38 protein-coding genes, 1 tRNA gene and 1 riboswitch are annotated in these 44094 nt (G+C 37.7%); of the genes, 12 read left to right on the top strand and 27 right to left on the bottom strand.

From position 1 onward, the window contains the following. Nucleotides 1–488: 488 nt before the first annotated feature. The 8 genes from ACYVFA_RS13490 to ACYVFA_RS13455 all read right to left on the bottom strand — a co-directional run bounded on the left by ACYVFA_RS13490 (nt 489) and on the right by ACYVFA_RS13455 (nt 17555). Nucleotides 489–1484, bottom strand: coding sequence for an acyltransferase family protein (locus ACYVFA_RS13490; protein ID WP_460472357.1), 996 nt, complete (start codon nt 1482–1484; stop codon nt 489–491). 200 nt (nt 1485–1684) lie between these two features. After that, nucleotides 1685–1761, bottom strand: a tRNA-Ile gene (locus ACYVFA_RS13485). A gap of 188 nt (nt 1762–1949) precedes the next feature. Then, on the bottom strand, nt 1950–4445 hold the full coding sequence (locus tag ACYVFA_RS13480; RefSeq protein WP_460472356.1) for a carboxypeptidase regulatory-like domain-containing protein: 2496 nt from the start codon (nt 4443–4445) through the stop codon (nt 1950–1952). 121 nt (nt 4446–4566) lie between these two features. Continuing rightward, complete coding sequence (locus ACYVFA_RS13475; RefSeq protein ID WP_460472355.1) at nt 4567–5586, bottom strand: PorP/SprF family type IX secretion system membrane protein; 1020 nt, start codon at nt 5584–5586, stop codon at nt 4567–4569. Between the two features lie 343 nt (nt 5587–5929). Further along, on the bottom strand, nt 5930–16048 hold the full coding sequence (locus tag ACYVFA_RS13470; RefSeq protein ID WP_460472354.1) for an SdrD B-like domain-containing protein: 10119 nt from the start codon (nt 16046–16048) through the stop codon (nt 5930–5932). Between the two features lie 399 nt (nt 16049–16447). Next, nucleotides 16448–16657: a hypothetical protein gene (locus ACYVFA_RS13465; protein ID WP_460472353.1), complete on the bottom strand. Its 210-nt coding sequence runs from the start codon at nt 16655–16657 to the stop codon at nt 16448–16450. Between the two features lie 27 nt (nt 16658–16684). After that, nucleotides 16685–17122: an SRPBCC family protein gene (locus ACYVFA_RS13460; protein WP_460472352.1), complete on the bottom strand. Its 438-nt coding sequence runs from the start codon at nt 17120–17122 to the stop codon at nt 16685–16687. A gap of 10 nt (nt 17123–17132) precedes the next feature. Beyond that, nucleotides 17133–17555 carry a VOC family protein gene (locus ACYVFA_RS13455; protein WP_460472351.1) on the bottom strand — a complete coding sequence of 141 codons (423 nt, stop codon included), beginning with the start codon at nt 17553–17555 and terminating at the stop codon, nt 17133–17135. Nucleotides 17556–17687: 132 nt separating this feature from the next. Here ACYVFA_RS13455 and ACYVFA_RS13450 point away from each other — a divergent pair, with 132 nt between their 5' ends. Continuing rightward, complete coding sequence (locus tag ACYVFA_RS13450) at nt 17688–18659, top strand: GlxA family transcriptional regulator (RefSeq protein ID WP_460472350.1); 972 nt, start codon at nt 17688–17690, stop codon at nt 18657–18659. Between the two features lie 105 nt (nt 18660–18764). On the opposite strand, the gene ACYVFA_RS13445 is transcribed toward ACYVFA_RS13450, so the two are convergent. Together ACYVFA_RS13445 and ACYVFA_RS13440 are read right to left on the bottom strand one after the other, a co-directional pair. After that, on the bottom strand, nt 18765–19346 hold the full coding sequence (locus tag ACYVFA_RS13445) for a dihydrofolate reductase family protein (protein ID WP_460472349.1): 582 nt from the start codon (nt 19344–19346) through the stop codon (nt 18765–18767). Nucleotides 19347–19373: 27 nt separating this feature from the next. Continuing rightward, nucleotides 19374–19787, bottom strand: a complete 414-nt coding sequence (locus ACYVFA_RS13440; protein ID WP_460472348.1) for a pentapeptide repeat-containing protein — start codon at nt 19785–19787, stop codon at nt 19374–19376. A 117-nt stretch (nt 19788–19904) separates the two neighbouring features. Between ACYVFA_RS13440 and ACYVFA_RS13435 the strand changes: the two genes are divergently transcribed. Beyond that, nucleotides 19905–20882, top strand: a complete 978-nt coding sequence (locus ACYVFA_RS13435) for a GlxA family transcriptional regulator (protein WP_460472347.1) — start codon at nt 19905–19907, stop codon at nt 20880–20882. A gap of 39 nt (nt 20883–20921) precedes the next feature. Here ACYVFA_RS13435 and ACYVFA_RS13430 read toward each other — a convergent pair whose 3' ends face one another. From ACYVFA_RS13430 to ACYVFA_RS13395, 8 genes are all read right to left on the bottom strand, one after another. Next, nucleotides 20922–22025 carry a TlpA family protein disulfide reductase gene (locus tag ACYVFA_RS13430; protein WP_460472346.1) on the bottom strand — a complete coding sequence of 368 codons (1104 nt, stop codon included), beginning with the start codon at nt 22023–22025 and terminating at the stop codon, nt 20922–20924. Between the two features lie 21 nt (nt 22026–22046). Next, complete coding sequence (locus tag ACYVFA_RS13425; RefSeq protein ID WP_460472345.1) at nt 22047–22385, bottom strand: DUF6984 family protein; 339 nt, start codon at nt 22383–22385, stop codon at nt 22047–22049. Between the two features lies 1 nt (nt 22386). Then, nucleotides 22387–22854 (bottom strand): CYTH domain-containing protein, encoded by a 468-nt coding sequence (locus ACYVFA_RS13420; protein WP_460472344.1) that lies wholly within the window; start codon nt 22852–22854, stop codon nt 22387–22389. Nucleotides 22855–22902: 48 nt separating this feature from the next. Beyond that, nucleotides 22903–24204, bottom strand: a complete 1302-nt coding sequence (locus tag ACYVFA_RS13415) for a voltage-gated chloride channel family protein (RefSeq protein ID WP_460472343.1) — start codon at nt 24202–24204, stop codon at nt 22903–22905. A 27-nt stretch (nt 24205–24231) separates the two neighbouring features. Next, a riboswitch (Fluoride riboswitch) is annotated at nt 24232–24298 on the bottom strand. Between the two features lie 85 nt (nt 24299–24383). Then, a complete protein-coding gene (locus ACYVFA_RS13410) occupies nt 24384–24818 on the bottom strand; it encodes a carboxymuconolactone decarboxylase family protein (protein WP_460472342.1) in 435 nt (144 codons plus the stop codon). A gap of 77 nt (nt 24819–24895) precedes the next feature. Further along, nucleotides 24896–25468, bottom strand: coding sequence for a Crp/Fnr family transcriptional regulator (locus ACYVFA_RS13405; protein ID WP_460472341.1), 573 nt, complete (start codon nt 25466–25468; stop codon nt 24896–24898). Between the two features lie 73 nt (nt 25469–25541). Beyond that, nucleotides 25542–27692: a xanthine dehydrogenase family protein molybdopterin-binding subunit gene (locus tag ACYVFA_RS13400; RefSeq protein ID WP_460472340.1), complete on the bottom strand. Its 2151-nt coding sequence runs from the start codon at nt 27690–27692 to the stop codon at nt 25542–25544. Between the two features lie 32 nt (nt 27693–27724). Further along, nucleotides 27725–28222, bottom strand: a complete 498-nt coding sequence (locus tag ACYVFA_RS13395; protein WP_460472339.1) for a (2Fe-2S)-binding protein — start codon at nt 28220–28222, stop codon at nt 27725–27727. 274 nt (nt 28223–28496) lie between these two features. Here ACYVFA_RS13395 and ACYVFA_RS13390 point away from each other — a divergent pair, with 274 nt between their 5' ends. Both ACYVFA_RS13390 and ACYVFA_RS13385 read left to right on the top strand, forming a co-directional pair. After that, the gene (locus ACYVFA_RS13390) at nt 28497–29519 is read left to right on the top strand and encodes a threonine aldolase family protein (protein WP_460472338.1); all 1023 of its coding nucleotides are present in this window, start codon (nt 28497–28499) and stop codon (nt 29517–29519) included. 32 nt (nt 29520–29551) lie between these two features. After that, complete coding sequence (locus ACYVFA_RS13385) at nt 29552–29905, top strand: DUF4907 domain-containing protein (RefSeq protein WP_460472337.1); 354 nt, start codon at nt 29552–29554, stop codon at nt 29903–29905. 59 nt (nt 29906–29964) lie between these two features. Here the strand turns inward: ACYVFA_RS13385 and ACYVFA_RS13380 are convergent, their stop codons facing one another. Both ACYVFA_RS13380 and ACYVFA_RS13375 read right to left on the bottom strand, forming a co-directional pair. After that, nucleotides 29965–30459 (bottom strand): YcxB family protein, encoded by a 495-nt coding sequence (locus tag ACYVFA_RS13380; protein ID WP_460472336.1) that lies wholly within the window; start codon nt 30457–30459, stop codon nt 29965–29967. 115 nt (nt 30460–30574) lie between these two features. Beyond that, entirely contained in the window at nt 30575–31015 is a 441-nt protein-coding gene (locus ACYVFA_RS13375) for a DUF4783 domain-containing protein (protein WP_460472335.1), read from the bottom strand. Nucleotides 31016–31155: 140 nt separating this feature from the next. On the opposite strand from ACYVFA_RS13375, the gene ACYVFA_RS13370 reads away from it, so the two are divergent. Beyond that, nucleotides 31156–31656: a type I phosphoribosyltransferase gene (locus tag ACYVFA_RS13370; RefSeq protein WP_460472334.1), complete on the top strand. Its 501-nt coding sequence runs from the start codon at nt 31156–31158 to the stop codon at nt 31654–31656. A gap of 12 nt (nt 31657–31668) precedes the next feature. Then, nucleotides 31669–32268: a gliding motility lipoprotein GldD gene (gene gldD / locus ACYVFA_RS13365; protein WP_460472333.1), complete on the top strand. Its 600-nt coding sequence runs from the start codon at nt 31669–31671 to the stop codon at nt 32266–32268. 49 nt (nt 32269–32317) lie between these two features. Here gldD and ACYVFA_RS13360 read toward each other — a convergent pair whose 3' ends face one another. From ACYVFA_RS13360 to ACYVFA_RS13340, 5 genes are all read right to left on the bottom strand, one after another. Beyond that, entirely contained in the window at nt 32318–32872 is a 555-nt protein-coding gene (locus ACYVFA_RS13360; protein WP_460472332.1) for a YceI family protein, read from the bottom strand. 73 nt (nt 32873–32945) lie between these two features. Continuing rightward, nucleotides 32946–33587, bottom strand: coding sequence for a hypothetical protein (locus tag ACYVFA_RS13355; protein ID WP_460472331.1), 642 nt, complete (start codon nt 33585–33587; stop codon nt 32946–32948). A gap of 153 nt (nt 33588–33740) precedes the next feature. After that, nucleotides 33741–34262, bottom strand: coding sequence for a QcrA and Rieske domain-containing protein (locus ACYVFA_RS13350; RefSeq protein WP_460472330.1), 522 nt, complete (start codon nt 34260–34262; stop codon nt 33741–33743). A gap of 313 nt (nt 34263–34575) precedes the next feature. Next, nucleotides 34576–35691 (bottom strand): tetratricopeptide repeat protein, encoded by a 1116-nt coding sequence (locus tag ACYVFA_RS13345; RefSeq protein WP_460472329.1) that lies wholly within the window; start codon nt 35689–35691, stop codon nt 34576–34578. A 111-nt stretch (nt 35692–35802) separates the two neighbouring features. Further along, complete coding sequence (locus ACYVFA_RS13340) at nt 35803–36435, bottom strand: collagen-like triple helix repeat-containing protein (protein WP_460472328.1); 633 nt, start codon at nt 36433–36435, stop codon at nt 35803–35805. 257 nt (nt 36436–36692) lie between these two features. Here ACYVFA_RS13340 and ACYVFA_RS13335 point away from each other — a divergent pair, with 257 nt between their 5' ends. From ACYVFA_RS13335 to ACYVFA_RS13325, 3 genes are all read left to right on the top strand, one after another. Further along, nucleotides 36693–37169 (top strand): pyrophosphohydrolase domain-containing protein, encoded by a 477-nt coding sequence (locus tag ACYVFA_RS13335; protein WP_460472327.1) that lies wholly within the window; start codon nt 36693–36695, stop codon nt 37167–37169. 73 nt (nt 37170–37242) lie between these two features. After that, nucleotides 37243–38496 (top strand): peptidase T, encoded by a 1254-nt coding sequence (pepT, locus tag ACYVFA_RS13330; protein WP_460472326.1) that lies wholly within the window; start codon nt 37243–37245, stop codon nt 38494–38496. Between the two features lie 3 nt (nt 38497–38499). Next, nucleotides 38500–39165: a YggS family pyridoxal phosphate enzyme gene (locus ACYVFA_RS13325; protein WP_460472325.1), complete on the top strand. Its 666-nt coding sequence runs from the start codon at nt 38500–38502 to the stop codon at nt 39163–39165. Nucleotides 39166–39167: 2 nt separating this feature from the next. Here the strand turns inward: ACYVFA_RS13325 and ygiD are convergent, their stop codons facing one another. Next, nucleotides 39168–40049 carry a dioxygenase family protein gene (ygiD, locus tag ACYVFA_RS13320; RefSeq protein ID WP_460472324.1) on the bottom strand — a complete coding sequence of 294 codons (882 nt, stop codon included), beginning with the start codon at nt 40047–40049 and terminating at the stop codon, nt 39168–39170. A 214-nt stretch (nt 40050–40263) separates the two neighbouring features. Here ygiD and ACYVFA_RS13315 point away from each other — a divergent pair, with 214 nt between their 5' ends. After that, on the top strand, nt 40264–40635 hold the full coding sequence (locus ACYVFA_RS13315; RefSeq protein WP_460472323.1) for a DUF423 domain-containing protein: 372 nt from the start codon (nt 40264–40266) through the stop codon (nt 40633–40635). 63 nt (nt 40636–40698) lie between these two features. Here ACYVFA_RS13315 and ACYVFA_RS13310 read toward each other — a convergent pair whose 3' ends face one another. After that, complete coding sequence (locus tag ACYVFA_RS13310) at nt 40699–41910, bottom strand: MFS transporter (RefSeq protein WP_460472322.1); 1212 nt, start codon at nt 41908–41910, stop codon at nt 40699–40701. A 153-nt stretch (nt 41911–42063) separates the two neighbouring features. Between ACYVFA_RS13310 and ACYVFA_RS13305 the strand changes: the two genes are divergently transcribed. After that, the gene (locus ACYVFA_RS13305; protein ID WP_460472321.1) at nt 42064–43017 is read left to right on the top strand and encodes a hypothetical protein; all 954 of its coding nucleotides are present in this window, start codon (nt 42064–42066) and stop codon (nt 43015–43017) included. Between the two features lie 478 nt (nt 43018–43495). Beyond that, entirely contained in the window at nt 43496–44044 is a 549-nt protein-coding gene (locus ACYVFA_RS13300) for a hypothetical protein (protein ID WP_460472320.1), read from the top strand. Nucleotides 44045–44094: the final 50 nt, after the last annotated feature.

The raw sequence follows: 44094 nt of genomic DNA, 5'->3' as shown, positions 1-44094 counted from the left end.
AGTTTCTCAAAGAAGGTATATAATCATTGGCAAGCTATAAAATTAACTATGAACTATAGACATTATAAAGCATCATACATTTAGAAACATAACCCGGTATTTTTTAAATAATAGTTTATAGTAAAAAGATTAATAATTGTACGACCAACGATTCTAGTATTATAAAACTTACCTAAGGCAGGTTATAATTGATAGATTTAATTGTTTGCTTTTTTATAAAGCATGAAGAATATCCATGTTATGATGGTTGTCTTTATTTATGGGTATTTTAATCGTATAGAGATATATATGTAAATTATTATTTGGTTAGAAAAAGTTAATAAAGATGGCTGTAAATGCCATATCTTACAAATAAGATTATTTTTATTAATATAGTTTAAAGAGAGTCTCATGGAAAAGTAAAAGCTATAATTAGTTAGTATAACTTTTATTTTTTAAATCATCTATCAGATTGTCATTAATTGCATATAGCTAAACAGAATTTCAGGTTATTTTTCATTATTAGATTTTGTCATGAATCCTGTTATTTTATTTAACAAAATATTATAATAATAGCTGTAAACTAAGGTCACGATTAATAAAAGCGATATTAGAATAAGAGTCATGGAATTTAAGCCATACTTCGCATTCAGATAATCCCACAAGAACATATGTGTCAAATATAAAGCAAAAGAGAACTTTGATACCCAAAGAAAAAACTTGTTTATCAGAGGCATTGTTCTGAAAAGAATGATTGTGATAGAAGTATAAGCGAGAAAAGAAAAAATATCGTTTAAATTTTTGCCTATAGTTCCACCTTTAATAGCTAAAACACCTGTAAGACCTAGACAAACTAAACCTATCAGGAAGTAATAACTTAAAGAAGCCATTGTAAGTTTATCTAGCAGGCCTGTTTTAGCCACAACCATACCCAGTACAAACTCCCATAGATATTGCAAAAAGAATCTCTTAAAAGCTTCTCCTCCTTCGGACAATACATAAGAAATAAATAAACTATAACTTAAAGAGATCAAGAGACTTACTATTATAAATAGCTTATATTTTTCTGATTTTAGGATCCATAATAGTAGTGGAAATATCAAATAAAACTGCACAATAGTAGATATAAACCAGAACTGAGCACCATAAGAGGTCATATAATCAGACACAAACATCTTAAATAGTAAAATATGGCTAAGAAACGCCAGAAAATCTACGTCATAAATTTTAATGACCAGATTTATAAGAAAAATTAAGGTTATTGTTATGTAGTAAGGTACTAATACTTTTATTAATCTGCGCTTAATAAATGTTTGATAATCAAAATATTTTGACAGGGTTAACCCAAAGCCTGAAACAAAGAAAAATAAGTGGATACCTGCTCCGCCAAAGTTTTTGGCATAGTTAAGATATGTAGGTAAGGGATAGGTAAACAGAAAGTGATAAATAACTATTGTAAAGATAGAAAATCCACGTGCGTAGTCTATGTATTCGTATTTTTTCATAATTCTTGAAGTAATTAACTGCTATGTTCTTTAGATTAGGTAATATAAATGGGACTATATCTTTCTTGACTTTCGTCGAACTGCAAAATTATTATACTCAAAACTTATGCCATTTTATGAAAAACACTGGTTTCAGGAATATACTCAGGCTGAAAACAAAAAAAGCTAAACTTTTAAAAGTATAGCTTTTTTGGGTGTTTTGGTGGGCCCACCTGGGATCGAACCAGGCACCTACTGATTATGAGTCAGTTGCTCTAACCGAATGAGCTATAGGCCCTAAAACCTTGGTGGTTTTGTGGTGCAAAAGTAAGAATTAAGAAATTAACTTCAAAGAAAAATTATGAATTCACTAATAAAGTTCCAATAATTAAGGTAAAGGGCAAGTAGGCAAAGCATAAAAAGACTATAAATCAAAAGCCATTCCTTTCGGGGAATGGCTTTTATATACTTAATTCGTTGGCTCTATTACTTCATTTCCAAGATTTTAATCTCAGTACGACGGTTGAGGGCATGTTGTTCTTCTGTACAAGTTACACCATCCGCACAATTATTTACTAGCATAGTTTCGCCATAACCTTTATATTCTACCCGGCTGCGGCTGATACCTCTTTTGAATAGATAATTAGCTGAAGATTTAGCACGGTTATCAGATAATGTTTGGTTGAAATCCGCATCAGAACGGCTATCTGTATGTGCACGAAGCTCAACTTTCATATTTGGGTACTGACGCATTAGTTTTACCAGTTTATCCAGTCCGGCTCTTGCATCAGCGCGAAGATTGTATCTTCCATATTCAAAATAAATATTATCTATCTGAACGATGTCACCTGTACTGAACATTACGATATCAGCTGTAACATCTCCTTTCTTGCAACTCAAGCGGCGGATACGTTTGCCTTTCGAACCAAGATTGTCTTTTGTGCCTTCAACAGTATAATCACAACCCTCAACTACCTGGAACTGGTAAGTACCAGTAGCATCGGTTGTTGCAGTTTGTGTACTGTTATCACACTCGTTACGTAAAGTTACCAATACACCGGCTATCGGCTGATTAGTACCTTGCATAGTTACTTTTCCTTTCAAGAAACATCTGTTACCCGGCAATGCACTGCTTGGCCCACCATTTCCTTTAGGATCTGAATAACCACTTTGTGCGTTCGGATTATTGTTGTTAGCTATCGTAGTAGAATCAACAGCAGGTTTTGGTCTGCTCATCGGAATCTCTAACCGTGATGGCTCATTATCACAATCTTTGGTTGAGAAACTAACGGTATTGGCATTATATCCTTCACGCGTTGCTCTGAAGGTAAATTCGGTATCTTGTTCCAGACCTTCCAGTTTGACACTGCCGTCGGCATCACTCATTTTTTCTTTGATACTACCATCTTTGTCTTCGTACACAATCTTGGCATTATCTAAAGGCATTTTAGTTTCTGCATCATACACGGCAATGATTAAATCACAACCCTCTTTGAGCTCACATTCACGGTCAAATTTGTAAATATCATCATCGTCACCCCCACGTTTACGGTTAGAGCTAAAATAACCTGATTTGCGGAATCCATCAGTCAGAATACCAAAATCATCTTTGCTTGAATTGATTGGTGAGCCTAAGTTAATCACCCGCCCTTTAGGCGTAGTACCATCCAGTTGTGAGAAGAAAATATCTAATTCTCCCAAACCTGCATGTCCGTCAGAAGAGAAGTATAAATTACCTTTATCATCCACAAACGGAAACATCTCATTTCCTTTGGTATTCACATTTTTACCCAAGTTAATAGGGGCTGTCCAGCTACTGCCGTCATAACGAGAGACATATAAGTCAGTTCCGCCAAAACCACCTGGCATATCTGACGCAAAGAACAATAGTTTCTCATCAGGCGATAGGGCAGGGTGACCAACCGAATAATCATCACTATTGAAAGGTAATTCTTTGATATTCTTCCAGCCGTCTTTGTTGGCTTCTCCGATATATAATTTCAACTTGGTAATACCATCTGAACTCTTACGGGTTTTACCATTCAGGAAGTTATTACGTGTGAAAATTACTTTCGAACCATCTTTAAAGAAAGCAGAAGGTCCTTCGTGATATTTTGAGTTGATTGAACCACTCATTCTATCAGATTCTGTCTGAGGTTTGTCTCCATAACCTAAACCTAATCCAACGTTAGTTCCACCATAAGTACCTATTGTACGTGTGTCATTAGCTGTTGGGGCAGTATATTCGTCCGAACCAAGCGAACCACCGCCACCACCTCTTTTGCGAGGTGTTCTACCTTCTTCTGTTCCCGCACCTAATCCGGCAGCTTGCCCGCCAATGGCAGAAATATTATCCAGGAAATATAAGTCAAGAAAAGGAGTATCATTCCAGCCAAATACACGGCGAACGCCGACAGAACTACGACGGTTTGAAACGAAAACCAAACCATTTTTGAAATAAGAAGGGCTGAAATCTGATGAATTGGTGTTGATAGACAGATAATCTACTTTGTAACAATTGGCATTTTTTGACAATACACTCACATCGTTGTATAACTTCGAAAAGCCTTTTCCACGGGGATCATCTTCTACTTTGCGGGTATATTTATCATACATTTCCTGTGCTTCTTTATATTTACCATTACTGGCAAGTATCTGAGCGTATTTCAGGGCTGCAGCAGTTTTATCATCAGATAAATCTCCGGTACTACCTTCAAATATCTCACGATACACCCGTTCAGCGTTCTGCGTGTCTTTTATTTTTGTATAGCTATCGGCTAGTTTGATTCTGGCATCTAGCTTTTGCTGCTCAGTAATTCCTTTCTTAGACAAAGCAGACTCATAAGCATCTATAGCTTTTATATAGCTAAGGCTCTCATAGTGATGTTGGGCAGCTTTAAGCAATGCTTCCTGCGCTTGCACTCTACCTATGAATAGAGTTGCCATGAAGATGGCCCCGATGATATGTATCCTGACAGTCATTGTTGCTGAATTTAAATTCGCTCAGTTTGTAAAAATGATTGCATATAAAACCACAGTGAAAGAAAAAAATGACTGATTCAGATTTTTCTGACACCTGTAAATGTTAAAACGTAATTGAGTACTAGAAATACCTTGGGGTTAAGATTTTATTCTTAGCATAGCCAAATTCATATCTGAGCATGGCTTCATGGGTAGGAATACCAATCACACGGTCGATACCTTTTTTATTGGGATCGTTCAATCGGTTAGACGTAAAATCATACGCATAACCCAATCTGAATTGAGGGGTAAGTTGCAATTCTAACATACCAACAGCGGCGTTAAATGCTTCTTTCTGACCGAAATTCTGGAACTGACCAATTCGGCCTGAGACACCAAACGAAATTTTATCTTTAATCCAGAAGTTGATGTTTCCATCAAAGCCCAAAGGTGCTCCTTCTGTATAGCGAATCATGGTAGAAGGCTTGATTTTGAAATTGCCTTTTCCAATCACAAAACCCATCATCAGGAAGAAATGTCGTTGTGTACGGCTTTTCTTGGCTGCTGCAGAATCAGTGCTTGCGTAGTTATAATTAGATAAAGAATTTTGTATAATCTGAGGACATGAAAAACCTAAATAGCTTCTATCATTGCTTAGATAGATACCACCACCAACATTAGGTAAAATTTTATTGATGTCATAGGTTCCACCGAAAATAGGATCAATGCCTACATCCTTTGCATCACTTAGAGCCCAGCGAACATTTACGGCTCCACCTTGCACACCAAAAGCCAGTGTTGAGCGAGGACCTACCTTGACGCGATAAGAATAAGTTAGATAGATACCTGTGTTCTTGGCAAGACCTATACCATCATATGAAGCCTGTAAACCCAGACCCATTTTCTCACTGCTGATAGGCATATCCATTGAGAATGTGTAGGTAGTAGGAGCTCCGGGAACACCTATCCACTGATAACGTCCCAGGGCAGTCAAACTTAATACATCACGACTACCAGCATATGCCGGATTAATAGCCATTGTATTAAACATGTACTGTGAAAACATCGCTTCCTGTTGCGCGTAGGTGTGAAAAGATACAGATAACAGCCCTACGAAAAATAGCGTAGCTAACCTGCTTTTCAGGTTTGTAAAGTTTTTCATATTTTACTCAATTAATAGTAAAGACTTAGCATGAAACTTTGTCTAAGCCCAATTATACTCAATAGCAAAACAAAGTTACATTAAGAATTTTAATTATCCAATTTTTTTCATTTATCCTTAAAATGATTGGAAATTGCCGGTTTTTAGTGAAAAAAGGTTTTTTCTGATCATTTTCTGATAAATGCTTGAAGGCATAATTCTTTTTGTAAATCCACCCAAAACCTTGCCATAATTTGTCTGAGTTATGATGAATTTACGACATTCTTTTGTGTTAAAGCTTCTTTGTTCTATGTGGCTATGAGTGAACAGAGTTTCCAGTGTTCGCTCATAGCTTTTTTATCAATTATCTTACAACCGTAATGAATCCAACTACTGGTTTTCCACCCCACTTACCTTCAGCCTGTATTACATAATAGTAGGTTCCATCTGGTACATCTTTGCCGTCGCTCATCAATATTATACCATTATTGGCTTTTCCGTTCCAGCCTTCAGACTTTCCATAATCTTCATTTTTGTAGACCAATATACCCCAACGGTTATATATATAGATGGTTGCTTTGATATTCGTTTTATTGATATTTTCAATAAAGAATGTATCCCCTTTGCCATCATTATTCGGAGAGAAACCACCTGGAATAGTTGCTGTGGTTGTGGTATCTTCCGGTAAGGTAGGTATATTATCACCGATAGTTATCAATGTTGGTGCATTGTTATTTCCAGGATTACCATCGCCATCAGGATCAGGGTCAGTACCTGTTTGCGAAATATCTGTTATAGTCGCAGTTGTATCTTTCGCACTACCATAGGCAGTATTGGCAAAAATAGCGGCCTGCTTTTTCTCTGTTACAATTCTAAGTTTCAGTTCTAAGGTATCTGATGCACCCGGTGCTAATGAGCTGCTATCCGCAATCAACATCGTTACTTTTCCATCTTCTCCGCTGGTACGGCCATTAAATTTAGTATTTAATTTCAAATGACTACCTGCGCTCAAGGTTAATCCATCCGGAATAATATAGTTGCTGCTATCTGCTGCTGAGAATACATTATCAAGACTATCACTTAGCTGTACATTCGTTAGTGTACGTGTACCATAGTTTTTAACAATAAATCTATAAGTCAGATTATAGGTCTTATCTGCATTAGGAATTGAGTCTAATTCTGCCGATTTGGCTATACCAAGTACCGTAACATTATCAGGATTAACACCACCTTCGATAGTAATAGGAGTGGCAATACTATTATTTTTCGGATTACCATCATTATCCGGATCAGGATCAGGGCCATTGGTCGATAAGTCGTCAACAGTTTTATTAGTTGGGTATTTACCGATAGCTAATGCCTGATTGGCAAATGAATTAGTACCCTCTGCAAGCGTTACACGTGTGAATACTGTGATATTGCGTGTAGTATTCTTAGGAAGTGTACTTAATGAATCAACTAATAAATTAATCAAATTACCACGTCCTGTATAATTAGGGTCTAGTTTAAATCCAGCTTCGGCAGTCACTTTCACAGAGTCAATTCTTACACTATCTCCAAAGGTTACAGCCAGATTATCCTGTACTTGTACACCCGTAAAGTCTGTACGTCCGTAGTTTTTGACCTTAAATTTGAACGTTACGTCATAAGTTCTGTCGCCAGTCTTAGTTGGCTCAGTGGCTTCTTTAGAGATACCTATCATTGCTTCAGGCAATTTGCCGAAGTTGATGACAGTAGGAGTACTACCTTCAGGATTTGGATTGATGCCATCATTAGAAATATCACTGATAGTTATACCTGCCGGAGTTTTACCAGTAACAATAATTGAGTTTCTGAATGGGCCTAGATTATCGTTCAGTTTTACATTTACTATCCATTTAAGTGTATCAATTCTGCCAGGAGCTAATACACTACTGCTAGCCAGTAAACAAGTATTAGTTGTTCCATTATAACTGGCGTTGGCTGCTAACTGGCTTCCCGGACTAATCATTGGTGCTTGTACAATTGTTGCTATCACCGGAGATGGGAACGTATTTGCTAATGTATCGCACATCTGCACATTTGATAATGTCAGATTACCACAGTTTTTGATAATTGAATGGAATACTACATTGTAGCTTCCGTCAGCTTGTCTGATTGTATCTTTTACGTATAAAGCAAGACCAATACAAGGAATTTCGATTGAGCCCATACCACCCAGATCTAGGTTCAGGTTGGTTGGATTACTACCCGGTGCATCCGGATTTGTACCTGCATTTGATAGGTCAACCACATTTTCAGTGCTACCACTAGCCAATGTACCTGAAGCACGTGCAATGGCCGTATTCGCAAATAGTTTTATTGTATCTGGCTGCAGATTGACACTAAAGTGTAAAGTATCTGTTTGCCCGATAGCCAAGGTACTACCTGGTAAGGTCAAGCGGCTATCAGTTGTACCATTAAATGCACTATTGATGACCAATTGGCTACCGGCATTTTTAACTGGTGTTCCTAATACTGTAAACGTAGCAGGTAAATTGAATGTTTTTGATAAAGTGTCGGTCAATACTACGCTAGTAAGAGGCAATGAGCCATTGTTCTTAACAAATAGTGTATAAGTAACATCGTAAGAACCATTTGCTTTCTTAGTGCTATCTGATACCATTTTAGCTAAACCAACACTTGGACTCTTATATAGTCTTACAACGGTTGGCTCTGCACTTGGTTTATCAATGTAAGAACCATTATTTGATACGTCAGATACGTCATCTTCAAAACCAAAGGCAGTCATTCCAGTAGCATTTACCAATGCATTTGTACTAAATGGTCCTTGACTTCCATTCGGTACAATATTGACAACAAATTTTATGGTATCGGTTACACCTACTTCAATTTCGCTACCCGTTGGAACTGTCAGATTGAAGTCTGTTGAACCATTGAAATTATCATTTGGAATCAATTTACTTCCTGCACCAACAGTTGGTTTCTGAACAACTGTAAACGTTACCGGAGAAGGGAACATAGTCGCAAGATTTTCAGTAACCTTCACATTTTCCAGTTTTACGTTTCCACATGCTTCAATAAAGGCGCGGAAGGTAACATTATAGCTACCGTTTGCCTGACGGGTTGTATCAGCTGCCAAAGACATAGCCGTACAAATCTCCTGACAAGTGAGACAACGAATGTCCCAGAAACTGCTGTTATTAGTTAAAATAGGATCAACCTGATCAATTTTAGTAATCTTCGCAATATTTCTGATTGTCCCCGCTTTAGTAGTTTTAGCTGTATAAGTATAAGTTTTAATTGCTCCACCAGGGAAAGTACCAATCACACTAACCAATGAGTCTGTACCGAAGGCTGTTAGGCCTGGAGTAGTAGAGGTAATGATAATACCTTTTGGCAACACATTAGTAATGTGTACATTAGTAGCTGTGTGCATGGTATTATTGGTAACTGTAATTGTATAAGTTAACTGGTCTCCAACCTGCAATTCTACACGTGAACCTACAATTGTAATACCTAACTCTACATTTGCAGTATCAACCGGTATATCTGGACAATTGTCAACAGTTACAACAATTGGTTTACCTGGGCTATAGCAGCCAATAGCACTCTTCTCAAATACATAATAAGTACCTGCTCCTACGGCTGTCGAATTGGTTAACAATGGTGAGCTAATTGTAGCACCAGTATGGAATTCGAAAACACCACCAGATGTTTTAGGAGTGCTTGTAACCGCATTTGAAAGGTTTACTGTAGTGGCCGGACACACATTTTTAGCATTAGCCACTACCGATGGAGGCACTATCGTATCGTTGGCCACTACTACAATTTTATTTGAACTTAACGACGCACAACCTTGTGCATTTAATAATTTAACTGAATAAGTACCAGACGATCTTACTACAATGCTTTGTGTAGTATCACCTGTGCTCCATACACGTCGGCCAGCTTCTGCTACACTGATGATTACTGAATCTCCTGAGCAAATATTCGGCGATTTATTGCTTGAAATAGTTGGAACCGTGGCAACTCCATTAATCGTAAGTTTGAAGGTATCTGCTGCTGCTTTACATGGCCCGTTATTATCTGGGTCATTTGTTGTCAGTATAAAGTTTACAAATCCTTTGGTTATATCCTGACTTGTAAAGTTATATTTTGTGTTCAGACTCAATGAATTATCAAATGTTCCGGTACCGTCACTTGTCCATTTAGAGCTTTGCGCAGCACCGCCCATTTTTCCGTGTAATTCAACGAAACCAGCATTAATACATAGCGTTGAATCTTTACCTGCAAATGCTGTAGCTGGATTATTGACACAAGTAATAGTAGTATCGTTACAAGTGATAATATGAACATTGATACGGCTTCCTTCACTGAAACAACCTGCACCAGATTTTTCAAATACATAATAAGAACCTGTACCAACAGTTGATGGGTTAGCCAATACCGCAGAATCAGGGCTATTATAGGCACGGAAAGTAAATGTTCCGCCTACTGATGAGATGGCACTTGTGACACCCGTTGTTAGATCTACATGTGTAAACGGACATACATTGACAAGGTCTTTTGTAGTTGGTTTTTTCAGACCTGAGCCATTCACCTGTACTGTAATCACATTAGATTTTTCGCTCTGACATTTTCCTGCATCACAGACAGCCCAGTAGCTGGTTACTGCGGTAGGAGATACGTTAATTACAGCTCCTATTTGTCCGTCAGACCATTTCACAGTACCTACGCAACCTGCGGCTTCTAAAGTAGTTGAGCTACCACCACAAACCTGTGGTTTTTTGCAGCTAACCAATGGAGGAGCCGGGCTACCTACATTAACTGTAGCGGCAGCTGATGGTGCACTTTCGCAAGAACCTACTTTACATTTAACCGTATATACTGTGGTTTCTTCAGGGCTTACCAGAATCGAAGAAGTCGTTTGACCATTAGACCATACAAATGTACCAAGACAACCGATTGCCTTCAAAGTAAGTGTATCGCCTTTACATATTCTTGGTCTTGCACAAGTACAAGCAATAATTGGAGGCTCTGGCTGAGAAGTAACCGTAATTGTTAATTTATCAGATTGATCGCTTGTGCAAGTTCCTTGAAGAGCTTTACAAACGGCTGTATAATCGGTGGTGTTAACAGGATTCACAGTAACTGAACTTCCTGTTAGACCGTTCGACCAGATGACCATACCCGTGCAACCAGTTGACGAAAGCATTACTGCATCTCCTGTACAAACAGTTGTTTGATTGGCACTTAACACTGGTTTATTGAGCTTACCTACATTAACTGTAATATTATTTGATTTTTCACTTTCACAATCTCCTATTTTACAAGCAGCCGCAAATACCGTAGTATTAGTAAGGCTAACAGTAATGCTTGAGCCTGTCTGTGTATTCGACCAAACTACAGTGCCTGTACAACCTGTTGCACTTAAGGTAACACTACCACCTGCACATAGATTGGTAGTAGAAGCCGAGATAACCGGAGCCACCTGTGTTTCGGTATTAACTGTAATGGCTTTTGATGCTACTGCTTCACAAGTTCCGGTAGTACAAGTAGCTGTATAAGTACTTGAAGCGTTAGGGTTCACCGTAATACTACTGGTTGTTTGTCCATTACTCCATACTAAATTTCCTGAACAACCAGTGGCTGTTAATATAAAAGAACCACCAATACAAATAACCTCCTTGTTGGCCGTAATAGTAGGCGCATTAGTAGATACGGTAACAGTACTTGGTGCAGAAGAAACACTATTGCAACCCGCAACATTACAGATTGCTGTATAAGCGGTCGTTTTCGTTGGATTTACTGTAATTGTAGCTGTTGTAGCGCCTGTACTCCACGTTACTACACCGTCGCAGTTATTTGCTGTTAACACTACTGATTCGCCTGCGCAAATCTGATCTTTAGCTTTTGTAATAACCGGAGCAGCTGGTTGAGGTGTTACTGGAACGGTCATAGAGGCTTTCACAGTACACTGCCCGCTTGTACAACTAACCTCGTAAGTTGTCGCTGTTGTTGGTGAAACGGCTAGTGAAGAACTGCTAACACCATTAGACCAAACTAATGTGCCATTACAACCCGTAGCAGTAAGATTTACGTTACCTCCTGCGCATACTATATCTTTGTCACGTGTAATGACTGGGGTTGAAGGAGCAGGCGATACTGTGATATTAATAGCTGGTGAAGTTTGACTGCCACAACCGCTTGATGAACAAGTAGCACTATAAGTACCTGTTGAACCAGGTGTAATAACTACCGATGTTCCACTCATACCATTTGACCAGGTGATATTTCCGGTACATCCTGTAGCCGAAAGTGTCACTGTTTCACCAGCACAGATAGCAACTTTGCTGGCTGTAACAGTTGGAGCAGTAACAGAACCACCAATAGTAATGGTAAGTGGGCTTGATGCATTACTTGTACAACTATTCGATTTACAGATAGCGGTATAAGTTGTATTAGTAGTAGGACTAACGGTAATGCTTGAAGCTGTTGTGCCATTAGACCAAACAACACTGCCTGTACAAGAATTGGCACTCAATATTACACTTCCACCTGCGCAAATTGTATTGTTAGGGGCATTAGAAGTAATAATCGGAGGTACAATCTGATTGACTACAATTGATATTGGATTTGAGTCACTACTTAAGCAAGCATCGCTGATTTTACATTTAGCTGTATAAGTAGTTGAACTTGTCGGGCTAAGTGTGATAGAGTTGCCAGTATCACCTGTTGACCACACAACTGTACCAGTACATCCAACCGAAGTCAACGTAACACTTTCACCCGTACACATATAAGGAGTAGAGGTAGCTATCAAAGGTATGGGTGGGTTACATACACCTGGGGTAATGGTTATGTCTGCATCGTCTGTATCATCTTCTCCATTGGTTGTTCCATTATCAGGAGTAGAATCTCCGTCTTTCTGATCTGATTTTGTAATCTGTGCCCAGTTTTTAACGGTTCCCGTTGACGCCGTAACTCTTGTTACAATCTGGAATGTTAGAGCAAATCCAACTTTTATTTCATTGAATTTAGCCGTTACTGTTTTCCCCGAAGTAGTAATATTATCTGCTCCGGTAGCTGTTATAATCTCCAAACCATCTGGCACAACATCTTTTACTTCAACATTAGTAGCATTGCTTGAGCCATTGTTTAAAACAGTGATATAATAAGTAATCAGTTCACCAGTAGTAGCTGTGGTTTTATTAGTAGTTTTATCCAAACTCAAATCAGCCACAACTTCATCTGTTACTGGTGATATAATCACCTTGCTGTTATCATCTTCTGATGCTGTAGAGGCATTGCCTGGGGTTGAGTCAATATCTTTCTGATCTGCTTTACTTATCTGAGCAAAGTTAATTTTGTCTCCGCTCGAGTTTACTTTTACTATATAATCTAATGTAATAGTCTGGCCTGGTGCAATATTAGAAATCTTTGAGGTCAATATATTACCGTTTTTAGTAAAGAACGGACTAGAGATAAAGTCGAGACCTGTTGGCATCTGGTCTTCAACCTCTACATTAGTTGCCGCATGTGGACCAGCATTCGTAACCTTGATAGTATAGACAATGTTATCCCATACTTTAGGAGTCATTGTACTTACTATTTTGGTCAGACTTAAATCAATAAGCGTATCACAGTTTTTAAGGTTGACTTTCAGCATTCTTGGAGGGCTGAAACAACCCGCACCTGATTTTTCAAATAAATAATAAGTACCTGCTCCAACAGTTGACGGTGTTGCTACCAATGGTGATTTCTCGTTAGCTGTTGTATGCCATTCAAAAGTGCCACCCGGAGTAGTTGCTCCGTTGATAACATAATTATTCAGATTAATGGTTTTTCCGATACACTCATCTACTACGCCAGCACAAGATGGCAAAGATGGACGAGCATTCACAACAATTACCACAGGTTGACGAGAATTAGGACAGCCTAAGCTTAAGCCATCAATCTCGGCGTAATAAGTGGTAGTTGTAGTCGGGAATACCAGCACTGATGCATTACTGGTAGAAGTAAATGCCGGACTACCATTGATAGCCGACAGATACCACTTGATAGAAGCATTATTGCTTGTAATACCTTTAATGAAAGTAGAGTCGCCTACGCAAATATCACCATCAATAGTTGATACTGTTAAGGTAGGACAACTAACGGCCTGATGAATGGCAGCATCTATAGTCAAAATATCTTTTTTGTCGCTGGTCGCAGGGTCAATGATGATTTTTGGGGAGTACGCAGTAGTTGAATTAAAATCACTGTCAGCACTATCGTTGCCGCCCTTATCTATCATTTCAGAGATAGAAGCACTTGCTGGAAGTGAGCTTGTAATGATTTGTACTACATAATTGCCTGCCGTTAAACCACTGAACAGGTAGAATCCATTAGTATCGGTAGTATCAGCTTTTAAAACACTACCTGATGGACTTCCATCAGTATTAGCTGCATATAAATGTAAGATAACACCACCTAAGCCAGTTTCATCAATATCCTGCACACCATCGTTATCAAGGTCTTTCCACACATAGTCACCAATAGAACCCAATGGATTGTAAATGGCTGCATCGAGCGTAAGATTATCTTTATTAAGAGGATCAGCGGTATTTTCGGGGTCTAAAGTGATTTTTGCAGTTAAAGCGGTTACATTACTGAAATCACTATCAGCTTTAGGATCACTACCAAATTTTGTTTTAGTGCTGATAATAGAACCCGCAGGTAATGAGCTTATTAATAATTTTACTACATAATCTCCTTTAACCAGGTTAGTAAATTTATATAAACCGCTAGCATTCGTTGTATCTTTTGCTATCGCGGAGCCTACCGGGTTTCCTGAGGCATTGGCCGCATATAACTCTAAGATTACATTGTTTACGCCTGCTTCGCCACCATCCTGAATACCGTTGTTATTGCTGTCGTTCCAAACAAAATCTCCAATACTTCCTACAGGCGTATACAAGGCTGCATCTACTGTCAGGTTATCTTTTTTGTTCCCAGTAGAATCTACATTGATTGTTACTTTAGTAGCATATCCTGTTCCTGCGCTGAAATCATTGTCTTTGGTATCATCAGAACCGATATCTTTTTTCTTCGAAATTCTTAATGTATCTGATAGATTAGAAGGAGCTATCTTAACCAGGTAATCGCCTGATAAAAGATTGGCAAATAAATAATGACCGTTATCATCAGTAGTATCTTTTTTAATTGGGCTAACAGAGATATTATTCAATGCATCTACTGTATATAATTCCAGAATAATGTTTTTAATTCCGGGCTCATTAGCGTCTTTCAGACCATTATCGTTTTTGTCTTTCCAAACCAAATCTCCGATACTTCCATAAGGCCCGGCAATTACTTGTATCGCACAGCAGCCCTGACCAATACAGCCCCCTACATTAGAAGTAAATGTATAACTGCCAACGGCTTTAATGGTGAGTGAAGTATCGGCATTTACTACTGCTTCTGGAGTGGTGCCGATAATTTCAGTACCGTTTCTGAACCATTTAACGATGGTGCCAGATTTTTTATAAGCGCTTGGTATAAAAACAGTATATTGTTCGCTTGGATAAATCAAAAGTGGTACTGAAAAACAAACCGTAGTGATATCATCTTCTGCCAGATTATTATTGCCCGGTGTAGAATCGCTATCCGTATCACCACCGCCAATTGAGTTAATTTCAGCAATATTGAAGTATACTCCTCTTTGTGTAACAGTTCCAACTAATTCTAATTTTACAGAATCTCCTGCTGCCAGTGTAGCCACATTCCATAAGCCTTCTCCTGTACCTGTATTGTGAGTAAAACCTGAACCGCCCGTGTTGCTGGTAAGTGTAACACCGCTAACCGGAAACATATTTTTTACAACAATGCTATTGGCAGTAGTAGCACCTTCATTTTTTAACCAGAGGGTGTACTTGACAGAGTTACCTACTACCGGAGAAGAATTATCAATTAAACTACGGAGTGATAAATCAACGGTAGCAAATTTGTTGGCAAAAGCCCCTAAAACGGAAAAAAGCACCAACAGAATTGTTGTTGCGGCACCTCTTAAAAACGAGGAGTTTGTCGGGGGATTATCTTCATTAAATGCGTTCTTACAAGTAACAGTTGAATGGTAGAGGTTTGGAATCCATTCCTTAGTGTCTTCATCAAAAGAACTCCCTAAATGATAAGTTTTAGAAGAAGTAGTTGATTGGATAAGTGTTGCTCCTGTATCTGATGCCAATTTTGCCTTGACATGAAACAACTGATTGAAGTCATTTGCTTGCGAAGTAAAATTGTTCTTCTCTTGCAAATTAGCCTCATTTTCAATAGCTTCATTGTTGAACGATTGATTAGAAGGGGTAGTTATGGGAGTTTGATAAATTGATTTTTTACCCAACTTTTTTAGATAAATACCAACCATTCCGCCTAGCTTTTTGATAAGCCTGAATACGTTAATAGGTGTAGAAGTATTTCTCGCAAAATGTTCTCTCTTGTTTGTGGTAAATATGTGTCTCATCTGCAAATATTTTTAATATTCACTTACTAATTGGGTTAATTCATTCAATAGCACATTGCATATCGCTATATAATATCTAAAACTGTGCCAATATTGTAATTGTTTTTTTTGCACGGTATCAGGCTTAAATCCGTTTTTTACAAATGTTATCAATATTATGCTAATTTATGGCATAATTTTCTATGTATAAATTATTAAATCGCTAAAATTGTGCCAAAGTTTTTAAAAGAATAATCAGGAAGATTAAGGAGTGAAAGGGGCTTTTGAGAGGCAACTTGGAAAAGTTATATTTTAATTATTCTTAATTCAGCCTGAATTGTAGACAAAACAGAACTTACTGCGCCTGAAATAGTATAAAAAAAAAGAGCCTGAAAAATACATTTCTCAGGCTCTAATGGGCTAATCTAATACCTGGCATTGATAGCCGTTTGTATGAATAATGGTAATAATTCTGTCGTGTGAAATAACGTCGCCTTCTACTCTTAAAATTCGATCACAGTCTTCCAGATCAAAATTTATTTTGAATAAAGGAAACTGTTTTGCCAGAATCTCGAATAACAAAGTGGCTTGTTTTTTCTCCTGAATATTAGTCTTGAAAACCTCTACCATCAGATTATTGGTTTTGTTATAATTTGCTTATGCTTCTGCCAGACTCTTTATTTTTATCAAGGCTTCATCCCATGATTCAGACATCGTATCGAAAGCGCCTTCAGATATATCCGACTCAATATCAAGCACGGTCTTTCCTTCGTTTGAACTTAGCTGATAGATCTCGCGAGCTCCTTTAAATATATCTGCTTCCGGGCTATCAAAGTCTTCTTTATTGTCATTCAGTACACCATAATATTCTATAGATAGCAACTCATAAGGATTATATACAATAATGCGGCCAATAATGCCACTTCCTGTGTGATCGGCAAATACGACTTTACTCCCTAACTGCCAGTCAGTTAAAGCATACGAGCCCGGACTAAAGATGGCTAGCCATTCGCGTGTATATGTATCTTGTGTCAGCACATCCCAGACTTTCTCGTCCGAAGCATTAATTTCAATTGATTTTCTGATGGTTTTCATAGAGTCTTTATTAATTATAGTCGTAATTTATCATCCAGCTGATTCCAAATTTATCATTGAACATTCCGAAATAAGAACCCCACGAGGCTTTGGCTAAAGGAACCAATATTTTTCCTCCGGCAGAAAGCCCATAGAAGAGTTTTTCTGCTTCTTCTTCGGTTTCTGCACTTATACAAATGTTATAATTATTACCTTGAACTAAAGTAAAACCCTGCGATTCCAGCGCATCGGTAGCCATCAACGCACCTCCTTTACCTATAGGTAAGCCTATGTGCATGATTTTTTCTTTCTCCTCGTCCGACATATTCGCACCCTCAGGCGTATCTTTAAAATGTTGGATAAACGAGAATTCTCCGCCGAAAACTGATTTATAAAAATTAAAAGCCTCTTCAGTATTACCTGGAAAGTTAAGGTAGGTGTTGATTGTTGCCATGAATATTAAAAGTTTAATTGTGAATTATATGAGCAAAATTAAGTAACAAAGGCCATTTTTAAGGGTGCTAAAAAAGTCAATTATAGGGGGTATTTAAGACAATTTTTTCGTATTTTTACAGAAAAAAAATCTATGATAAGCGTAGGTATTTTACTTCCACATGATTACAGGTTATTAAGTATTGCAGCCATTTTAGATGTGCTAGAGGCTGCCAATAAAATTTACAAAACCAATAGCGAAACAGCTCCTTTTACTATTGGTTTATACCAGTTAGCCGAGCCCGATCAGCATATTCTGGGTTCGTTTCATGGCTATCCGGTTGCTAAAATTGAGCAGGAAAATCGGCTTGATTTAATTCTGATTCCTTCGTTCAGCACCGATGATATGAAACAAACCATTGGTAAAAACAGGGCTTATATTCCCTGGCTACACCAGCAGTTTCAGCGAGGAACAGAAATAGCTACTTTCTGTACGGGTGCTTTTTTATTGGGCGCCAGTGGCTTGCTAAATGGCAAAGTAGCGACTACTCATGTAGATGCTTGCCCAGCCTTTTCCAACTCTTTTCCGGAAGTAGTTTTAAGAGGAGACAAGACCGTAACGCAAGATGGAAGACTCTTTACCAGTGGCGGTTCTACTTCTTCTTTTCACTTATTATTACATCTGGTTCAGAAATATTGTAACCGTGATGTAGCCGTGAAAATTGCCAAGATTTTTGCCATTGATATGGATAGGCAGAATCAATCATATTTCAGTACTTTCCAGCCTTCGCGCGACCATAACGATAATATAGTGGCGATGGTGCAACAGAAAATAGAAGCCAATTATCAGGAAGCTGAAACCATTGAAGAATTGATAAAAGATATTCCATCAAGCCGACGGAACGTGTTGAGAAGATTTAAGCAGATTACAGGAATACCACCCATCGAATACCTTCAACAAATACGCATTGAAGCGGCAAAGAAACTATTGGAGCAGACCAATCAGCACATGGGCGAGGTAATTTTTAGCTCCGGCTATAACGATCCTAAAGCGTTTCGACGAATCTTCAGAAAGATTGTTGGTATGACACCAACAGCTTATCGTGAGAAGTTTCAGAGTAATTGATTATAAAAAGATAGGGAGCTATCAGCAAATTTGATAGCCCCATTTAATTCGCATTGTGCTGATTAATTGATGCGTCGAAGGCGTATGGTATTCTTTCAGCAATTTCTATGATTCTTTCGTAGGGGCATAATGCAAAACTACAATACCACAACTAAAGGACTGACTCTTCACTAATTGTAAACCCAGATTACTTGCCAAATCCCCGAAAATAGACCTGCCTTTTCCAATAGCGGTAGAGTTTACAAAAAGATGATACTCATCAATCAGGTTATTCTGAATAAAGGCTGAAACCATACTAACCCCACCATATAGCATTATATCTCCACCTTCCTGATTCTTTAATGTATTGATTGTCTCAACTAAATCACCACTTTCGATGATAGCATTGTTCCAGTTGGCGGTTGACAGCGTTTTGGAAAAAACGTGTTTAGGCATACTATTAAAGGCTTTTGCGGCTACTCTGGTCTCTTCATCAGTCTCAGGGTTTGTTTCGGCAAAAGGCCAATACATTGACATTCCTTCGTACAATACCCGGCCGATAATAAATGAATCTGCCGGAGCCATTAATTGAGATACATAGTTTTTTAATTCTTCGTCCCAGTTATGGTTTGTCCAATCCATTTCTCCATTAGGGCCACAAACAAAGCCATCTAATGTAACCTGCATCTGTAATTTAATCTTTCTCATTGTGTAGTGTTTATTTAAAAGGTGAATTTATTGATTATTATTTTGTGTGAAATTTTCCAGTAAAGCTTCAACCGAAATACCGTTGATAGTCATGCCTTTCAGGTTACAGTCATTGACAGCCACATAGGCCAGATTGCAGTTTGTAATGGTACTTGCTTCGAAATCGCAATCTTCGAATCTTATAGGTGGATGTTTGGCATCAGGGTCGTAGGCAGGATGTCCTTCTGGAGGCATACCAATATTATGAATGTAAGCGCCTCCTAATCCTGCTCCCTCAATCTCGACATTGCTCATATTAGCATTTGTGATTTTGGTTCCGCTGAGATTAACATTGTTAAAAACCAGATTTTGCAGACTTACGCAATCAAAAGTAGAATGATCAATGCAAGCATCTCGTACTGTGATGATGTTTCGGGTATAATCAATATCTATAAGGCTCATGACCAAAAATGTAAAAAATTTAATGTATACAAAATTAGATAGATTGATTAACTTTGAAGTGGTGTAAAAACGACAATAAAAGGGTCAAATCCGCCATTCTATTTTGCCTTTAATCCTATGAAAAATATTACGATTCTGATTCCCGAAAATGCAGTATTAGCCAGCATTAACGACCCGCGTAATATCTTTGCGTCGGTTAATCAATTTCTGCAATTGGCTGGTAAACCTGCTGCCTTCCAAGTGCAAATGGTAGGGCTTACCAAAGAGGTAAAACTTCATGACAATCTGTTTACTGTACATGCTGATGCCACTATTGACGAGATAGAAAAAACAGATATGGTTTTTGTACCTGCTTTGAGTGGAGATATGCAAAGGGCTTTGGAATCGAACAAGGATTTTCTACCTTGGATTGTCAAGCAATATGAGAACGGGGCAGAAGTAATAAGCCTATGTGTGGGTGCGTTTTTATTAGCCTCTACCGGATTGCTCAATGGTAAAAGATGCTCAACCCATTGGCTATTTGCTAATGAATTCAGAGCAATGTTTCCTGAGATTGAACTGGTAGACGATAAAATTATTACAGAAGACCAGGGACTTTATTCTAGTGGTGGAGCCAGCTCTTACTGGAATCTGCTATTGCATTTAGTTGAAAAAAACGTAAATCGAGAAATGGCTATTAAGGCAGCCAAATATTTTGCAATTGATATTGAAAGAAATAGCCAGGCTTCATTTATGATATTCAACGGGCAGAAAGGACATGAGGATGATGCCGTGAAAAAAGCACAGGAGTTTATCGAGAAAAACTTTGAGGATAAAATCACGCTCGACCAATTGTCTGATATGTTTGCCATTGGTCGCCGGAGTCTGGAACGAAGATTCAAGAAAGCAACCAATAATACAGTAATGGAGTATATCCAGCGGGTGAAAATTGAAGCGGCCAAAAAACGCTTTGAAACCAGCCGGAAGAATATTACCGAAGTAATGTATGATGTGGGCTACACTGATAATAAGGCGTTCAGAAGTACTTTTAAAAAGGTAACAGGCTTATCGCCCATTGCCTATAAAAACAAATATAATCGTAGTGCGCTATTCTAGTATCTGTAGGTGTAAGGATTCTAAACTTATCTACACTTCTTATTTTTGCAACTTATCTTTGAGTAATTGAGTTAAGATACTCAAATCAAAATCATTTACCTCATCTCTAATATAAATAATGGTTCCAACTGGGTCAATTAAAAAGACTTTTGGAATACCCATATCCCCATAGGATTTTAACAAATCCATGTCTCTAAAAACGTGTATCCAGTTCATTCTGTATTTTTTAATAGCTATTTCAAAGGCTTTATACTTTACATCCTGCGTAACTGAAAGGATTTCTATTTGATTGCTGGGATAAGTATCATGTATAAGATTAATGGCTGGTAATTCGGCTATACATGGCTCACACCACGATGCCCAGAAATTAAGAAGAAGGTATTTGCCTTTAAAATCTGCTAATGAAATGGTATTTCCTTTGATATCTTTGGTAATAAAATCGGGCGCTTTCACTCCATTTTTTATTGACCTGCTATAAAGAATCCGTTCAATTAATTTCCCTTCAAAGGTATGTCGTAAGCTATCGGGGAAGCTAGTATAAATTTTATTGAGACTATCCAGACTATTATCAGTATAAGTAAGGTCTCTGAATAACCATAGACTGTAATAGTCTTTGTTATAGGTTTTAACAAATTCTAATTGTTTCCGTTGTAGCATATCCACTTTTTGAGAATAGATAGCACGTAAAGAATCGTTATCTCTTAATTTTGTATAATTGGCATTAAAAAAGTCATCCAGATTCTTCTGCTCAGACGAAACAAACGGATTAAATTTTTCTGCCTCAATTGTTTTTAAGTCGATAACATTCGTTAGTTTTTTCTTAATAATATTAGTGAATTTTATAGTACCCGGCTTTTCTGTCACCCAGAAACGACCATAATAAGATTCAGCATCATCTTCAAAACCAATCATAATCGTGGCATATCTAGAGAAAAACTCACCTGTAATCACACACCGATTAGCTTTTATATTGGGTTTTAATTCGTTATTGACATCTCTCCCGTTATCATAGTTAATATAAATACTCGCATTTTTTATTTTTGGTGGAAACTCAATTTGAAGTGTGAATTTTTTTTGTGCCATTAATTGATAAGGAAATATCAAAACAGCTAGCACAAATAAAACTTTTAATTGAGAATGCATATGAACTATATTTAAATAGGCTTATTCTACTGGTCTAACGGTAACTTTGTCGGTTGTAGGATATTCAAGTAATTTAGAAAAATCAACTTTCCAGAAGTCCAGATCAAGCAGACGATTCTGGTGATCTCTGGTTAAAGTAATTACGACTGGCGTACCATCTATATCTGTATATTCTACCTGAATCAAATCACCGGCATAGCCTTCCACATCACCACCCAGACTGATGCTTCCCATTTTTCCTCCTTCATATTCGTCTACATATTCATCATAAGGATAATCAGCTGGATTCAGATTTAATTGTGTGAGCAAAAAATTGATTAGCTCTTTCTCATTTTCTCTTATGGGTCTTTTCTTGTTCATTTTACCAGTTTTTAAAAGGATTTGCTGATAAGTTTGAATTATAATATCTATTATCTCCGGTTACTTCAATGTTTATCCATTCAGGTAATTCAAAAGCTTCGTCTTCACTTTCTAATTCTATTTCAGCCACAACCAATCCCTCATTGCTACCTAAGAAAACATCAACTTCCCAGAGTTTATTAACGTGGAGTACTTTATATCTGATTTTAGAAAGTTCTGATACTGCAAAATTATCCAACAACTCAATCCCTTCTTCTTTCGGAATCTCATATTCAAACTCTGTTCTGGTGGCACCCACAGAAGCACCTTTTATAGTTAAGTAAGCATTTTTATCAGTTACCCTCACCCGAATAGTTTTTTCAGGGTCTTTCAGAATATATCCTTGTCTGAACAATTGTCCTTCCGGTTTTGGGAAACTATCCCATTTGTCCTGATGGATTAAGTATTTTCTTTCTATTTCTAATGCCATATTTTAAATTTATAGTGTATCACGATTTGAAAAATCGTGATAAATATTTTACTTCAACTCATTCATCCGTTTGCCTTTCAGATGTGCAAATCTACTATGTTTTGGTTCGCCAATCATTTGTTTCTGATAAATAGTGGTATTGCCCGATAATAAATAAGCCACAACGCAGGCAATGGCTACATAAATACCGCACTCATGCCCAAATAGTTCTATTCCCATCAACATACAGGCCAGAGGAGTATTAGTAGCGCCGGCAAAGACCGCTACAAAACCCATTCCTGTTAATAAACCTATTGGTAGCGGAATAAAATAAGATAAAGCATTACCTAAAGTAGCACCTATAAAGAATAAAGGAGTTACCTCGCCACCTTTAAAACCTGCGGCTAGTGTAAGAATGGTAAATGCCATTTTCAAAACAAAATCATAAGCAGGTAAAGTCTCATTAAAGGCCTGTAAGATAGTCGGGATACCTAAGCCTATATATTTGGTAGTACCAATCAACCAGATAGCAATGGCAACCATAATACCTCCAACGAAAGGTCGAAACGGTGCATAACTAATATATTTCTTGAATTGGCTGCCCATAAAATGAATAGTACGACTGAAAGTTGCGGCACAGATTCCTGCTGCAATACCTGCCAGTAGCGCATATAATAGATTCAAAGCAGAAATATCAGGAACAAACTCAATATGATATATTGTATGTTGAACTTTACATAGTTTAGTTACTAAATCAGCAATGATAGCTGAAAGAAAAGCTGGGAGAATAGCATCGTACCTAATTCTGCCTATCAAAAAAAACTCCAGCCCAAAAACTGCCCCAGCTAAGGGAGTACCAAATACAGACCCAAAACCAGCTGAAATGGCAGCTATAATGATTATCTTTCTTTCATCTTTATTAAGCCTGAAAGGTTTGTTGAACTGGTCGGCAATTGCGCCTGCCATTTGTAAGGCAGTGCCCTCTCTTCCGGCCGAACCGCCTAATAAATGGGTAACCAGGGTTCCTATATAAATAAACGGCGCCATCCGAAACGGAATAATTTCCTGTGGCTGATGGATGGTATCTATCAATAAATTATTGCCTGCTTCGATTCCTTTGCCCAGATGCTGATAGAGTAAACCAATTGCAAATCCTCCAATGGGTAACAAGGCAATGAGCCATAGATGAGTTTCTCTGAAATCAGTTATCCAATCAAGCGAGCGCAAGAAGATAGCGGAGGCAATACCAATACAAGTACCAATAACTGAACTAATGAGAAGCCATTTAAGCAAATAAGGGATAGCAGGGAATTGTCTGAAAAACAGACGAATGTGAAGAATGATTTTGCGAGATTGTTTCTTGTTTGACATACAAATCCTGATTAAATGTTCCGACATTTACAATCAGGCGCCATCAGCTTGTTTAAGGCGGTTCAATTAGGAAGACACCATTTCCTGTTTCTACAATACAAAAGTAATCATTGTGTGGATATATAAAAACAAAAGCCATAAGAATCCATATTCCTATGGCTTTTATTGCTTAAAAAAGATTAATCGAGAGGTAATTCAGTTGTAATGGCTATTCTATTCCAGGCATTAATTGCTACAATAGCTACAATAATTTGTGCTAAATGATTGGCATCAAATAAACGCTCAGCAGCTTTATACGTTTCTTCAGAAACGTGATTCTGAATTGAGGTTATTTCTTCAGTCAAGGCTAGTATAGCTCTCTCTTCTTCTGTATAGAGTGTTGTTTCGCGCCAGGCACTTAATAAATAGATGCGTTGTTCGGTTTCTCCATCTTTTTTAGCTTCGCGGGTGTGCATATTAATACAAAAAGCGCAACCGTTAATCATAGAGGCTTTTATCTTGATTAAATGTTGATGTATTTTGCTAACCTGTGAATTTTGTACATAATTTGCCAGCCCATACATAGCCTTAAATGCTGCTGGTTCTACCTGTTGGATATTGATTCTTGTGCTCATTTTTGTTTGTGTTTTAATGAGTACAAATGTCGGTAGCTGCCGTCTGAAAAAACTTAAACAGGTTTAAGAAATGCGAATTATCTCTTTTTTTTGCGTATTTCGCTCAGATACTCAGGCGTAAGGCCCAGATAAGTGGCTAACATATATTGCGGTACACGGTTAACAAACTCAGGATGTAGATCAAGAAAATTGCGATACATATCTTCTCTTGAAAGATTGTAAGCATGTTTGAAACGCATCTGTGAAGCACCATAGGCTCTTTGAAGAATAAGCCTGAAATAGCGCTCGATTTTAGGGACTTCTTTCGATAAAACTTCTTGCTGTTCGGCCGTAAGAACCAATAAGTCAGAAGGTTCAATAGCCTGAATATAAAAAAGTGAAGGCTTTTGGCTTAAAAGAGTTGAATAATCACTCAACCACCAGTTTTCTAGCGCGAAGTTTACTGTCAACTCATCGCCCTTATCGCTCACAAAAAACATTCGCAGACAGCCTTTCTCAACAAAATAACTGGCTTTGCACACTTGACCTTCTTTTAGTATATATTCTTTCTTTTTTACCTTTAAACTTTGTACACAAGCTGCTATCGTCTTTTCTTCCTGTTCGTCTAAATCAAGGTAATTTTTAATATGGTTGAGTAGGCTTGTAGACATTGGTGCAATAATTAGTGCTATATTTTATAAATAAAAAGAGCAGAATCTGAATTCTGCTCTTAAATATACTACACTAAGCAAGATTTGTAATATCAAAAGGTAATTTCCGTATGCGTTTGCCAGTAGCGGCAAAAATCGCATTACCCAATGCAGGAGCAATAGGAGGCAGGCCAGGTTCACCCACGCCACCCGGATTCGCACCGCTGTCAATAATATGAATTTCCATTTTTGGCGCTTCGTTGATACGCATCAGATTGAATTGATGGAAATTGGTTTGGTCGCAAATACCGTCGGTAAAAGTAATCCCATCTTTAATGGCGGCCGTCAGACCCATTACAATATTGCCTTCAGTCTGAGCTTTTACATTATCAGGGTTTACATAATACCCACAATCAATCACAGACACTACTTTATCTATCTTCACTCCGTTTTCCTTTTTACTTACCGTAATGCAAGCGGCTGAAATACTATCAAACGAACGGAATACAGCTAAGCCTTTGCCTTGTCCTGCTGGCAGTTTCTCGTTCCAGTTCGCTTTTTCGGCTAGTGTTTCCAATACTTTTCTGAAACGTTCATCAGTTAAAATATCCAGACGTGCCTGTAAAGGGTCTTTACCAGCTAAATGGGCTAATTCATCTATAAAGCATTCTTGTCCCCATCCAAAATTTGAAGCATACACCGAGCGCCACCAGACAATTGGTATTTCGGTTTTTACATTCGTCCAGCTTACTTTTGAGGCTGTTGCAAAATTATATTTACTGTTTTCAGTGCTTATTTCTCCGCTTAACCAAGGGTCTGCTTCATCTTCTTTTAAGCCTTTAAAGACCTGGCCTACAATAGATTCGCCAATAGCATGGTGGTGAAATCCGGTGATTTTGTTTTCTTCTACAAATCCCTGCATATGGCTCAACATTCCCGGGCGGTATGGCCCTTGGGTAATATCATCTTCCCGTGTCCAGATAACCTTGACAGGCTTTTTCAATTCTTTTGATAAATGACAGGCTTCTAATAAAAAATCATGATAGGCTTTACGACCAAATGCACCACCCAGAAGCGTCACATTGATTTTTACCTGCTCGGGTTTTACTTTCATATAACCACATACATCTCTCAATGTCCAGTCTGGCCCTTGTACAGGTGCCCAGATTTCTATTGAACCATCATCTTTTACGTGTACCACCGCATTTACCGGCTCAATAGGGGCATGAGATAGGAACGGGGTTTCGTAATTCGCTTCAATTTTTTGTTTGGCAGAAGCATATTTTGCTGAAAAATCGCCTTTTTCTTCATAATTAATGCCTTCTTTCTTAGCTGCCTCATAAGTTTCATTAAAGTATTTCTGGGTACTTACAGTTTTGTCATAGTTGCCATTATCCCATTGAACTTTTAAGGCTTTTTTGCCTTTGAGTGCTGCCCACCAATTAGTAGCAATTACGGCCACGGCTTCTGACGTGCGGTGAGGCATTGGGCGTTCGGTTTTTACTACCTGTAAAACTCCGGCTACTTTTTTGGTGTCGGTATCATCAATAGAAGCTATTTTGCCATGCAACATAGGTGAGTGCAAAACACTGGCATATACCATGCCCGGTATGTCTACGTCTAAGCCATATACTGCTTTACCTGTCACACGCTCAGGTACATCCAGGCGTTTATTGTATTTACCTATTATCTTAAAATCCTTGGCTTCTTTCAGCTTCGGATTTTTTGGTATTTCTAATTTAGAAGCATCATCAGCCAATTCTCCATAAGTGAGACTTTTACCACTAATGCGATGAATAATTTTACCATCTTGCGCAAAACATTCAGTAGTTGAAACATTCCAGCGTTTGGCAGCAGTTTCGGTAAGCATTTCACGGGCTGCAGCTCCGGCTTTGCGGATAGGTTGCCATAAAGCCCTAACCGAACTACTTCCGCCTGAGGTCTGGTCGCCATATTTTCCTTTGCCATCACTTTGTACAATCTTCACTTTTTCGAGTGTTACTTCCAGTTCTTCGGCCAAAAGTGAGGGGACTGCCTGTGTAGAACCTTGGCCCATATCCGGGCGAGGATTTACCAGTGTGATGTTTCCGGCAGTATCAATAATAATAAAAGGATTTATTTCGAGACTTACGATGGCAGGAGTTATCTTTTTGAGTGTAGCATCTTTGGCAAAAGAAGATACTCCCAAGGCAAAACCAAAAGTGGTTAAACTCGTGGTTTTTATGAAATTGCGTCTTGAAGTCATAATGTTAGTCGTTTTATAGTAAATAGGTTAGATTATTTTCCTCCACCAACATTAGCACCTGCACTACTTTTCATCGTATCAGATGCTTTGTGAATGGCTTTGCGAATGCGGTCGTAAGTGCCGCAACGGCAAAGATTACCGCTCATGGCCGCATCAATATCCTCGTCGGTAGGATTAGGTGTAGTCTTCAACAAAGCTACCGCCGACATGATTTGTCCTGACTGACAATAACCACATTGAGGTACTTGTTCATCAATCCATGCCTGTTGAACTGCATGTAATTGCACCTCGCCAATACCTTCGATAGTGGTTATTTTGGCATTTTTGGCAACTACTGAGATAGGTGTCTGACAAGAACGAATCGGTTGACCGTTCAGATGAACTGTGCAGGCACCGCACATGGCCATTCCGCAACCAAATTTGGTTCCTTTTAAACCAACAAAATCACGGATTACCCAAAGAAGTGGCATATCAGGCTCGACATCCACTTTAACTTTCTTATTATTTACTGTTAAGTTATAAACTGCCATAGTTGTAGTAGTAATAGATTAGTCTAAACTAATGTAAAAGTTTACAAAAGTTGAGACTTTTGCAATTATTATCTCAGATATTCGACGAACGTCAGAAAATATATTAATTCTGTACATGATGTAACCATGAACAAACGTACGCTTGCTCTCATCATTTATTAGCTTTGGCTATTTTAATCGGCTTTCACTATTTTAGTAAGAATGCTTAGGACAAAAAATATTACCTTGCATCGTCTTTTACATTTCATAAATAAATTATCCTTTTTACCTACCCATGTTTATAGATTTAAGAAGCGATACCGTTACGAAACCCACTCAGGGAATGAGAGAAGCCATGTTTTCGGCTGAATTAGGCGACGATGTATTTGGCGACGACCCGACTGTGATAGCGTTAGAAGAAAAAGTCGCAGCCATGTTCGGTATGGAAGCAGCACTATTCTGCACCTCGGGAACAATGACTAACCAATTGGCTATCAGAGTGCATACTTTGCCAGGAAGTGAGGTGATTTGCGATAAATTATCACATATTTATCTATATGAGGGTGGGGGAGTATCACTTAATTCTTTCTCTTCTTTAAAATTATTAGAGGGAGATAAGGGTAGAATTAATGCGCAGCAAGTGCGTGATGCCATTAATAACCCAGACGATATTCATCAGCCTATCACCCGATTGGTGTCTCTTGAAAACACGATGAATAAAGGTGGGGGATGCTATTATGAATTATCTGAAATTGAAGCCATCAGACAAGTATGTAATGAACATCAGCTTCCTTTGCATTTAGATGGCGCAAGACTATTTAATGCTTTAGTTGAGACTGGTGAATCAACCTTGACACATGGCCAATTATTCGATTCGATTAGTATCTGTCTTTCAAAAGGTTTAGGTTGCCCGGTTGGATCTTTATTGATAGGTAAAAAAGATTTTATTAAAAAGGCTCGTCGCTTCCGTAAAGTAATGGGTGGAGGTTGGCGCCAAGCCGGTTTTTTAGCTGCGGCAGGAATTTATGCTTTAGATAATCATATCGAACGTCTGAAAGAAGACCATGCCAGAGCCAGAAAAATCGGGCAAATGTTAGAGAGCTTACCATTTGTAGAGGAGATTTACCCGATTGATACAAATATTGTCATTTTCAGATTACCTGATTTAGTTCTCGCTACCGAGTTTGTCGCTAAAGCAAAAGAATATAATCTAGGCTGTGTAACTTTCGGCAAACACCTGGTAAGATTTGTAACACACCATGATTTTTCAGATGAACATCTGGCGGAGTTTGAAAAGGTGATTAAACAGATATTATAATCTGTGTTCATAATGGCAAATATCAGGTAACTATGAAAATACTTGTGTTAGTATCTTTTTTTATAAGTATAAGCCTGGTTGGTGTAGGACAAACACCTGAGCGAGCATCAACCAAAAATCAGGACTATGGTATTTTATATGCGTATAACGATAGCCTGCAATATGAAACCTATCCATTGCCAAGCGGTTGGGGCTATAAGCTATATTTACGGTATAAACTTTTAGTGAATCAACCCATTATTCCGGCTTTAGCAGGTAATCAGGCTTTTAAAACAGAAAAAGATGCGAAGAAAATAGCGCTATTAGCTATGAGTAAAGTAGTGAAAGGCCAGATGCCTCCAACGCTTGAATTGAAGGAAGTAAAGAAGAAATTAAATCTCAAATAAATTGAAGAAATATTGTTACAATAAAGCCTCGCATAATCAGTGCGAGGCTTTATTGTATATTATGCCGGAAGTAATTCTTTTCTTTTCAGGATAGACTCAAATAGTTTCAAATCGTGTTCGCTGTTGAATACATTGAAAGGAAAGCGTAAAAATTGACCTTTTCCAATAATCAGTAGATAAGCATCTTCAGTTTTTTCTGCCGATTGAATGCTCTCCCATTTCATGATACCACCCTCTTTCTGATTCAGCTTTACCAATATCTGACGGCTATCTATTTCATACATGAATTTATCAAACATCTGTTTGTTCTGCTCCATTTGTGAAGCCGCATAAAATTGCGCATACCAGAACAAAACATATAGACCACCTCCTACAACTGCTACTACCGGAATCCACCAGTTTTTGTATGAACCTGTAAAATGTAGTACTAATCCTAAGATAACTACTGCCGCCGGAATCAACAACCATTTCCAATCTTTGCGCATATGGCGCTTAAAGGCAATACTTACGTAATCTTTTTTATCTAATGCAAACTTTTTTGTTTTAACTATCATTTTTTTGGTTAGAACTTAAATGAAAGCACAAAAATAGAAAAAGGCTCTGATAATATCAGAACCTTTAGAATTATTTTATACTTTTTAGGTAAACTAGAAAGATATATATGATTATTTAACTTTCTCTGAACTGGATGGTGTCTATTACGTATTTATTACTGGCGTCTCTTTTTACCAGAATATACACCAGAAAATCTTTATTACGGCTGCGATAATTACCTACGCTATAACGTAAATCAATATTTGACGCCCCCTGATAAACGAACTGAAACGATAAAGGTGGATTATGCTGGAAGAACAATTTAAAAATCTGTTCGGCTTGCTGAGAGGATATTTTATTAAAATCTATTTTTTCGGAATCAATAATGAGTTCTATTTCCTGACTGAGGCAACTGGCAAGCATTTTCGGATTACCTCCTTTGAACGACATCCGTATTCGGTCTGTTAATTCGTTATCGATTCTTTTCTTTGGGCTTGAAACTCTTCCACCTGGTTTTGATGCATTTATAAAGAGGATCAACACTAAAGCTGAGAATACGTATTTCAATAGCTTCATAGATAGTTTATGCTAAGTTTTATTATCTTTGTTGGTGATTTACGACGCATAGTCTTTTACATAAACTATGCCAAAATTATATACTACCCTTAATGAAATACTTGGTATAAAATGCCTATCATGATCTAATTGAAAAAATTATGTCCAACCAATTATTGAACAGTACCGAGACTTTTCAAAAAATCCGCCGCATAGCCTATCAGATTTACGAACAGAATTTTGATGAATCAGAAGTAATCATTGCAGGTGTCAATGGCGAGGGGTATCATTTCGCCGAAAGATTGGTAGCTGAATTGAAACAAATCTCGGCTTTGAATGTAACAATTGCCAAGGTGAGTGTAGATAAACAGGCGCAATCGCAACCCGATATTAAGATAGAAAGTGAAGTAGATACTTTTCGGAACAAGAATGTCGTTATATGCGATGATGTACTAAATACAGGCCGAACGCTGGCTTATAGTTTACGTCCGTTTTTAAGTATTCCTTTAAAGAAAATACAGGTAGCTGTTATTGTTGACAGAAATCATCCGATGTACCCTATCGCCGCCGATTATGTGGGGTACTCGCTCTCTACTACTTTAAACGAGCATATCCAGGTGATTCTGAGTGATGAAGCAAAAACAGGCGTGTATTTATATTAATGTTGTTGAAGAATGATTTCAAAACTCAACCTTATTAGGTTCGTATTGGTTTTTGCAATAACAGGCGCGCTTTATGCCTGTGGTGAGAAGGAACAGGATTATCATCCTAAACCCACAGGGTTTAACCGTCTGGATCTACCTCCACATGCCTATCAGCCTTTGAAAGAAGAACACCCTTATACTTTTGAATATTCGAAAGCCGCAATTGTGCAAAGAGACACTTTTAAACTGGCCGAGCCTCATTGGATTATTCTGCGTTATCCTAGCTTAAATGCCCTTATTCAGTTTACTTATAAACCTGTCAATAATGATCCTAAGCGTTTGCAGAATATGATGAGTGATGCAGCTAAACTGGCGTTTCATCATGATAAAAAGGCGTATTCAATTAAAGATGGGATATTAACAACAAAATCTGGAAAAAGGGCAGTAGTTTTTGAGTTGGAGGGAGAGGTGCCAAGCCATTTTCAGTTTTTTGTAACTGATACTACCAAAAATTATTTAAGAGGAGCAGTATACCTGACAACAGCTACGCAGAATGATTCTCTTCGTCCGGTAATTGATTATCTGAAAGCCGATTGCCGACATATCCTGGAAACATTAAAGTGGAAATAATGTGAATCTTTACACTATTTCCACTTTTTCATGGCCTAAAGCTGAGCTATTATAAAGGGAAAAATACTTTAAAACTAAGCTTCACTTCATCTTTCGTTTTTACTCCGAATAATGACGGACGTTCAACCTGAAACTGACTCAGTAAAATATCAAATTTCCCATCAAGTGCTACCCTTTTATCACTATCAGTGCGGGTGACAGTAATCGTTACTGGTTTGGTAACTCCGTGAAAAGTCAGGTTTCCGTCCGCAGTTAATGTATTATTATCATTTTTTATTTTATTGCTTGTAAAAGTAACTTTCGGATATTTCAATCCTTCCATTACTTCTATGGCGTGTGAATCGCGGTTGGCATTGCCACTATCAAAGGCTTCTACTTTTAATGAAACTGCGACCTGACTGATGGCCTTGGTGGCATCGTCATACACAATCACTGCATTTACATCTTTGCAAACTCCCTCCCAATCATGAGCCGGGTGGCTCATGGCATAAGTAACAATAGAAGTCTTTTTGTCAGCGGTGATTTTTCTGCTCTCTATATTGGGTGAAAAAGCAAAAATAGTCAATAAAATAAGAATGGCTATAAAGTTCTTTAAGGTTCTCATCTCTCTAATTAGCTTAATGTTTTTAATGTTGCGAAGGATCTTAATTAGGGCATTTCATACAATTTCAGGCGTATTAAAACTCAAATTTCAAAACAGCCATAGCTGCAAAATAGGCCCCGAAAGTGGTATATGCTGCCGCGCGGTGATAAGGCTTTAGTTTAAAATTATCACTGATTTTATGAGCCAGCACATTGGTGGTTATCATACCCGTCAGGTGAATATACGATAAGATTTTATGTACTTTCACATTGCTGATGCCTTTGCGGTTGAGCATACCCGGAGGTGCTGTAAAAGCCATCAGGGCAGTAGTAGCATAAGCTATATTGATACCTGTTGCGGTAGCTTCATGCGCTCTTTTGATACGGGTATAATCATCACCACCTGCTCTGTATAATTTAGCGCCCAAAAAGCCCTGAGCTAACATACCTGCGGCAGTTAATAAACCCATTGCCTGATGGATTTTGAACATCGTTCTTCTTACTTTCAATTCTCTGGCTCTGTTTTCAGCAGTTAGTTCAGGTGCAATACCCACTTTTCTCAATAGCCCTTTTTCTCCCCAGAAAATCCTTTGAGTCAATAACATCTTATCCGGCAATAGCTTTGGTGTTTCGGCAGTTGTATCTAAATCAGCCAAAAGGCTATCAGATTGCGTGACCTGAGCAAAAGCGAAACCAGCAAACAGGATAAAAAAGAGCAATAAAGAAATTCGTTTCATATTTATATTAAAATTGGTTGGTTCATAAAAGGGGAGGATGTTGCCATCCTCCTTGCCCTAAAAACACGCTATCCGGAAACACACATATCCACTTTTATTCAAAAAACACATATATCAAAGTCTTATAAGAAACACATATATCCACAAAGCCGGTCAGGCAAAAACTCTTAGTGTATTACCGCTATTCTGAATTTCGGTTTTATAAACCGTTAAAGATTTTTCTGCGGGAGATAGTTTTACTGAACCATCCAGATTAAATTCTGAGCCATGATTCGGACATTTGAAATCATTAGTTGCAGTCCGATAAGCAATTGTACTACCTTCATGCGTACATAATTTCGATAAAGCTACGTAAGTACCACCTGTGTTTACAATGATGATGTTTGCTACGTAATTAAATTCACCTGCGGTTTTCATTTTGCTGTAATCAGCATTCGTTAAATCGACTGTGAAATCGATACCAGCACCACTGGTTGTGCCTTTTACTGCACCACTGGTACCGCCTGTACCTCCGGTTCCGCCTGTGCCACCTGTACCTCCCGGAGTTGGGTCATCGCTCCCCGAACCTGAGCAGGCAGTTAATCCTGTACCCATGCAATAAAAAGCCATCAATGCACCTGTACTCAATCCAAGCTGTCGTAAAAATTGCCCTCTACTTAATTGTGTTTGTTCCATAGAAAGTATAAGATTTATTTGGTTTAAAATGCGTAGTAATTATAAGCTTTACGGACATTTTAAAATGAGGGTTGCGTGGCCAAATAAAAATTGATAGCTTCCTGTTTTATTGATCAGACGAAGAATTTGCTAAGGTAGGTTGCTTAAATTGGATAAAAGCCTAGTAGGATGATACAGAAACAAGCCAAAAAAATACCTGATAATAATTTAATTATCAGGTGCTTAGGTTTGATTTTTAATCCCCGTAAAAATTGTAAAATATTGATAAGGTTCAAGTATATTTCCGGCAGGAATATTCTTGAAAATTAGTTGCTTATTTTTCTAAATTTTTTTTCGCTTCGGCAATTACGCCTTTATTTTCTGCGGTGTCTAAAGCTTTGTTATATAGCTCATTCGCACGTTTTTTATTGCCAGCTCTTTCAGCAATTCTGCCTAAACCAAGGTAGGTCATAGCATAATAATCTTTTGTATAACGCTCATCAGGTTCATTTTTTAGCACAGTATTATAGAATTCTAAAGCCAGTTTATCATTCCTTTTTACTTTTTCGGCTATCAATCCATCAAACAGATTGGCCGCAATCTGATAAACAGAACCACCTGTTTTCCGCAAGTCATTAATTTTCGGAATTACTTCATCATATTTTCCTGATAGAATAAGTGCTTCAGCATATCGCATAAGATAAATGGGGTTATTCGGGTATTTATCATGCAATAAATCAGCATAGAAAAGACCTTTATGATAATTCAATTCATACTTAAGGTTTAGATTCATAAAATAATATGCCGCCTCAATTCTTGAAAATACAGATTTCTGTGTAGCTAATTCCAATTGTGTTAAACCTAATTTTTTGTTCCCGTTTTCGAAAAAAATAACAACAGGCTTTACTATCGGATGAGTTTCCGGATATTGAATACGGTAATAATTGTATAGACCGGAAGTAAAATAAAACTCAGGGTTTCGCTCTATCATTCCAAACCCGTCTTTCATATAGCCATAGGCTTTTCTAGCTTCGTTGGCGGCTTTCATAGGTTCTTTCCTGTAATTATATGCCAGCGTGATATATCCATGCGAAGCCAATAAAAAGAAAGTCGCTTCTGCCTTTTTATTGGGGTCTTTTAACATGGGCTCTGCCAAAGCTTCACATTTTTCCAGAAGCGACATGTATAAATTGACCGCCTTCGGATTTTTTTCGAGTGGGAGATTCTGCCATTGTACCTGAATGGCACTTAAAAGCGGAGTAACCGGATGTTGTGGATATTTAGCTTTTACTTTCTGAAAAAAAGCATCGGCCTCTTTAAATTCATAGTTGTATAATTTGTCCAGACCTTTAATAATGGTTTGTTTGGAGTCGTTATCAGTCAGCAATTGTGCAGAGGTAGAAACGCTAAAAAGTTGGATAAGGATAAAAAAAATAAACAGCCTTCTCATAAAAGTTTATAGTAATACCCTTTGTTAACAAAATTGCAATAAAAAAACCTCCCGTTCAGGAGGTTTTTTTTTCTTTTCTACGTAACCTACTTATATTGTGTAGTTTACAGATTAACGATGACTTTGTAAATAGCTATTTACAGATTCGCGGCTTCTTAGATTAACACCAGATGCCTCCATAGATAGACGTAAGGTCTTCTCGATAGTTACGTAAGAGAAAGTAAGATCTGTTTGTGGTTTATAACTTTTCACACCACCGATAGCGGCAGTTTGAGAGCTATAAAAGAATGTTACCTTTCCTGTTTGGAACGCAAAATTTACTTGTTCTGTTGAGCCGTCAGTTTCTTTAATGATAACTCTTGGCAATGCTAGCCATTGAGCACCAACTTTCACGTAGGCTACTACAATACTACCAGCTGAGACGTTTGCGTCCATTACTTCAAACGCACCAGTTTGGCCTGTGTTGCCTGTTCCGATACCAGCTGCATCTACTGTCTTCCAGTCTGTTGTTTTAACTGTTACTTCGGCATTTTTAACATTGGCATTTCCGTCCTTACCATTAGTACCGTTAGTACCAGTAGCACCAGTAGCTCCTACTGCACCAGTAGAACCAGTAGCACCAGTAGCACCTTGTGGACCAGCAGCACCTTGAGGACCTTGAGCACCTTGTGGACCAGCAGGACCTTGAGGACCTTGATCTCCTTTACATGACCATAAAGCAACAGATAACGCTAGCGTTACCACTGAAAGAAGTCTATAAAATTTGTTCATGATTTGTTGGGTTTTGATAATTTGACTTCAGTTACGTAGCAATATTATTGAAATTTGCTCAACTTTGCAAATGCGAATATCGGTTTATTTATTTTACGGCGAAAATAATTAGTGGAAAAAAGAAAAAGATATTTTCTGTATCGCGTTTTTGAAATAAAATAAACCCAAAATTGGTGTAAAGCCTGTTCATTAAAATTTTATTAAATAAGAAAATAAATTTCTCCTATTCTATGCAAGCATTAGACTGTCTTAATCAGGTTGCTGATTTTCACCGGACTTTCCAACATCCTATTTTAGAAAGCCCTCAAATCCCGTCAAAACAAAGATGTGACTTAAGAATATCGCTTATTGCCGAAGAATTAAATGAATTAAAAGAAGCCATTGATGAAAAAGATATTGTAGCCGTAGCAGATGCTTTAGCCGATATACAATATGTATTAGCAGGAGCAATTTTAGAGTTTGGCCTGGGAGAAAAATTCCGTGAATTGTTTGATGAAGTGCAACGTTCGAATATGAGTAAGGCATGTACATCAGTGGCTGAAGCCGAAGACACCATGAAGCACTATGCAGAAAAAGGAACAGAATCTTATTATAAAGAAGTAGAAGGGAAATTTCTGGTATATAGAAAAGGTGATGACAAGACTTTGAAGAACATCAACTATTCTCCGGCAGACTTACAAAGAATTATAGGTATACCTGCCGATTGATTGGTGGTAGCAAATTATTAAATCACTACCTAATAATCACTCATTCTCTCAATCACTCATTCACTCATTAATCATGACCCCTCTTGCTGATGCTATATATAATGTAAAAGAGAAGTTTCTCCGTTATGTACAAATTGATACACAATCAGACCCGAATTCTATCTCAAATCCATCAACTGAGAAGCAAAAAGATTTGAGTAAGGTTTTGGTTGAAGAATTATTGGCGATGGGCATCGCTGATGCTCATTTGGATGAATGGGGATATGTATATGCTACTATTCCGGGTAACTCAACTAAAAATGTTCCGGTAATTTGTTTTTGTTCGCATGTGGATACTTCACCTGATTGTAGTGGGGCAGGAGTGAAGCCTATAGTAAATGAGTTTTGGGATGGTACAAACATTGTTTTGCCAGATGACCCTACGCAGATAATTAAGATGTCGGAGCACCCTGATTTAAAGCATCAGCTAGGAAATGATATTATTACTGCCAGTGGAACTACTTTATTAGGTGCTGACAATAAATCTGGCGTTGCAGAAATCATGGCAGCAGCAGAGTACCTGATGCAGCATCCTGAAATTATACATGGTACAATCAAGATTTTATTTACGCCTGACGAGGAAGTAGGACGAGGAACGGAAAAAGTAGATTTGAAGAAACTGGGTGCTGATTATGCTTATACTATGGATGGTGAAACGGTCGGTACGCTGGAAGACGAAACTTTTTCGGCTGATGCCGTAAGTTTAATGATTAATGGTGTAAGTACGCATCCGGGTTTTGCCAAAGGTAAGTTGGAGAATGCAATGAAAATAGCTGCTGATATTTTAGCGGCTTTGCCAAAAGATACGTTATCACCAGAAACTACCGAAGACTACGAAGGATTTATTCATCCTACACAAATATCAGGCATTCAGGAGCAGGTAAAGCTGGATTTTATCATCAGAGATTTTGCGGTAGCAGGTTTGCATGAAAAAGAAACTTATTTGCAGGATATAGTAGATAAGGTATTAAAAAATTACCCTAATTCAAGTGTTGATTTTAAAGTGATTGAGCAGTATCGTAATATGAAAGAGGTATTGGTGAATCACCCTAAAGTAGTAGAATATGCGCTGGAGGCCATCAGACGCTCGGGTATGAAGCCGGAACAAAGGAGCATTAGAGGAGGGACAGATGGCTCTCGATTATCTTTTATGGGTTTGCCGTGCCCGAATATTTTTGCCGGAGAACATGCCTTTCATTCTAAACTGGAGTGGGTATCGGTGCAGGATATGGAGAAAGCAACAGAAGTAATTATTAATTTAGTACGAATCTGGGAACAGAAATCTTAGAATATGCCAATTGTAAATAATATAAAAGAAATAGAAAACGAGATTAGTGGAAAAGACGTTACGCTTGTAGCAGTTTCTAAAACAAAGCCTATTGAAATGCTCATGGAAGTATATAACTCAGGCTTTAAACGTTTTGGAGAAAACTATGTGCAGGAACTCACCGAAAAACAGGAGAAAATGCCTAGAGATATTGAATGGCATTTTATCGGGCATCTGCAATCGAATAAGGTGAAATACATTGCACCTTTTGTGAGCCTGATTCATTCGGTAGATAGTTTTAAATTATTGCAAGAGATAAACAAACAGGCAGCCAAAAATAATCGGGTGATTGACTGCCTGTTGCAGATATATATTGCGGAAGAAGACACTAAAAGTGGCATGACCGAAGAAGAATGCCTGGAAATTCTTCAATCAGAAAAGTTAAAAAATCTTACCAATATCAGAATAACTGGTTTGATGGGTATGAGTACTTTTACTGACAACGAAAATCAGGTCAGAAAAGAGTTCAGAAAACTCAAAACCTTTCATACTTCTTTGCTTCCCTCTTATCCATATCTCACAAACATTTCAATGGGCATGAGTGGTGATTATGCCATTGCTATTGAAGAAGGAAGCACCATGATTCGGGTCGGTAGTAAGATTTTTGGAAATCGTGTTTATACAACTTGATTTTACCCAACCTGAAAACATCTCATACTGATACTACCCATATCAAAGCCCTCGTAGGTATATTTGATAGCTTCATCTTTGTTAACCAAGCCTGCTGTATAAAGCATAGGTAAATAATGGTCGTAACTCGGATGAGCTATTTGTCCTAAAGAACCAAATGATTTGAAATCAGCCAGGTCAGCTAATTGTCTGTTATCTAATTTATTCTTAACAAGGGTATCAAATTCCAAAGCCCAATCAAAAGGTTTTGATGCATCGCCGTGCCAGTTTATCTGTCGCAGATTATGTACAATATTACCGCTAGTCAGAATCAATACGCCTCTATTTCTTAAGTTTTGCAATTCCTTTGCCAGTTCGAAATGAAATTGAGGCGGCTTTGAGAAATCGATACTCATCTGAAAAGTCGGAATATCTGCTTCCGGATAGATATGTCGAAGAACAGACCAGGCTCCATGATCAAGTCCCATTTTATGTTCTTCTATTATACCAATAGATTTTACTTCGTTAATTAACTCTCTGGCTACTTCCGGTGCACCTTTGGGCTCATATTTTACCTCATATAATTCTTTCGGGAAACCGCCAAAATCATAAATGGTTTGTGGTGCTGGATTTACCGATACATAAGTTTTATTCATAGTCAGCCAGTGAGCCGAAATAACCAGAATCGCTCTTGGGCGTTCAATGCTTTTTCCTAAAGTATTTAAACTATGCGTAAAATTATTATCTGCTAAAGCATTCATAGGGCTACCATGCCCAATGAAAATAGATGGCATTTTCTCTGATTTGGAGAAACCATCTGTTATATTTTTTAAATCCTGTAAATTCATTGCGTGAGTCGTAAAAGGTAAAATGCTTAGTTTTTTTAAAAAGTCTAATCTTTTCATACATATACATTATATGTAGATACAACTATTTTTTTGTCAATAAAATTCAATTATTAATGGGGAAATTTAAATCTACGCAAAATGGGAGATAAATGGCTGAATATAAATGAATTATGCTTTATTTGATTACATTATGACCTATATTCTATTTTTATTGCCGATGCAGTCTTATTTTTGCCCTTATTCCTTATATATATAAACTAAAGATAAATCAATGAATAAATTTTTCTTACAGGCAGGGGCTCTTTTAGGGGCAATAGGAGTGGCATTAGGCGCTTTTGGCGCTCATGCGTTAAAAGATAAACTAACGGCCTCAGGCAGAATGGAAACATTTGAAACGGCCGTAAAATATCAGTTTTACCATGCCTTGGCTTTGGTATTGGTAGGAATATTAGCAAAAGAAATTGCTTCAAAAAATCTTACTTATAGCGGTTATTGCTTTTTAGGGGGCACGCTTATTTTTAGCGGTGCCTTGTACCTTATCTGTTTTACAGGAATTAAAACCTTTGGCGCGATTGCTCCAATAGGCGGTACATTAATGATTGCAGGTTGGCTGCTGTTATTGTGGGCGGTTTTAAAAAGTTGATATGAATAAAATGTGGCCAGAACCGAGCGACGGTCACTCGGTTCTCGCCACATTTCATCTTTATTACTCTACATAATCTAAATCTTTAGAAAAGGTTTCTTTAAGCGAGGCGTTAGCAATAAATGCAGCTCCAAAACAAATAATACCTATAATAGTAGCACTTAAAATCAAATTGCCATTAAGCGCCTTGGTAAGATATTGATGGCCTAATAAAATAGGTACAGCACCACCGCGGGCAAAATTCGGAATAGTAGTAGCAACAGTAGCTCTTATATTCGTACCAAATTGTTCGGCCGACATCGTGATTAACACAATCCAATAGCCTGAGGCTGCCCCCATCAATACACACATAATAAATATAGCCGTATTACTCGCTCCCCAAAGGTTGAGATAAATCAGACACAAGCACAAGCAGATAGCCTGGAAAATGAAGATGGTTTTTCGGCGGTTTTGTAATCGTTGGCTTACGTACCCACTAATAAGATCACCGCAGGTTAGGCCTATATATACATACATTACGGCTTGTCCGGCTGTAACTTTTCCTTCAATGCCTAAGGCCTTGGCCACTTCAGGTGCTAACTGCATCAGGATGCTGACAATAAAAAAGATAGGGAAACCAATAAACATACAGGCGATGTAGCGCTTGAAGCGGTCTTTATTGGTAAAAAGACTTAAAAAGTCTCCTCTGGTAATATTTTGCTCTTCGGCATGTTTATACATTTTGGATTCAAAAGTGCCTACTCTTAATAATAATAGGAGTAAACCCATACCACCGCCAATAAAATAGGCTGTTCGCCAATAAAAGGCATCGCCAACTAAGGCAGCTACTACTGCCCCCAAAGCCCCTACAGATGCCATAATCATGGTTCCATAGCCGCGTTTTTCTTTCGGCATGGTTTCAGCGACGATGGTTATTCCGGCGCCCAATTCTCCTGCCAGACCAATTCCGGCCAAAAATCTTAATATTCCGTATATATAGATATCCTGTACAAATCCGTTAATGATGGTAGCGGTTGAGTAAAGTATAATTGACCCGAATAAAACTGAGAGGCGGCCTTTTTTATCACCCAAAATACCAAAAAAAATACCGCCACACAATAAGCCGATCATTTGTACGTTAAATAGCCATAAACCGACACTCGTATTATCGACACCTACTACACCTAATTCGGTTAGACTGCTATGACGGAGCACAACGAATAGAATCAAGTCATACGCATCTACGAAATAACCTAACGCTGCAACTAATACTAGTAAAAAAGTTGATTTTTTCATGTATTAACAAAGTTTCACGAAAATAGAGATTCGTATAGAATTTCGCGAAAAAAAATAACGACATTTTTGGTAATTTTCTGAAACATATTCAATAAAAGGCTAGTTTTGTCGTTAATAAGCCTAAACCGTTAAATACTAAATATTCAGATTTCTATGGAACAAACTCAAGAAAGAAGAAGTAACACGGCAATGACCGCCGGACTTGTTTTAGCCTGTGCTTTAGCAGCACTATTTGGCTTCCTTTATTTCAATGCGCGTCAAGACATTGATTCAAAGAATGTTGACGTATCGCAAAAAACAAAAGAACTGCTCCTTACAAACTCTAAACTTGATTCCATTGCCGTACAACTTGATGCAAAAATTGCTGAAGTACAAGCCTTAGGTGGACAAGTAGAGGATTTACAAGCGTTGAAAGCTCAATTAGAGCAAGACAAGAAAAATTTAGTTAACTCAAAAAGTGTAAGTATTAAACAATACGAAGGCAAAATTAAAAATTATGAGTTGGCATTGACAGAAAAAGACAATGAAATTGCCAAACTCAAAGAAGAAAACGCAGTACTAACTACACAGAACGAGACTTTAGGTAGCGAAAACAATAACTTAAAAACAGAAAACACCGGCTTAAAAACCGATAAACAAGCACTAGCAGATTCAGTGTATAACGTAGGTGTTAAAAATAAAGAGCTTGCAGAAAAAGTAACTTTAGCAGCAGCACTAAAAGCCATGAACGTAAATGTAAATGCTATCAACTCTCGTGGTAAAGAGCGTGACGGTGGCGAATACAAAGCTAAAAGAGTAGATAAAGTAAAAATATCTTTCAAACTGGCTGAGAACGCGCTTACCAAAAGAGAAGAGAAAGTTATTTATATGAGATTACTTGATCCTAAAGGCAATGTAGTTTCAGACATGGCGACAGGTTCGGGTACTTTTAATTTTGGTGGAAACGAAACCGTTTATACTTCAAAACAAACAGTGATGTATGACAACTCAGGGCAAAATGTTGATTTTGTTTACTCACGTGGAAGTTCCTATGAAAAAGGCAAATATACTATCGAACTTTATTCAGAAGGTTTTAGTATCGGCCGTGGTACTTTCGATGTGAAGTAATAATCATATCTTTTTAAATAAAATCCCGCCGGATTGCTCCAGCGGGATTTTTTGTTTAATATATTTCAGGATAAATGTTTTTCATTAGTGAATTAATTTTTTTAATAAATCTACTCTAAAAGGTTTAGAAATATAACCATTAATCATAGGATATTTCTTTATCTAAGGATTGGTCGAAGACCAGAGCAGTATAATCACCCTGATACTAATATTTCTAATTAGCTGCACATGAAAAATAATTGATGGCTAAATTGAGGTAATAGATAATTAGATTTATTTAATGGAGCGTCAAATTTTATGCCACAACCTTAAACGTATAATGATAGATGTATATACGTAAACAAAAATATTTAGTAAAAATGTAAATTTGTATTTCATAACACATAATTAGATAAAACTAAGCAAGTGGATAGGTTTTTGCTGATAAAGGTATATCTTGAATAAGGTTTTGTATTTCTATTTAAGCCAATTTATTAATATGCATATCTGGAATACATACAAGAACACGATTCAAAGAAACTGCTTAGGTGCTTATACTCAAAAGGATGGATTACTCTATTGGCAAAACCGCCTGTTCACTATTATTCTTACCTATTGGATACCCATTAGTTTTTTAGCACTTATACCAGGTGTTATCATGTCAATCATAGGAGGTATTCCTACACTTGCTATCGTTGATTTACTAGGAGTCTCGTTTGTAATAACTATCTCTTTTAGCAAGAGATTGAATATTCTTGTGCGCAAGGTTTTATTTATTAGTGTACTTTATATAGTGGCACTTGTATTAATTTACTATTTGGGTACGAGTGGTCCTGGTCTTCTTTATTTACTTGGAACTACTATTTTCATTATTCTTATTTTTCCTGAAAAATTTGGCTATATGTCTGTCATAACTAATATAGTCATCTGTATTCTCTTATATTTTGCTATTCGTTTTCAACTGCTGTATAGTGCTACCAGTCCATTTTCTTCCTTTGGGGCATGGGTAGCAGTCTCTGCTAATCTGGTTTTATTAAGTTTAACGTGAGTTCGGGATTAGAATAAAAAGTCAAAAGGGCAAAAAAATGAGATATTTGT

The sequence above is a fragment of the Emticicia fontis genome, assembly GCF_054779675.1.
The sequence above is the reverse complement of the archived record's forward strand: the minus strand, read 5'-3'. Positions and strand labels throughout refer to the sequence as shown.

What these genes read in the sequence shown, in the direction of transcription:
- ACYVFA_RS13490 (WP_460472357.1), bottom strand. Translation starts at nt 1,484, where the DNA reads ATGAAAAAATACGAATACATAGACTACGCACGTGGATTTTCTATCTTT.
- ACYVFA_RS13480 (WP_460472356.1), bottom strand. Translation starts at nt 4,445, where the DNA reads ATGACTGTCAGGATACATATCATCGGGGCCATCTTCATGGCAACTCTA.
- ACYVFA_RS13475 (WP_460472355.1), bottom strand. Translation starts at nt 5,586, where the DNA reads ATGAAAAACTTTACAAACCTGAAAAGCAGGTTAGCTACGCTATTTTTC.
- ACYVFA_RS13470 (WP_460472354.1), bottom strand. Translation starts at nt 16,048, where the DNA reads ATGAGACACATATTTACCACAAACAAGAGAGAACATTTTGCGAGAAAT.
- ACYVFA_RS13465 (WP_460472353.1), bottom strand. Translation starts at nt 16,657, where the DNA reads ATGGTAGAGGTTTTCAAGACTAATATTCAGGAGAAAAAACAAGCCACT.
- ACYVFA_RS13460 (WP_460472352.1), bottom strand. Translation starts at nt 17,122, where the DNA reads ATGAAAACCATCAGAAAATCAATTGAAATTAATGCTTCGGACGAGAAA.
- ACYVFA_RS13455 (WP_460472351.1), bottom strand. Translation starts at nt 17,555, where the DNA reads ATGGCAACAATCAACACCTACCTTAACTTTCCAGGTAATACTGAAGAG.
- ACYVFA_RS13450 (WP_460472350.1), top strand. Translation starts at nt 17,688, where the DNA reads ATGATAAGCGTAGGTATTTTACTTCCACATGATTACAGGTTATTAAGT.
- ACYVFA_RS13445 (WP_460472349.1), bottom strand. Translation starts at nt 19,346, where the DNA reads ATGAGAAAGATTAAATTACAGATGCAGGTTACATTAGATGGCTTTGTT.
- ACYVFA_RS13440 (WP_460472348.1), bottom strand. Translation starts at nt 19,787, where the DNA reads ATGAGCCTTATAGATATTGATTATACCCGAAACATCATCACAGTACGA.
- ACYVFA_RS13435 (WP_460472347.1), top strand. Translation starts at nt 19,905, where the DNA reads ATGAAAAATATTACGATTCTGATTCCCGAAAATGCAGTATTAGCCAGC.
- ACYVFA_RS13430 (WP_460472346.1), bottom strand. Translation starts at nt 22,025, where the DNA reads ATGCATTCTCAATTAAAAGTTTTATTTGTGCTAGCTGTTTTGATATTT.
- ACYVFA_RS13425 (WP_460472345.1), bottom strand. Translation starts at nt 22,385, where the DNA reads ATGAACAAGAAAAGACCCATAAGAGAAAATGAGAAAGAGCTAATCAAT.
- ACYVFA_RS13420 (WP_460472344.1), bottom strand. Translation starts at nt 22,854, where the DNA reads ATGGCATTAGAAATAGAAAGAAAATACTTAATCCATCAGGACAAATGG.
- ACYVFA_RS13415 (WP_460472343.1), bottom strand. Translation starts at nt 24,204, where the DNA reads ATGTCAAACAAGAAACAATCTCGCAAAATCATTCTTCACATTCGTCTG.
- ACYVFA_RS13410 (WP_460472342.1), bottom strand. Translation starts at nt 24,818, where the DNA reads ATGAGCACAAGAATCAATATCCAACAGGTAGAACCAGCAGCATTTAAG.
- ACYVFA_RS13405 (WP_460472341.1), bottom strand. Translation starts at nt 25,468, where the DNA reads ATGTCTACAAGCCTACTCAACCATATTAAAAATTACCTTGATTTAGAC.
- ACYVFA_RS13400 (WP_460472340.1), bottom strand. Translation starts at nt 27,692, where the DNA reads ATGACTTCAAGACGCAATTTCATAAAAACCACGAGTTTAACCACTTTT.
- ACYVFA_RS13395 (WP_460472339.1), bottom strand. Translation starts at nt 28,222, where the DNA reads ATGGCAGTTTATAACTTAACAGTAAATAATAAGAAAGTTAAAGTGGAT.
- ACYVFA_RS13390 (WP_460472338.1), top strand. Translation starts at nt 28,497, where the DNA reads ATGTTTATAGATTTAAGAAGCGATACCGTTACGAAACCCACTCAGGGA.
- ACYVFA_RS13385 (WP_460472337.1), top strand. Translation starts at nt 29,552, where the DNA reads ATGAAAATACTTGTGTTAGTATCTTTTTTTATAAGTATAAGCCTGGTT.
- ACYVFA_RS13380 (WP_460472336.1), bottom strand. Translation starts at nt 30,459, where the DNA reads ATGATAGTTAAAACAAAAAAGTTTGCATTAGATAAAAAAGATTACGTA.
- ACYVFA_RS13375 (WP_460472335.1), bottom strand. Translation starts at nt 31,015, where the DNA reads ATGAAGCTATTGAAATACGTATTCTCAGCTTTAGTGTTGATCCTCTTT.
- ACYVFA_RS13370 (WP_460472334.1), top strand. Translation starts at nt 31,156, where the DNA reads ATGTCCAACCAATTATTGAACAGTACCGAGACTTTTCAAAAAATCCGC.
- gldD (WP_460472333.1), top strand. Translation starts at nt 31,669, where the DNA reads ATGATTTCAAAACTCAACCTTATTAGGTTCGTATTGGTTTTTGCAATA.
- ACYVFA_RS13360 (WP_460472332.1), bottom strand. Translation starts at nt 32,872, where the DNA reads ATGAGAACCTTAAAGAACTTTATAGCCATTCTTATTTTATTGACTATT.
- ACYVFA_RS13355 (WP_460472331.1), bottom strand. Translation starts at nt 33,587, where the DNA reads ATGAAACGAATTTCTTTATTGCTCTTTTTTATCCTGTTTGCTGGTTTC.
- ACYVFA_RS13350 (WP_460472330.1), bottom strand. Translation starts at nt 34,262, where the DNA reads ATGGAACAAACACAATTAAGTAGAGGGCAATTTTTACGACAGCTTGGA.
- ACYVFA_RS13345 (WP_460472329.1), bottom strand. Translation starts at nt 35,691, where the DNA reads ATGAGAAGGCTGTTTATTTTTTTTATCCTTATCCAACTTTTTAGCGTT.
- ACYVFA_RS13335 (WP_460472327.1), top strand. Translation starts at nt 36,693, where the DNA reads ATGCAAGCATTAGACTGTCTTAATCAGGTTGCTGATTTTCACCGGACT.
- pepT (WP_460472326.1), top strand. Translation starts at nt 37,243, where the DNA reads ATGACCCCTCTTGCTGATGCTATATATAATGTAAAAGAGAAGTTTCTC.
- ACYVFA_RS13325 (WP_460472325.1), top strand. Translation starts at nt 38,500, where the DNA reads ATGCCAATTGTAAATAATATAAAAGAAATAGAAAACGAGATTAGTGGA.
- ygiD (WP_460472324.1), bottom strand. Translation starts at nt 40,049, where the DNA reads ATGAAAAGATTAGACTTTTTAAAAAAACTAAGCATTTTACCTTTTACG.
- ACYVFA_RS13315 (WP_460472323.1), top strand. Translation starts at nt 40,264, where the DNA reads ATGAATAAATTTTTCTTACAGGCAGGGGCTCTTTTAGGGGCAATAGGA.
- ACYVFA_RS13310 (WP_460472322.1), bottom strand. Translation starts at nt 41,910, where the DNA reads ATGAAAAAATCAACTTTTTTACTAGTATTAGTTGCAGCGTTAGGTTAT.
- ACYVFA_RS13305 (WP_460472321.1), top strand. Translation starts at nt 42,064, where the DNA reads ATGGAACAAACTCAAGAAAGAAGAAGTAACACGGCAATGACCGCCGGA.
- ACYVFA_RS13300 (WP_460472320.1), top strand. Translation starts at nt 43,496, where the DNA reads ATGCATATCTGGAATACATACAAGAACACGATTCAAAGAAACTGCTTA.